Consider the following 56,649-nt stretch of genomic DNA (forward strand, 5'->3'; position numbering starts at 1 on the left):
CAAGTGAGCATGCCGCGGGGAAGCCTGATCTCGACTGCGAGCAAACTATTTTGTCCATGTGCAGACTTTCTTGTCGATGTGCAAACATTTTTGAACGATCACAGTAGTCTCTTTTATGTCACGGGCTTTTACAGTGTTAACACAATATTCACCAAATATCTTATTACCCGCTTAATTAAGTCAGACCAACCTCCGGCTAAAGCATTGCCGAAGGTCTTACGAGGTCTGACATGGCTTCCGATACTACTGGTCTTATGGATGTGACCTTTGCCGTCAACGCCTGGGGTGCGTCGGCGGGTGGCAAGTGGCCGCATTTCAAGCTGTTGCTGGACGGCGTGGAAATCGGGCAGACGACGGTCGCCTCCGCGTCCCTGTCCCGCTACACCTTCAGCGCCAAGGTCCCGGCCGATCAGGCTCACCGGCTGCAACTGCAATACGACAACGACGGCTGGGTGGGGACGGAAGACCGCAACCTCTTCATCAAGTCGTTCGAAGTCAACGGCACGCCGATCCTCAGCATCGACCCGTCGGTCACCTACGACACCGGCGACATCGACGGCAAGAACGTCATCGCCGGCCAGACGGAGATGTGGTGGCGCGGCGCGATGAACGTCGATCTGCCGCAGACGCTGTTCGCCTCGGCCCCGGCGGCGCCCCCGCCCTCCGCCCCGGCCACCATGACCAGCCAGATCGTCGTCAACGCCTGGGGCGTGGCCGCCAACGGCACGCCGCCCCACTTCAAGCTGCTGGTGGACGACAAGGTGGTCGGCGACGCCTGGGTGAACGCCACCAACTCCACCGGTTACGCCTTCAAGGTCGACGTCGACCCCAACGAGGCGCACAAGGTCCAGGTCTGGTACGACAACGACGCCACCGTCAACGGCCAAGACCGCAACCTGTTCGTCCAGGGCATCACGATCGACGGACAGGAAATAAAGGCGACCTCGTCGCTCGCCTCCTACGACAAGGGGCCGGTGGACGGCAAGTTCGTCGTCGCCGGGCAGGAAGGGCTCTATTGGGGCGGCGCCCTGACCTTCGGCGTGCCGGAGGATTACTTCGGCGGTCCCTACGTGCCCCCGCCGCCGCCTCCCCCGCCGCCGCCCGTCGCGACCGCCGACATCGTCGTCACCGCCTGGGGCCAGTCCGCCGGCGGCGTGCCGCCGCACTTCAAGCTGCTGGTCGACGGCAAGGTGATCGGCGAGGGCCGCGCCACCTCCGGCACCCCGACGGCTTTCGACTTCAAGGTGGACCTGGACCCGACCCAGGGCCACAAGGTGCAGGTCTGGTACGACAACGACAGCGTCGTCAACGGCCAGGACCGCAACCTCTACGTCAAGTCGGTCACCATCAACGGCCACACCGTCGCCGCGACCGACAGCAACGTCACCTACGACAAGGGCGTGGTGGACGGCAAGGACGTGGTGAAGGGGCAGGAGGGGCTGTACTGGGGCGGCGCGCTGAACGTCGACGCCTCGGCCGACCTGTTCAAGCCCGCCCCGCCGCCTCCGCCGCCGGCCCCGACCGCGCCGGCCTTCTACGTGGCGGCCAACGGCAAGGACAGCTGGTCGGGCAAGCTGGCGGCCCCCAACGCCGACGGCACCGACGGCCCCTTCGCGACGCTGGAGCACGCCCGCGACGCCATGCGGACCAGCAGCATCGACACGACCTACGTCCGCGAAGGCACCTACCACCTGACCAAGACGCTGGAGCTGACGGCGCTCGACAACGGGCACAGCTTCCACAACTACCCCGGCGAGAAGCCCGTCCTGGACGGCGGCGAGGTGGTCACCAACGTCACCAGCGAGGGCAACGGGATCTATTCCGCCAAGCTGGCGACGGCGTCCGACCTGGACCTGACCATCGGCGGCGTGCGGCAGCATCTGGCGGAAAAGGCCCTGTTCGACACGGCCGACCCGACCTCCGGCTGGTATTTCGCCGACGACGGAGCCGGCGGCCCAAGCGGCTGGGCCATCCGCTACCACACCGGCGACATCTCCGCCGCCGACGTCGCGCCCGGCACCAAGATCCAGGTGATGGACACCGAACGGCTGTCCGACACGCTGACCGACGTGGCCAGCATCGACGCGACGACCCACCAGATCATCCTGAAGAACGGCGCCTCGCTGCCCTTCACCGACGGATCCACCTACAAGCTGCTGAACAACCCGGCCTTCGTGAACCAGACCGGCGAGTTCGCGTGGCGGGCGTCGGACGGGCATCTGGTCTTCAAGCCGGCCGACCCCGCCCACCTCGCGCAGGACGGCGTGGAGGTAGCGCGGCTCGGCACGCTGGTCCGGCTGAACGGGGCGAGCGGCGTGACGGTGGAAGGGCTGGGCTTCACCAATGGCACCACCGGCGGCAACGCGCTGGAGCTGACCAACGCGTCCAACAACCACATCGGCAACAACAGCTTCCTCAACGTCGGCACGGCGATCAAGCTGACGGCGGGGTCGAGCCACAACCTGATCGCCGGCAACACGCTGGACCACCTGGCGGTGAACGGGATCGAGCTGGACGGCCGCAGCAACGCCAACAGCATCTACGCCAACGACATCGCCCACATCGGCGAGGTGCGCAAGGCCGTGGCCGGCATCATCGGCACCGGCGTGGACGACAACGTCATCTCCAACAACGACGTGGACTCCAGCGCGCGCTACGGCATTTCGCTGAAGAACTGGGACTCCACGAACATCAACCACAACAACGTCATCCAGTACAACCACGTCACCAACACCGGGCTGGAGACGGCCGACGGCGGCGGGATCGAGGTGCTGGGACGGTCCGGCGTGGACACCGGCACCATCATCCGCGGCAACTGGGTGGAAAACACCAGCGGCCTCGCCACCAGCAACACCGACCAGTGGATTTACGGCCAGAAGGGCTTCGGCATCTATCTGGACGACATGGCCGGCGGCGTGACGGTCGCCGACAACTTCCTGAAGAACACCGGCTGGGCGGGGGTTCAGATCCACGGCGGCGACAACAACGTCGTTTCGAACAACTTCTCCATCATCGACGCCAACAACCACGACTTCATCCGCGTGGAATGGGCGCCGGTGCACGGCGACGCCGGCCTGCCGCGCAACAACACGATCACCGGCAATCTGGTCGCCGGGACGCTGCCGCTGGACGACTATCTGGAGTTGCTGACCGCCGGCAACCCGGTGATCGACCACAACCTCGTCTTCAACGTGCCGAAATACGGCGACGCCGACATGGTCGCCAAGCCGCTGTTCACCAATGCCTATTACGGCGACTATTCGCTCCAGCCCGGCTCCCCGGCCTTCGGCATGGGCATTCATGACCTGGCCTGGGGCAAGATGGGGGTGGACGGCTACGCCGTGACCGACGCCATGCCGCACTTCTGGGACGTGTGATGCGGCCAAGGGGCCGGCCCGCTTTCGCGGCGCCCGGCCCCGCGCCGCGCCGAAAAGTCCCGCCGAAAAAGCCGTGTCAAAACCCATTCGTATTTGTCGGGCAGTTGACTTGATTTCTTTGCTTTTCTAGGGTTACGCCGTTTGGCATATCCGAGAGGCAGGGCCGTGGTTTTCGTTGTCGTCGTGAGTTGCGTGCTGGCGCTTTCGTTTATCGGGTACGGCCTGTTTGCACGAAGACTTCTGTTTCGGGACGCCAGCCCGGGAAGCCTGACAGTCGGCGATCTCGGCCTTCTCGGCATGGCGGTGATGATGATCATCGCCGGCTCGCTGCATTTCCTGGCGCCGCTGAAATACGTCGCCTATCTGACGATCCCCGTGGGGATGCTGGCCTTTCCGGCGCTGTGGCGGGACCTGCGCCACCTCGTGCCCGGCGGGAACCCGCTGTGGGCCTGGGTGCCGCCGCTTCTGGTCGTGCCGCCCTTCGTGGTGATGGGGGCATGGAGCGTCTACAACGGCGCGTCCCACTACGACACCGGCCTGTACCATCTCCAGACCATCCTTCAGCTTCAGGACGATCCCTTCGTCGTCGGGCTGGCCAACATCCACCATCGGTTCGGCTACAACTCGATGTGGTTCCCGCTGGCCGCCGCCTCCGGCCTTCCGCTGATGGAGGTGGCCGGCGCCTTCGCCTGCAACGTGGTGGCCTATGGCCTCGTCATCGCGGCGCTGGCGCAGCGGATCCCGGCGGCCTTCCTCGACGGCCGGCTGTCCGGCGCCCTGTTCGGCGGCGGGGTCGTCTGGGTGCTGCTGGAAACGGTGATGGCGAACCGGCTTTCGGGAACGCCGAACACCGACCTGCCGACGACGCTGCTGGTGCTCTACGTCTTCGCCCTGGGCGTGGAATCCCTGAAGAACACCCCGGCGGCGGACCCGAAGGCCGACACGGTGGGGGATGTCCGGCTCGGGCTCGCCACGGTGTTCGCGGCCATGGCGATTTCCGTAAAGCTGTCGCAGATGATGGTCGGGCTGGTGCCGCTGCTGCTGCTGTTCGCCTTTCCGGGATGGTGGGGACGGCTGCGCCGTCTGCTGGCCGGGCCGGCGCTTCTGGCCGGCGCGATCTTCGTGGTGATGCTGGTCCGCGGCGTGCTGACGTCGAGCTGCCTTGCCTTCCCGTCGGGGGCGAGCTGCCTGCCGGGCATCCCCTGGGCCGTCGGGACCGACATCGCCGCCAACGACTGGCTGTGGATGCGGAGCTGGGCGCGCCTTCCCGGCGTGACGCCGGACAAGGTGCTGGGGTCGTGGGACTGGCTGAACGACTGGGTCCCGAAGCTCCTTCAGGATCCGGTGATGGTGGATCTGGCCGACGTGTATCTGGCCGCGGCGGCCGCCGCGCCCGTCACGGCGCTGCTCTGGTGGCTGGGCCGCACCGGCCGGCTGCCGGCTTCCGCCAACCAGACCTGGCGCATCCGGGCCGGGCTGCTGGTGACCGTGACGCTCGGCCTGCTGTTCTGGTTCGCGACGGCCCCGCTGCTGCGCTATGGCGAAGGCTTCCTGGTCGCCCTGCCCTTCCTGCTGCTGTCCCTGCTGGCCCCGTTCGATTTCGTGCTGCTGGTCGGCAAGCGGGTGATCGACCGCCTCGCCGCCATCCCGCTGCCGGCCATCGCCCTGCCGAAGCTCCGCCTGCCCAACCTGCCCCTGCCGGCCATCCGCCTGCCCGACGCCCAGTCGGTCCGGCTGCGTTGGCTGGCCCCGCTAGTGACGGCGGCCGGAGCCTACCTGCTGTTCCTGCCGGCCCAGGATCTGGCCGACCGGATTTCCGAGGAACAGGTCTACACGCGCGAATGGCCGAAGATCCCGGCCGTCGAACTGGCCGACTGGCAGAACGGCCAGGGCATCACCTTCCACTCGCCCGTCACCGGCGACCAGTGCTGGGGAGCGCCGCGCCCCTGCACGCCGTCCCGAAACCCGGGGCTGGTGATCGACCGCTGGATGTGGTGGACCATGGTCCTCCGCCAGCAGCCGTAAGGACGCCGCCCCCGTCCGCCGGCCGAGGCTCCGCCCCGGCCGGCTTTTTTCATGGTCCCTTTCGTGGTCCCGAAGGCCGGGATCAAAACACGGGCGGGCGCTGTTCTTATGGAGTATTCCCCAGGGGAGGAGGTTCCGACCGTGTTTCCTCGACGCCCCTTCAGATGCTCCCTCGTCCGCTTTCCCCGGTTGGCGGCCAGCGCCCCACTTGCCGCCCTGCTCGCCATGACCGCCTGTGCCGATCCCGGCGCCGACGCCGCGCTGGCGGCGCAGAGCGCGCTGGTCGGCATGCCCAAGGGCACTCTGTTCTCCTGCGCCGGCGCTCCGGAGCGGCAGGCCTCCAGCGGCACGCTGGAGTATCTGAGCTACCGGACCGGCTCCATCACCTACTACGCGCCTCCGCCGCCCATTGGCTATCCTTGGGGCTCCCCCTGGGGCCATCCCTGGGGCCACCATTGGCACGGCGGCCTGGACTACGATCCCTGGGATTATTACCCGCCCGTGCCCGGCGACATCCGCGACGAGCGGTGCGAGGCCACCTTTACCCTGGAAGGCGGCGTGGTGCAGCAGCTCGTCTACCGCGCTTCGTCACGAGGCGCCTGCGCCCCGATCGTGCAGAATTGCTTGGCCCTCGTGCCGCAGCGCACCATATCGAGGAGCGCCCCGCCGGGGTAACGCGTTGGGGCGAGCCCGCAAAGAGCCCGTATTGACCGATCCCATTTCGATGAAGCGTGTGAAAATCCCGATGCGAGCCGTGCTGTTCGCCCTGTGCGCCGCCCTTGCCCTTCCGGCCTCCGCCCCGTTCCATCCCGCCTGGGCGCAGGATGCCCTGACCTTGGACACCAAGCCCAAGTTCGGCCCGGACGCCGTGCCCATGACGGTGGACCGCGACTATCTGCGCCGGGCCGAGGCGCCGGACTTCTGGGCGCTGATGCCCTACTACGTCCCCCAGCAGACCGGCAGCGCCTGCTCCGTCGCCAGCGTGGCGATGATGATCAACGCGCTGCGCGGCCTGCCCACCCTGGCGAGCGAGCGCGTCGTCACCCAGAACCGCGTGCTGAACGAGGTGGACGACGACCTCTGGAAGACCGCCAGCGCGGAGAACGGCGACGGCGTCTCCTTCACCGACTTCGAGGGCTACGTGCGCCGCGCGGTCGCCGCCTTCGGGCTGGACGCCGATGTGGAGGTCTTCCGCGCCCGCGACACCTCCCCGCAGACGCTGGCCGAGCTGCGCCGCATTCTGACGGAAAACGAGCGCAGCAGCCGCGACATCATCCTGCTGGCCTACGACCAGGGCACCCTGACCGGCGACGCCATGGTGGGCCACATCGCCCCGCTCGGCGCCTACGACGCGACGACGCGGCGCGTGCTGATCATGGACGTGGACCGGGCGTGGTACGTGCCCTACTGGTCCAGCGACGAAAAGCTTCTGGAAGCCATGGCCAAGCCCGACCGCGCCGACCCCCTGGGCAGTGGGCTGATCCGGGTGCGCCTGCGCACCGGCGTCTCGGGTTGACGTGAGAGCACCCTCATGCCCTGGCCCGGCTCCGCGGCTACGGCATTCACAGATTTCGCTGGTGCGGTAAGTCATTGATGAGGCATTGCGGATAGCCCTTCTCCCCTCCGGGGGAGAAGGGTTGGGATGAGGGGGAGCCCCGCCAGGGGCTATAAACGCAGGCATAGTGGCGATTTTTCCGGGCTGCCGCCCGTAACCACCCTCACCCCGACCACGCTTGCCTGCGAACGCCTTTGGCGTCCTCCGGCGGCGCGCCCCTCGAGGGAGAGGGGCTTTTCCAAGGTGGCTCAACCGCTTACCGCACACGCAACATCTGTGCATCCCGTAGCCCGGTTCCGCCGGGCCAAGGAATTGAAGCGCGATAGTCCTGACGAGTCCCTTTTCAGCAGCCCAATGAACCCAAGCGCGTTCCGGCCTGTTCTCGGTGGCACGGCCTTCCGGGAATCCTGTCCATGCATCGCCTTCACGCTGTTCTCGCCGCCTCGTGCCTCCTCGTCCTTTTTCCGCAACAGGGTCAGGCCCAGCAGCCTCCCGGCGGTCCGCCGCCAACGGTGACGACGGAGGTCGTGCGCCAGCGCGACGTCACGCCGACCAGCGAGTTCATCGGGCGCGTCCAGGCGATCCGCGACTTCCAGGCGCGCGCCCGCGTGGAGGGCATCATTGAGCAGGTGGCCTTTCAGGAAGGGCAGACCGTCAGCGACGGCACGCTGCTCTACGTCATCGAGCAGGCGCCCTATCAGGCGGCGGTGGACAGCGCCAAGGCCGACCTCGCCCGCGCCCAGGCGCAGCAGCGGGAGGCTGAGCGCGCCTTCCAGCGCGCGCAGGAGCTGCGGACCCGCGGCAACATCTCCCAGGCCGACGTGGATCAGGCCCAGGCCGCGCGGGAGACGGCGGCCGCCGACATCATGCAGGCCCAGGCCAAGCTGCGGCAGGCGGAGCTGAACCTCGGCTACACCCACATCACCTCCCCGGTGAAGGGGCGCGTGGGCGCGACCGTGGCGACGGAGGGCAACCTCGTCAACCCGTCGACGGGGCCGCTCACCACGGTGGTGCAGCTCGACCCCATCCGCGTGGTCTTCTCGGTCAGCGACCGCGACCTTCTGCAGACCCAGCGGGCCTCCCCCGGCCGCACCCCGGCCGAGCGGGTCAACGACTTCGTGCCCGGCCTGCGGCTCGCCGACGGTTCGGAGTACGGGGAGAAGGGCAAGGTGGCCTTCGTCAGCAACCGCATCGACCCGCAGACCGGCACCATCCCCGTCTATGCGGAATTCGCCAACCCCGACGGCCTGCTGCTGCCCGGCCAGTACGTAACCGTGCTGATCCGCCCGGCCCAGCGGGAGGAGCAGCCGGTGGTCCCCGTCTCCGCCATCCAGCAGGACCAGCAGGGCAGCTACGTCCTCGTGCTCGACGAGCAGAACCGGGTGCAGCGACGCCCCATCGAGCCGGGGCCGCAGCTCGAACAGCAGATGGCCGTCCGCAAGGGGCTGGAGGTCGGGGAAACCATCGTCGTCAACGGCGTGCAGAAGGTCCGCCCCGGCATGGCCGTGCAGCCGGCACCCGCCACGCAGACCGCCGAACAGCCGAAGGGGTAAGGGCATCATGTTCTCCGGCCTGTTCATCCGGCGCCCGAACCTCGCCATCGTCATCGCGCTGGTGGTGACCATCGCGGGGGCGCTGGCGATGCTGTTCATCCCCGTGGCGCAGTTCCCGCCGATCACCCCGCCGTCGGTGCAGGTCACCGCCAGCTACCCCGGCGCCAACGCCCAGGTGGTCGCCGACAGCGTCGCCGCCCCCATCGAGGCGCAGGTGAACGGGGTGGAGGGCATGCTCTACATGTCCTCCACCAGCACGGACACGGGCGCCTACACGCTGGCCGTCACCTTCGCGCCGGGCACCGATCCGGATCTGGCCGCCATCAACGTGCAGAACCGCCTGTCGCTGGCGACCCCGACCCTGCCGCCGGAGGTCACGCGCCAGGGCGTCACCGTGCGCAAGCAGTCCACCAACATGCTGATGGCGGTGAACGTCTATTCGCCGGGTGGGCAGTTCGACCCGATCTTCATCTCCAACTACGCCAGCATCAACCTGCGCGACGCCATCGCGCGGGTGAAGGGCGTGGGCGACGCTCAGGTGCTGGGCGCCCTGACCTACGCCATGCGCGTCTGGATGGACCCCAACCGCATGGCCGCGCTGGGCATCGCCGCGTCCGACGTGGTGGCCGCGATCCAGAACCAGAACCTCCAGGCCTCGGCCGGGCAGATCGGCGCGCCGCCGGTGCCCGACGGCCAGCAGCAGTTGACCATCCTCGCCCGCGGCCGGCTGGACGATCCAAAGCAGTTCTCCAACATCATCGTGCGCACCAACGAGAACGGCGGGCTCGTCAAGCTGGGCGACATCGCGCGCGTGGAGCTGGGAGCGCAGAGCTACACCTCCACCTCCAAGCTGGACGGCGACCCGTCGGCGACGATGGTGGTCTACCAGTCGCCGGACGCCAACGCGCTGGACGTGGCGAAGGCCGTGCGGGCGGAGCTGGAGCGCCTGTCCGGGCGCTTTCCCGAAGGGCTGAAATACGCCGTCGTCTTCGACACCACCAACTTCGTCAGCGCCACCATCGAGGAGATCGTGCTGACGCTGGGCATCACCTTCCTGCTGGTGGTGGTGGTCATCTACGTCTTCCTTCAGGACTGGCGGGCGACGCTGATCCCGACGCTGGCGATCCCCGTGTCGATCATCGGCGTCTTCGCGGTGCTGCTGGCGCTGGGCTACAGCGCCAACACCATCACGCTGTTCGCGCTGGTGCTGGCCATCGGCCTCGTCGTGGACGACGCCATCGTGGTGGTGGAGAACGTCCGCCGCGTGATGGAGGAGCACCCCGACCAGCCCGCCCCTTCCGCCGCCGCCGTCGCCATGCAGCAGGTGACCGGCGCCATCGTCGCCTCGACCCTCGTCCTGGCGGCGGTGTTCGTGCCGGTGGCCTTCCTGCCGGGCATCACCGGGGCGCTGTACCGGCAGTTCGCGGTCACCATCACCGTGGCCTTCCTGATCTCCGGCATGGTCTCGCTGACTTTGACACCGGCCTTGTGCGGCATGCTGCTGCGCCCGCCGGGGCGGCCCTGGCGGGTGCTGGGCGCCTTCAACACGGGGCTGGACCGGGTGCGTGACCGCTACGGTTCGCTGGTCGGCTGGCTGTCGCGCAAGCTGGTGATCGGGCTGGGGATCTTCGCCGCGCTGTGCGTCGGCGCCTTTCTGGTGCTGCGCGCCGTGCCCGGCGCCTTCCTGCCGTCGGAGGACCAGGGCTATTTCTTCGTCAACGTGCAGCTTCCCAGCGCCGCCTCGCTCGGCCGCACGCAGGAGGTGATGGGCGAGGTCACCGACCTTCTGCGCAACACGCCGGGGGTGGCCCACGTCATCGCCGTGTCCGGCTACAGCATCCTCAGCGGTGCCGCTTCCAACGTCGGCTTGCAGATCGCCGTGCTGAAGCCCTGGGCCGAGCGTCCGACGGACCAGCAGGTGGACGCCATCCTGGGGGCCTTGCGCCCGAAGATGGCGGCGGTGCCCCGGGCCAACATCATCGCCTTCAACCCGCCCTCCATCCCCGGCCTCGGCCGGACCGGCGGCTTCGACCTGCAAGTGCAGGCGCTGGGCGGGCAATCCCCGCAGGAGCTGGGGGCCGTGCTGCGCGGGCTGCTGGTCGCGGCCAACCAGGACACGCGCCTGTCCGCCGTCTTCAGCACCTTCAGCCCCGACGTGCCGCACCTGTTCGTGGACCTGGACCGCACCAAGGCGGCGCTGCTGGGCGTCTCGCCGGGGGACGTGTTCACCACGTTGCAGGCCCATCTGGGGTCCCGCTACGTCAACGACTTCAACCTCTACGGCCGCGTTTTCCAAGTGCAGGTGCAGGACGCCGCCGAATACCGCGATCAGGTGCAGGCCATCGACCAGCTCTACGTCCGCGGCGCGTCGGGGGAGATGGTGCCGCTGCGCAGCATCGTCAGCATCCGCAACACGCTCGCCCCCGACAGCATCATTCGCTACAACCAGTTCCTCTCCGCCTCCGTCAACGGGCAGGCGGGGGCGGGGGGCAGTTCCGGGCAGGCGCTTGCCGCGATGCAGGACGTGGCGAACCGGACACTGCCGGCGGGCTACGCCACGGAGTGGACGGGCCTGTCCTACCAGGAAAGCCGCGTCGGCAACCAGACCATCGTCATCTTCGCGCTGGCGGTGATGTTCGGCTATCTGTTCCTGGTGGCGCAGTACGAGAACTGGCTGATCCCCATGGCCGTGCTGCTGTCGGTCGCCATCGCCGTGCTGGGCGCCGGGCTGGGCCTGACCATCGCCCGCATCCCCAACGACATCTACGCGCAGATCGGCCTCGTCCTGCTGGTCGGCCTCGCCGCCAAGAACGCCATCCTGATCGTGGAGTTCGCGCGGGAGCAGCGCGCCGCCGGCCATCCGGTGATCGACTCCGCCGTGACCGGCGCCCGCCAGCGCTTCCGCGCCGTGCTGATGACCGCCCTGGCCTTCATCCTGGGCGCGGTGCCGCTGCTGGTCGCGTCGGGCGCCGGTGCCGCCAGCCGCCGGTCCATCGGCACGACGGTGTTCAGCGGCATGACGGCGGCGACCGTGGTCGGCATCATCTTCGTGCCGGTCCTGTTCGTCGCCTTCCAGCACCTGACCGAACGCCTGCGCCCGCGGAGCCATGCCACAGGCGGCGAAATGCGCCCTACCCCGGCGGAGTAAGGAGGCCTGCGGTCAGTCTTCGGAAACTTCAAAGGCGCGGTCGGCGACCCAGTCGCGGAAGGTCTCTTCGCTCAGCGTGCCGGCGGCGAGCGCCAGGACCATGTCCGCCGCTTCGCGCTCCGCCGCGTCCAGCTCAAACCCGTTGAGCCCGAGCAGGAGGCCGAGCGCGACGAAGCCCGCGCGCTTGTTGCCGTCCACGAAGGGATGGTTGCGGCAGACGCTGGCGCAGACGGCCGCGGCCAGATCGAAGATGGTCAGCCGTTCGTCGCCATAGGCGATGAGCTGGTACGGGCGCGCCAGGGAAGCTTCCAACGCCCCCGGATCGCGCAGTCCATAGGCTCCGCCATGTTCCGCCAGCAATTCGCCGTGCAGGTCGAGAACGGCCTGGAGCGGCGGGTTGACGTAGGGGCGCCCCTGGACGGTCGGCTGTTCTTCCACCTGTTCCTTCGCCTGATCCTTCACCAGGGGGCGCCTACTTGGACAGGATGTCCATGGTGCGCCGGTAGCGGGCGGCGAAGCGGCGGCCCACATCCATGGCTTGGTTGTAGGTGTCGCCGGCCTTCGAGATCTCGATGCGGCCGTCGCGCACCTCCACCGCCACGGCATCGCCGCGCTGAAGATCGGCGGCGGCCAGAACGTCGCGCGGCAGCGTCACTCCCGTAGAGTTGCCGACCTTGGTCAGTTTGGTGGTGTGCATCGAAGCCTCCACACTCAGCGGACGGCAGTATGTAAGAACGTCCGTTATGACGTCAAGCCTGTCACTTCACTTCCTGGCTGCTCAGATCGGACGGGTTTTGGGAACGGGAGGGCTCGTTCGGCTGGTCGGGTTCGCTCGCCAACCAGTTGGGGCGGGGCATCTTGTTGCCCTGGAGGTCCGGCGGGGCGGCGCGCACGGCGGACAGCGCCTCTTGCAACTCGGCGGACTGGGTGGCGCCGCTGGTGGTCGCCTTCGGGGTGCGGACGCCCTGGGCGTTGGGCTCGGGCTCCTGGCTTTGCTTCACGGCGGGATCGTTGGCGACGGCGCCCTTGGTCGCCGCATCCTGGGCGAAGGCGGCGGAGGCGATCATCAGAACGGCGGCGAAGGGAAGAACGGCGCGCACGGGACATCTCCTTCCAGAAACGGCAACGCTTTCCCTTCGAACAACACGCGAGGGCACCAAGTCTCCCGCCGAAGCGTTTCTTGTCCTATGGACAGGCCCGACACCCCGACGCTTCCCCCCGTCTTCACCCCCCGCCCCATGGCGGAGGGCGACCCCTTCGCCACGGCTACCCGCCTCGCCGCCGAGGGGGAGGAAGCCGGCACGCTGATCTGGCAACCCCGGCGCGACCGCCTGGAGCTGGCGGTCGTGCTGGGGCCGGACCGCCCGCTGTCGGAAACGCGCGGCGTCACCGCCGTGGCGCTGGCCGCGCTGGCCGATGCGCTGGAGGCGCTGGGGCCGCCGAACCTCGCCATCGCCTTCGACCCGGACGACCGCGTGCGGCTGAACGGCGCCCTGGTCGGCGCGGTGCGCTTCGCCGCTCCCGAAATCCCGAAGGGGGACACGCCGGACTGGGCGGTGGTCGGCGCGAGCCTGAACGTGCTCGGCGATCCGGACGACCCCGACCCCGGCCGCCACCCCGACCGCAGTTGCCTGCGGGAGGAAGGCTTCGGCGAGGTGGAGGCGCCCGACCTGCTGGACAGCTTCGCCCGCCATTTCCTGTCCTGGATGGACATCTGGGAGGACGCCGGCTTCGCGCCGGTGCGCCGCGTCGTGGAACGCCGCCGGACCGAAGGAGAGCCGCCATGACCGACTGTTCCGAACGCCGCAGCGTCGGCGTCGTCGTGGAACGCCAGCGCATCGACAACCCGTGGGTGGACGCGCGCTGGCGCGTGGTCGGGCTGCTGCCCGCCCTGCCCGACCGCGCGCCCTGGACCGTGCTGGCCGAAAGCCCCGACCGCACCGACTATTACGCCGGGACGGCGGAGGTCGCCCTGCACCCCACGGAGGCCGAAAACTACAAGGAGAACCTCGCCAGCGCCCGCCCGTCGCTCTACGTCATCCTGCGGCGCTGCGCGGAGGAGCCGGGCTTGCGCCTGCACGCCGTCACGGCCGATCCCGGCGAGGTGGACGCCCATTCCGACGCGGGCGACGACCTGATCGAGGCGCTGCCCCTGCCCGCCGACCTCGCCGCCTGGATGCAGGACTTCGTGGCCCGCCACTACATCGACCGCCCCTTCTACAAGCGCCAGCGCGACCGCGCCGACCCCGAGGCTCTGGCCACCCGCCGCCCGGTGTCCCGACCGGAGAACAAGCATGGCTGACGACGAACCCTTCCTGTCCCGCTGGTCCCGCCTGAAGCGCGAAGCCCGCGAGGAGCCACCGCCCGAGGCCCCCGCCGAGGAACCGGCGGAACCCGCCACGAACCCCGTTGCCGAGGAAGCGCCCGAACCCTTCGACCCCGCCACCCTGCCTCCGGTGGAAAGCCTGGGCGCCGACAGCGACTACACCGCCTTCCTCGCCCCGGAGGTGCCGCAGGAACTGCGCCTGATGGCGCTCCGCAAGGCCTGGGTCAGCGACCCGGTGATCGCGAATTTCCGGGGCTTCGCCGAGTACGACTGGGACTGCAACGCCCCCGGCTACGCCCAGCTTTTGCCCACCGACAAGATCCTCGACATGGTCGAAAGCATCGTCGGCGAGGACCCGGTGAAGGAACCCGTTCCGGAGGCGGCACCCCTGGTCGCGAGCACAGAAGCGGAAAGTGAAGAAGCCCCGGAGGACGTTCCCTCTCCCCTCCGGGGAGAGGGAGAGAGGTCGCTCCCTTCGTCGTAACTCCAACGCCCAGCGAAAGCCGGGCCGCGCAACTTTCCTCGGCCCGCCGTGTTGTCCTGGAACGAGCCGGAGCATAACCGGACGACGGCGGGGCGATGCGGGGAGGCGGCATGGCGAGGTACGCCGATCAGGCTGTTGACGACCATGATCCCATCGACGACGCGGACCTTCTGCGCGCGCAGGCCTACACGCTGCTGGCGCAGCTTTTGGCGCGTCCGCCGTCGCGGGCGCTGCTGGACGCCGCCGCCGGCCTGTCCGGGGACGGCACGCCGCTTGGCCGCGCCATCGACGAACTTGCAACGCGTGCCCGCGCGACCGACGAACGGCGGGCGGAGCGCGAATATTTTGACCTGTTCGTCGGCGTCACGCGGGGGGAGCTGGTCCCCTTCGCCTCCTACTACCGCACCGGCTTCCTGCACGACCGGCCGCTCGCCCGCCTGCGCGAGGACATGCAGGCGCTGGGCATCGAGCGCGCCGCCGATGTGGTGGAGCCGGAAGACCACATCGCCTCCATCGCCGAGATGATGGCCGCCCTGATTTCCGGCCAGCTCGGGCCGCCGGATCTGCTCCGGCAGAAACGGTTCCACGACCGCCACCTCGCCCCCTGGGCCGGCCGGTTCTTCGCCGACCTGGAACGGGCACAGGCGGCGGATCTCTACCGGCCGGTCGGGACGATCGGCCGCCTGTTCCTGGACATCGAAACCGACGCCTTCGCGATGCTCGCGCAAGCCGCCGGACAACAAGACGAGCGGGAGGACACGGGCCATGGACCGTGAAAACAAGACCAACAAGACCGGAATCGAACGTCGCAGCCTGCTGAAGGGCCTGGGCCTCGGCGTCGCCGGGGCGGCGGCCGTCGCCGTTGCCCCCGGTGCGGCGGAGGCCATGGAATCGCCGCAGGAACAGGTGAAGTCCCGCTACCGCGAAACCGACCATGTGAAGCGCTTCTACGCGCTGAACCGCCTGTAGCCGGGAGGGCCGTGCCATGCTCGTGAAGCGTTCCTCCGGAAAGCCCGCGCGCGGCTCGCTGGCGCGCACCCTGACCTCCGGTCTTGGCGGCACCGTGGACCGCCGCGGCTTCCTCAAGACCTCGGGCCTCGCGGCCGGTGGCATGGCGGCCTTGAGCGCGCTGCCCGCCGCCATGATCCGCAAGGCCGAAGCCGGGCCGACCATTCCAAATGTCGAAACGGTGACCCGCAAGAACGTCTGCACCCACTGCTCGGTCGGCTGCACCGTGATCGCGGAGGTGCAGAACGGCGTCTGGACGGGGCAGGAGCCGGGCTGGGAAAGCCCGATCAGCCAGGGCGCCCACTGCGCCAAGGGTGCCTCCGTGCGCGAGCTGACCAAGGGCGAGCGGCGGATGAAGTATCCGATGAAGCTCGTCGACGGCCAGTGGCAGCGCCTGTCCTGGGATCAGGCCATCGAGGAGATCGGCAACCAGCTTCAGGACATCCGCCAGCAGTCCGGGCCGGACGCGGTCTTCTGGCTGGGCTCCGCCAAGTTCACCAACGAGGCGTCCTACCTGTTCCGCAAGCTGGCGGCCTTTTGGGGGACGAACAACGTCGATCACCAGGCGCGCATCTGCCATTCCACCACGGTCGCCGGCGTGGCGAACACGTGGGGCTACGGCGCCATGACCAACAGCTACAACGACATCCAGAACAGCAAGGCGCTGGTGATCATCGGCGGCAACCCGGCGGAGGCGCACCCCGTCTCCCTGCCGCACATGCTGCGCGGGAAGGAGCGCAACCGCGCCCCCTTCATCGTCATCGACCCGCGCTTCACCCGCACCGCCGCCCACGCCACCGAATATGTCCGCATCCGTCCCGGCACGGACATCCCCATCACCTGGGGCATCCTGTGGCACATCTTCGAGAACGGCTGGGAGGACAAGGACTACATCCGCCAGCGCGTCTACGGCATGGACGAGGTCCGTGCCGAGGTGAAGAAGTGGGACCCCGCGACCGTGGAGCGCGTCACCGGCGTGCCCGGCGAGCAGGTCAAGCGCGTGGCGGAGGCGCTGGCGAAGAACCGCCCCTCCACCGTCATCTGGTGCATGGGCATCACGCAGAAGACCACCGGCACGGCGAACGTACGGGCGCTGTCGATCCTCCAGCTGGCGCTGGGCAACATCGGCGTGGCGGGCGGCGGGGCCAACATCTACCGCGGCCACTGCAACGTACAGGGTGCGACCGACCTCGGCCTGGACGTCTCCACCCTGCCGTCCTACTACGGGCTGGCGGAGGGGGCGTGGAAGCATTTCTGCCGCGCCTGGGACGTGGACTATGAGTGGATGAAGGGCCGCTTCGCCTCCAAGGAGCTGATGGAGGCCAAGGGCATCCCGACCACCCGCTGGTTCGACGCCGTCACCTACAAGCCGGAGGACATCCAGCAGCCGTCGCCGCTGAGGGCGATGTTCGTCATGGGGCATGGCGGCAACACCGTCACCCGCATGCCGGAGATGCTGAAGGGGCTGGAGAAGCTGTCGCTGCTGGTCGTCGCGGACCCGCACCCGACGACCTTCGCGTCCTTCCAGCAGCGGCGCAACGGCACCTACCTGCTGCCGGCCTGCACGTCCTTCGAAACCGACGGGTCGCGCACCTGCTCCAACCGCTCCCTCCAGTGGGGCGAGAAGGTGGTGGAGCCGATCTTCGAATCGAAGGACGACTACACCATCATGTATATGCTGGCGAAGAAGCTCGGCTTCGCCGACGAGATGTTCAAGCACATCTCGGTGGAGAACACCCGCCCCGTGCCGGAGGACATCCTGCGGGAGATCAACCGCAGTTGCATCTCCACCGGCTACACCGGCCAGTCCCCGGAACGGCTGAAGATGCACATGAAGCATCAGGCCGATTTCGACAAGATCACCATGCGGGCCTCCGACGGCCCCTGCAAGGGCGACTATTACGGCATGCCCTGGCCCAGCTGGGGCCATCCGGAGCTGCGCCATCCCGGCTGCGGCGTGCTGTACGACACGTCCAAGCACGTCATGGACGGCGGCGGCGTCTTCCGCGCCCGCTTCGGCGTGGAGCGCAACGGCGTCAGCCTGCTGGCCGACGGCTCCTACTCCAAGGGGTCGGAGATCCAGGACGGCTATCCGGAATTCACCATGGCCATGCTGAAGAAGCTGGGCTGGGACAAGGACCTGACGCCGGAGGAGATGAAGGTCATCCAGGCCATCGGCGGCGAGAAGGTGGACGAGGTCAGCTGGCAGACCGACCTGTCGATGGGGATCATCCGCGTGGCGCTGAAGCACGGCTGCGTGCCGCACGGCAACGCCAAGGCGCGGTGCGTCGCCTGGAACCTGCCCGACCCGGTGCCGGTCCACCGCGAGCCGATCTACTCCCCGCGGCCCGAGCTGGTGAAGGAGTATCCGGCCATCGAGGACCGGCGCGACTTCCGCCTGCCGCAGCTCGCCCGCTCGCTCCAGTTCAAGATCGCGGACAGCGACCTGCGCCAGCGCTTCCCCTTCATCCTCACCTCCGGCCGTCTGGTCGAGTACGAGGGCGGCGGGGAGGAGACGCGCTCCAACCCCTGGCTGGCGGAGCTGCAGCAGACCATGTTCGCGGAGATCAACCCCAAGGACGCCCAGCGGCTGGGCATCCGCGACGGCGCCATGGTGTGGATCTACGGGCCGGAGAACGACGCCAGGGCCAAGGTGCAGGCGATGGTCACCGAACGCATCGGCGTCGGCACCGTCTTCCTGCCCTTCCACTTCTCCGGCTTCTGGCAGGGCAACAGCCTGCGCGACAACTACCCGAAGGGCACCGACCCCATCGTCCTGGGCGAGGCGGCCAACAGCGTGACCACCTACGGCTACGACCCCGTGACCTTCATGCAGGAAACCAAGGTCACGCTCTGCCGCGTCGAGCCGGCTTAACAGGCGGCAGGGGAGGATAAACCATGGCCCGCATGAAGTTCCTGTGCGACGCGGAACGCTGCATCGAATGCAACGCCTGCGTCACCGCCTGCAAGAACGAACACGACATCCCCTGGGGCATCAACCGCCGCCGCGTCGTCACGCTGAAGGACGGCGTGCCGGGCGAGCGGTCGATCTCCATGGCCTGCATGCACTGCACCGACCCGCCCTGCGCGGCGGTCTGCCCGGTGGACTGCTTCTACCAGACCGCCGACGGCGTGGTGCTGCATTCCAAGGACCTGTGCATCGGCTGCGGCTATTGCTTCTACGCCTGCCCCTTCGGCGCGCCGCAGTACCCGCAGGCCACCAACTTCGGCGGCCGGGGCAAGATGGACAAGTGCACCTTCTGCACCGGCGGCCCGGAGGCCGACAACACGCCGGAGGAATACCAGAAATACGGCTCCAACCGTCTGGCGGAGGGCAAGCTGCCGCTGTGCGCGGAGATGTGCTCCACCCGCGCGCTGATGGCCGGCGACGGCGACGTTCTGGCCGACATCTACAAGGAGCGGACGGTGCGGCGCGGCTACGGCTCCGGCGCCTGGGGCTGGGCCACCGCCTACGGCCGCAACGACAACCGCCGCGACAAGGGCAGCGCCTTCGCCCCCGGCAACACCGGCACCGGCGGAAGCTGAACGACCCGACATCCCCTCTCCCCTCCGGGGAGAGGGGGCCTATAAAAGGGAAGGACGCGACATGACGAGGCTCCTCCGTTTCCTCCTGATCGGCTTCCTGCTTCTGGTGACCGCTCCGGCGGTGCAGGCGCAGCTCTATCAGGTGCCGGGTCAGAATCCGGCGACCTCCAAGGAACAGGTTGACCTCTATCAGACGCCTAACGACAAGACGACGGGCACGGTCAGCATCCCCGACGGCAAGCTGTCGGTGCTGATGCAGCCCGAGGGGCGCGAGTGGCGGGAGTTCCGCACCCACTGGCTGCGGATCGTCGCGGGCGTCATGACGCTGGGCGTGATCGCGCTGCTGATCCTGTTCTACCTGTACCGCGGCACCATCCGCATCCACGGCGGGCGGTCGGGCCGGCTGGTCAAGCGCTTCGACTGGGTGGACCGCTTCGTCCACTGGGCCACGGCGGTCAGCTTCATCATCATGGCGCTGACGGGGCTGGTCGTCACCTTCGGGCGGCCGGTGCTGATTCCGCTGATCGGCCACCAGGCCTTCACCTCCGTCGCCGACGCCAGCAAGTACCTGCACAACTTCTTCAGCGTGCCCTTCGTGATCGGGCTGGTGCTGATCTTCGTCAGCTGGATCCGCGACAACATCCCGGAGCGCGCCGATCTGGTCTGGCTGAAGACCATGGGCGGCATCCTGTCCAAGCAGGGCGAGCATCCGGAGGCCGGGCGCTTCAACGCCGGTCAGAAGGGGATCTTCTGGGCCGTGGTGCTGGGCGGGCTGACGCTGGCGGTCAGCGGCTTCCTGCTGATGATGCCCTTCGCCGTCACCGGGATCGGCGGCATGCAGATCCTGCACGTCGTGCACGGTGTGGTGGCGTCGATCATGATCGCGATCATCATCGCCCACATCTACATCGGCACCGTCGGCATGGAAGGCGCTTTCGACGCCATGGGCACCGGCCGCGTGGACGAGAACTGGGCTAAGGACCATCACCGCCGCTGGTACGAGGAGGAATTGCGCAAGCAGCACGCCAACGACGGCCGGGGGGCCATTCACCGGGCCGCGGAGTAGAGGCCGCAAAGAAAAGCCCCTCTCCCATCTCCGATGGGAGAGGGGCTTTTCTGTTTCTTCCTATTCCTTCGGCCGGCCCATGAAGTTGCGGTGTACGACGGTGTTCTCCTCGCCCACGCGCGCGCTGGCGGTGGAGAAGGCCTGGTCGGCGCGGCGGGCCATCAAGCCTTCCAGCACGAAGCTGGACACGATGGCAAGCAGCACGGCGAACAGCAGGGCAAGTCCGAACGCTTTCATGGTTTCTCCTCCCGCCCCGCCGACGGGGCACTCCGTTTGCATTTCCTAACGCGCGGGGCGGGGCAGGAGTTTCGTGGCAACGCTCACGTTTTCTCGCGGACCTCAGCCCCCGGCCGTTCGCCGGCAAGGCCGGACAGTTCGCGGGCGGCGTCCGCCGTGGCGCCTTCGGCCTTGGCGAGGCGGGCGAACAGGGCCAGCGCCTGCCCCACCACCTGGTCCATGTTGTAGTAGCGGTAGGTCGCCAGCCGCCCGACGAAATGCACGTTGGGCGTCGCGTCGGCCAGTTCCTGGTATTGGCGGTAGAGCGCCGCGTTCTCCGGCTTCGGCACGGGGTAGTAGGGGTCGCCGTCCGCCGAGGGGTATTCGAAGGTCAGGCTGGTCCTGGTCGGGTGGGTCTGGCCGGTCAGGTGCTTGTATTCAGTGATGCGGGTGTGGGGCACATCCTCGCCGGGGTAGTTCACGACCGCAACCGGCTGGAACGTCTCCTGCTCCACCGTCTCGTGCCGGAAGCGCAGCGACCGGTAGGGCAGCTTGCCGAAGCGGAAGTCGAAGAACTCGTCCACCGGGCCGCTGTAGATCAGATTGCGGAACCGCAGCTCGCGCGCCACGTCGCGGAAGTCGGCGTTCAGCATGATGGTGATGTTCGGGTGGTCGAGCATGTTCTCGAACATCCGCGTGTAGCCGTGCAGCGGCATGTTCTGGAAGCTGTCGCCGAAATAGCGGTCGTCGTCGTTGGTGCGCGTCGGCACGCGGGCGGTCACCGCCTTGTCCAGTTCGGACGGGTCGAGGCCCCATTGCTTGCGCGTGTAGCCACGGAAGAATTTTTCATACAGCTCCCGCCCCACGGCGCCGACCACCACATCCTCCGACGTGCGGATCTCGGCCACCGGCTCCGCCCGTTCCTTCAGGAAGGCAGCCACGCCGGCCTCGTCGAGGTCCAGCCCGTACAGGCGGTTGACGGTCGTCCGGTTGATCGGGATGGGGACGAGCTGCTCGTCCACCCGCGCCAGCACCCGATGCTCGTAGGGGCGCCACTTGGTGAAGCGCGACAGGTAGTCGGCCACCTGCTGCGAATTGGTGTGGAAGATGTGCGGGCCGTAGCGGTGGATCAGCAGACCGGCATCGTCGTAGTGGTCGTAGGCGTTGCCGCCGATGTGCGGGCGCCGGTCGATCAGCAGGACCCGCTTGCCCAGCCCCGCCGCCAGCCGTTCCGCCAGCACGCTGCCGGCGAAGCCCGCCCCGACGATCAGATAGTCGAAGCCGGCCGGGCCGCCCCCGGCTGCCCCCATGAAGTCGCGCATACCCCTTCCCTCTTCTGCGAGCAACCCTCGGCGAACGGCGGACTTCGCCGGAGGGTTCCGGAAGGGGGCAGGGGCGTTTGGTGGTACTCAGGCCGCGCCGTCGCGCCGGGTGCTGTCGCGCACGACCAGTTCGCAGTCCAGGCCGGCGTGCGGCTGGCCGGGCTCCCGCCCGTCGAGGCGGGCGAGGATCTGCGCGGCCGCGAGCTGCCCGATCTCCCGCTGCGGCGGCCGCACGGTGGACAGCGGCGGCAGGCAGGCGGCGCTGAAGGTCAGGTCGCCGAAGCCGATCACCGCCATGTCCTGGGGCACGCTGAGCCCGCGTCGGTTCACCTCGAACAGCACGCCGAGCGCCATCGCGTCGTTGGAGCAGACCACCCCGTCTATGTCCGGATGCATGGTCAGCACCTCGTCGATCAGCCAGATGCCGACGGGGGTGGAGGCGGTGTCGGGGGCGGTGAAGGCGATGGGCTCGTGCAGGGCGCGCCGCCGCACCTCGTCCTCATAGCCGTCGGTGCGGCTGCGCACGCGCATGTCCTGGTGCACGGCGGCGCCGATGTAAGCAACCTTGCGGCAGCCCTGGTCGTAGAGGTGGCTGGCCTGCCGGCGCCCGACCTCGAAATGGGAGAAGCCGACGGTCATGTCCACCGCCGGAAACTGGGCCGAGGGAATGTCCCACATCTCCACCACCGGCACGCCGCAGGAGCCCAGCATGGCCCGCGTGCGCTCGGTGTGGTGCAGGCCGGTCACCACCATGGCCGCCGGCGACCAGGCGAGGAAGGCGCGGATCAGCTCCTCCTCCCGCTCCGGGTCGAACTCGCTGACGCCCAGCAGGGTCTGGTAGTGGGCGGCCTGGAAAGCGCTTTGCAGCGTGTTGTAGGTTTCCGCGTAGAAGGAGTTGGTGATGGACGGCAGGATGACGCCGACCGTGCGGCTCTTCGCCGCGGCGAGGCTGCCGGCCACGAGGTTGGGGACGTAGCCCAGTTCGTCGATCACCGTGCGGACGCGGGTCGCCAGCTCCTCCGACACCGCCTCCGGCTTGCGCAGGTAAAGCGACACGGTGCTGGGCGACACGCCCGCGGCACTCGCCACGTCGGTCATGGTCAGCCGTTGCGTCGCACGGCGGGTCTTCTTGCGCTGGGGTTTGAGAGGCGGCTTCGGGGGCGTCTTGGGCGGAAATGCGGCCATTCTCGTCCTTCCTGGCGGCGGTCGGCACCGCTTGGCGAAGCGGCATGATAACACGGCCCAGGCGAAAAGGGAGACGTCACCCCCGCCCTGAAATATCAGTTGCCATGAATTGTCGGTTACAGAACCGCGTCGGGGCTCAACCGCGTCAGGTCGGCCCGCACATTGTCCACGAAGAAGTCGATGAAGGCGCGGATCTTGGCCGGCAGCAGGTTGCGGTGCGGGTAGAGCACGGCCAGCGTCACCGGCTCCGGCGGGCAATGCGGCAGCACGACGCGCAGGGCGCCGCTGCGCAGATGCTCCGCCACCTCCCACACCGGCTTCAGCGCGATCCCCTCCCCCGCCAGCGCCCAGGTGGTCAGCACGTCGCCGTCGTCGGCGTCGAACTGGCCGGTCACCGGCAGCGTCATGTCACCGTGCGGCGTCCGCAAGGTCCACTGGAACTGCTGCGATCCGGGGAAGCGCAGCAGCAGGCAGTGGTGGGACAGCAGATCCTCCGGCCGCTCCGGCACGCCGCGCCGCTCCAGATAGGCCGGGGCGGCGCAGAGCACGCGCGGCAGGTCGGCCACCTTGCGCGCCATGAAGCTGGAATCTTTCAACACCGCCATGCGGATGGCGACGTCCGTCGCCTCGCGCAGCAGGTCCAGCAGATGGTCGGACAGGCGCAGCCGCACCTCCACCTGAGGGTGGAGCGCGCGGAACCGCGGCACCATCGGCGCCAGGATGCGCCGGCCGAAGCCCAGCGGCGCCGTGACGCGCAGGCTGCCCACCGGAGCCCCGCCGATGGCCGCCACGCTGCTCTCCGCCCGCTCCGCGGCCTCCAGCACCTCCAGGCAGTGTTCGAAGAAGACCTTGCCGGCCTCGGTGAACTGCACCTGCCGGGTGGTACGGTTCAGCAGGCGGGCGTTCAGGTGTTCCTCCAGGCTTTGCAGGCGATGGCTGACCACGGCCGGCGACAGCCGCAGGCTGCGCCCGGCCGCCGACAGGCTGCCCAGCTCCACCACCCGCACGAACACCCGCATGTTCTCCAGAAGCGCCACGGCGACCACTCCCTGCGCCTTATTCCCCTCGCCCGCCTCCGGCGGGAGAGGGAAGGGGCCCACGAAGTGGGAAGGGTGAGGGCAAGGTCGCCCCGAGAATCCAAGTCACACGCGCAGGATTCTCGGCATAACCTTGCCCTCACCCTCCCATGGCTTTGCCATGGGCCCCCTCCCTCTCCCATCGGGGATGGGCGAGGGGGATTATGGCAGCATTCCACCTTTGCGTTTTTTTTGAAAGTGCTGCGCCGCACAACCGCTTCCCCGGTGGACGGCGGCAACCGTAGAGTTTGCGATGGGGTTCACCGCAAGCGAGGGGGCCGGGCGCGATGGAGCTGATCGTCTGGGAATGGGTCAATTTTCTGGTGCGCTGGCTGCATGTGATCACGGCCATCGCGTGGATCGGCTCAAGCTTCTACTTCATCCACCTGGACGCCAGCCTGCGGCGGCGCGACGGGCTGCCGCCCGGCGTGGCGGGGGAGGCGTGGCAGGTCCATGGCGGCGGCTTCTACCACATGGCCAAATACATGGTCGCCCCGCCGGAACTGCCGGAGAAGCTGACCTGGTTCAAGTGGGAGAGCTATGCCACCTGGCTCAGCGGCTTTTGCCTGCTGGCGGTGCTGTACTACCACGGGGCCAACCTGTTCCTGGTGGACCCGGCGGTGCTGGACCTGCCCTGGTGGGGCGCCATCCTCGTCAGCCTGGGCGCCCTGGGGCTCGGCTGGCACGTCTACGACCGGCTGTGCAAGTCGCCGCTGGGCAAGGACGACATGAGGCTGGCGGCGGCGGGCTTCGTCTTCCTGGTGCTGGTCGCCTGGGGCCTGGGCCACGTCTTCAGCGGGCGGGCGGCCATGCTGCACATCGGCGCGCTGATCGGCACGATCATGTCGGCCAACGTCTTCCGCATCATCATCCCCAATCAGCGCAAGACCGTCGCCGCCATGATGGCGGGGGAGACGCCGGACCCGGCGCTCGGCAAGCAGGCGAAGCAGCGGTCGCTGCACAACAACTACCTGACGCTGCCGGTCGTGTTCCTGATGATCAGCAACCATTACCCGCTGGCCTTCGGCACGCGCTACAGCTGGCTGATCGTCGCCATCGTGCTGGTGGTGGGGGCGGTGATCCGCCACTTCTTCAATTCCCGCCACGCCGGCAAGCCGACGCCCTGGTGGACCTGGGGAGTCGCCGCGCTGGGCATGGCCGCCGTCGTGGCGCTCAGCACGGCTGGCCCCCGCGATGCCAGCGACACCGCCGCCAAGCCCCCCCGCGCCGACTTCGCGCAGGTCGAAGAGGTCGTCACCTCCCGTTGCAGCATGTGCCACGCCGCCGTCCCGGTGTGGGAGAGCATCGGCGAGGCCCCTCGCGGCCTGCGTCTGGACAGCCCGGAGGAAATCCGCCGCCATGCCGCCCAGATCCGCGCCTGGGCGGTTCTGTCCAACGCCATGCCGCCCGGCAACGTCACCCGGATCACGCCGGAGGAGCGGCAACTCCTCGCCGCCTGGACGGATGGGGCGACCGATCAGCTGCCCCGATAGGTCGAGTAGCTGTAGGGGGAGAGCAGCAGCGGCACATGGTAGTGCTGGTCCGCCCTGGCGATGCCGAAACGGATCGGCACCAGGTCGAGAAAGGCGGGCTCGCCCAGATCCACGCCCAGGCCCCGGAAATAGTCGCCGGCCTCGAACACCAGCTCATAGACGCCCGGCGTCAGCTCCGCCCCGGCGAGCAGCGGCGCGTCGCAGCGCCCGTCGCTGTTGGTGCGCGTCCGCACCAGCCGGTCGCGTGTCTCTCCATCAAGGCGATAGAGCGTCACGGCGATCCCGGCCCCCGGCCGCCCGTGCGTCGTGTCGAGTACATGCGTCGTCAGACGCCCACCGTCGGCCATGCTGCGCCCTCCCTGCTTCAATCCTGAATGTATACCCGCCATCCAGCCCCGGCCGCACGACCGCCGCCCAAAAGGACTTTCAAACGGATCGAAAAAGCGGACGCCCGTGAATGCGGGTATGCTGACCAAAATGGGCGCTGTGGGGAAGGGCCGAGGGGAAGGGAAGGGGAAGGGATGATGCGACCGAGCGAGATGGACCGTGCCGCCTTCGTCGGCCGCTTCGGCGGCGTGTTCGAGCATTCCCCCTGGGTCGCGGAGGGAGCCTGGGACGCCAACCGCCCCCTGCCCGACGACGCCGATAGTCTGCACGCCGCCATGGCCGCCGTGCTGCGCGCCGCCGGGCACGACCGGCAGCTGGCCGTCCTGAACGCCCACCCCGACCTTGCCGGCCGCTTGGCGGTGCGCGGCGAACTGACCGCCGACAGCACGGCGGAGCAGGCCAGCGCCGGCCTGGACCGCTGCACGCCGGAGGAGTTCGCGCGCTTCACAGACCTGAACGACGCCTACAAGACGCGCTTCGGCTTCCCCTTCATCATGGCGGTGAAGGGCCGCAGCCGCGCCGAAATCCTCGACGCCTTCGAACGCCGCGTCCACAACGGCCCGGAGGAGGAGTTCGCCACCGCCCTGGCCCAGGTCGAGCGCATCGCGCTGCTGCGCATCAAGGATCTTCTCCCATGACGAGCTTCGGCCCGGCCCTGATGGCGCGGCTGGACGCCTTCGCCGCCTTCACGGAGGAGGACGGCGCGCTGACCCGCCTGTTCCTGACGCCGCAGCACCGGGCCGCCGCCGACCGGCTGATGGCCTGGATGGTGGAGGCCGGCATGACCGCCCGCCTCGACGCCGCCGGCACGGTCGTCGGCCGCTACGAGGGCGCCACGCCCGGCGCGCCGGCCCTGCTGCTCGGCTCCCACATCGACACGGTGCGCAACGCCGGCCGGTATGACGGGAACCTCGGCGTTCTGGCCGCCGTCGCGGCGGTGGCGGAGCTGAACCGGCTGGGCGAACGCCTGCCCTTCGCTGTGGAGGTTCTGGGCTTCGGCGACGAGGAGGGCGTGCGCTTCCCCGTCACCCTGACCGGCAGCCGCGCCATCGCCGGCCGCTTCGACCCGGCGGCGCTGGAGGCCCGCGACCGCGACGGCGTGCGCATGGCCGACGCGCTGCGCGCCTTCGGCGGGGACCCGGACGCCATCGCCGGCACCGCCCGCAAGCCCGGCGACGCGCTGGCCTTCATCGAACTGCACATCGAGCAGGGGCCGGTGCTGGAGGCCGAAGGGCTGCCGCTGGGCATCGTCACCGCGATCAACGGCGCCTCCCGCTTCGCCGTCACCGTGCGCGGCATGGCGGGCCACGCCGGCACCGTGCCGATGCCGCTGCGCCGCGACGCGCTGGCCGCCGCGTCGGAGATGGTGCTGGCGGTGGAGCGGGTGGCGACCTCCGTCGCCGACCTCGTCGCCACCGTGGGCCGCATCGAGGCCAAGCCCGGAGCCATCAACGTCATCCCCGGCGAGACCACCTTCACCCTGGACGTCCGCGCGCCGGAGGACTTCGTACGCCACGCCGCCTGCACGGCCATCCGCCAGGATCTGGAGGCCATCGCCGCGCGCCGCGGCGTGGAGATCGCCATCGAAACGACCCACGACGCGGCCGCCGCCCCCTGCTCCCCGGAGATCGTGGAGCGGATCGAGGCGGCGGTGCGCCGCGCCGGTGTGCGCCCCCTTCACCTGCCGAGCGGCGCCGGGCACGACGCCATGGCCTTCGCGGGCGTGCTGCCCATGGGCATGGTCTTCCTCCGCTGCGCGGGCGGCATCAGCCACAACCCCGCCGAATCCATCACCGCCGAGGACGCCGACTTGTCGGTGCGCGTCCTCCTCGACCTCATCCGCCACTTCGAACACGGAATGCCCCGCCCATGACCGGCACCGCGCAACAGGCCATCCGCGACTTCCTGGACCAGTCCCGCGACGATCAGGTCCGCTTCCTGGCCGAGCTGGTCAAGGTGCCCTCCGACAACCCGCCGGGCGACTGCGCCCCCCACGCGGAGCGCGCGGCCGAACTGCTGGAGGCCATGGGCCTGACGGTCGAACGCCACCCCGTCCCGGCGGACCTCGTGCGCGCCAACGGCATGGTCACCGCGACCAACCTGATCGTGCGCCGCCGTTTCGGCGACGGTCCCGTCGTGGCGCTGAACGCGCACGGCGACGTGGTGCCGCCGGGCGAGGGCTGGACCCGCGATCCCTACGGGGCGGAGGTTGTGGACGGCTGGATGGTCGGGCGCGGCGTGGCGGTGTCGAAATCCGACTTCAGCACCTACGCCTTCGCCCTGCTGGCGCTGGAGAAGGCCGGGCTGGACCGCGGCACCGTCGAACTGCACCTGACCTACGACGAGGAGGCGGGCGGGGAGATCGGGCCGAAGTGGTTGCTGGACCAGGGGCTGACGAAACCGGACTTCGCCATCGCCGCCGGCTTCAGCTACGCCGTCGTTACCGCGCACAACGGCTGCCTGCATCTGGAGGTGGAGGTCACCGGCAAGTCCGCCCACGCCGCCCTGCCGATGACCGGCATCGACGCGTTGGAGGCGGCCACGGCCATCCTCAATGCGCTGTACGACTACCGCAAGGGCTACGCCGGCACCGTGTCGGCGGTGGGGGGCATCGGGTCGCCGCAGCTGACCGTCGGCCTCATCAAGGGCGGCATCAACACCAACGTGGTGCCCGACCGCGTTACCCTGCGGCTCGACCGCCGCATGATCCCGGAGGAAAACCCGGAGACGGTGGAGCAAACCCTGCGCGCCGTGATCGCCGAGGCCGCTGGCGCCTTCCCCCAGGCCCGCGTGGAGGTCCGCCGCATCCTGCTGGCCCGTCCCCTGACGCCGCTGCCCGGCACGGACCGGATCGCCGGCATCCTCTGCGCCCACGCCAGCCGTGTGATGGGGGAACCGGTGGAGACCAAGGGGGTGCCGCTCTACACCGACGCGCGCCACTACTCCGCCGCCGGGGTGCCCATCGCCCTGTTCGGCGCCGGCCCCCGCACCATCGAGGAGGCCAACGCCCACCGCGCCGACGAGCGCCTGCCCCTGTCCGACCTGTTCAAGGCGACGGAGGTCGTGGCCCTGTCCCTGCTGGACCTTCTCAGCGCCGCGCGAGCCCCCATCTGAATCAATGGACTGCCTTAACAGGATGACTGACCCGTGATCATCGAAAGCGATCTGAAGCTGGACTTCAAGGACGTGCTGATCCGCCCCAAGCGCAGCACCCTGCAAAGCCGCAGCGAGGTGGACGTCAACCGCAGCTTCAAGTTCCTGCACAACGGCGAGGAATGGACGGGCTTCCCGCTGATCGCGGCCAACATGGACGTGGTCGGCACCATGGCGGTGGCGAAGGCGCTGTCGCGCTTCGGCGCGATGACCGCGCTGCACAAGCACTACCCGGCGGACGATCTGGTCGCCTTCTTCCGCGACACGGACACGGTGAACGTCTTCTACTCACTGGGCACGACGGAGGCCGACTATGACAAGTTCCAGCACGTCAAGGCCAAGGCCCCCGTGGGCAAGGTCTGCCTGGACGTCGCCAACGGCTACACGGAGCGCTTCGTGCGCTTCATCGGCCGCATGCGGACGGAGAACCCGGACCTCGTCATCATGGCCGGCAACGTCGTCACCGGCGACATGACGGAGGCGCTGCTGCTGGCCGGGGCCGACATCGTGAAGGTCGGCATCGGGCCGGGGTCGGTCTGCACGACGCGCAAGATGACCGGCGTCGGCTACCCTCAGCTGTCCGCCATCATCGAATGCGCCGACGCCGCCCACGGGCTGAAGGGCCAGGTCTGCGCCGACGGCGGCTGCACGGTGCCGGGCGACGTGTCCAAGGCCTACGGCGCCGGTGCGGACTTCGTGATGCTGGGCGGCATGCTGGCCGGCCACGACGAGTGCGAGGGCGACATCCGCTACGAGGACCGCGACGGCCAGCGCGTGCCGGTCAGCATGACCTTCTACGGCATGTCGTCCGACACGGCGATGAACAAGTACGCGGGCGGCGTCGCCGCCTACCGCGCATCCGAAGGCAAGACGGTGGAGGTGCCCTACCGCGGCCCGGTGGAAGGCACGATGCAGGAGATCATGGGCGGCGTGCGCAGCATGATGACCTACATCGGCGCCACCAAGCTGAAGGAAGTCCCCAAGCGCACCACCTTCGTCCGCGTCAGCGCGCAATTGAACACCGTGTTCGGCGGCTGAGTGCCTGAATAATCCCCTCGCCCATCTCCGATGGGAGAGGGAGGGGCCCACCGCGCAGCGGTGGGAGGGTGAGGGCAAGGTCTTTCCGAGAATCTTGGGTACGTATAACGTGGATTCTTGTGGAAACCTTGCCCTCACCCTCCCGCGCCGCAGGCGCGGGCCCCTCCCTCTCCCGCCGGAGGCGGGCGAGGGGATTATCAGGCTCACAAATATCACTGGTTCACGTCCCGTTCCCCTGCTTCCTTGCGCCGCATCTTGGTTAACGCACCAGGAGGGGCCTCATGAACGGAACGGACGGGGACGGAACGGCGGTCATCCGCGCCACCCTGTCGACGCTGCCGGCGACTCCCGGCGTCTACCGGATGATCGGGGCGGACGGGCGCATCCTGTATGTCGGCAAGGCGAAGAATTTGAAACGCCGGGTGGCCAGCTACACCCGGACCGACGGGCTACCCATGCGCACCCGGCGCATGGTGGCGCTGACCCGGTCCATGGAGTTCGTCACCACCCACACGGAGGCCGAGGCGCTTCTGCTGGAAGCGAACCTGATCCGCACGCTGCTGCCGCCCTTCAACGTGCTGGTCAAGGACGACCGGTCCTTCTCCTACATCGTGCTGGGCCACGGGCACGACTTCCCGCGCCTGATGCACCACCGGGGTTCCGCGCACCGCCACGGCCGGCGGGAGGCCGACCTGTTCGGCCCCTACGCCTCCCCCGCGCTGGTCGGCATGACCATCGCGGCGCTGCAACGGGCCTTCCTGCTGCGCACCTGCGACGACGCGACCTTCGCGTCCCGCACGCGGCCCTGCCTGCAACATCAGATCAAGCACTGCTCCGCCCCCTGCGTCGGCCGCGTCTCGCCGGAGGACTACGCCACCCAGATGCAGGGTGTGCGCGACGTGCTGAACGGGCGCAGCGCCGCCGTGCAGGCGGAGTTCGCGCGCCACATGATGGACTGCTCCGACCGGCTGGCCTACGAGGACGCCGCGCGCTGGCGCGACCGCATCCGCGCCCTGACCGCCCTGCAAAGCCGCCAGGACATCAACCTGGAAGGCGTGCTGGAGGACGCCGACGTGCTGGCCGTGCATGCGGAGGGCGGAACGGCCTGCGTGCAGACCTTCTTCTTCCGGGGCGGGCGCAACCAGGGCACCCGCGCCTTCTTTCCCCGGCACGACCGGGATGAGACCGAAGCGGCCGTCCTGACCGCCTTCGCCGCCCAGCTCTACGAGGGCACGCCGCCGCCCCGCCTCGTCCTGCTCAGCCACGACATCCCCGACCGCGCGCTGCTGGCCGACGCCCTGACGATGGCCGCCGACCGCCGCGTCGAGGTGGAGGTCCCGCAGCGCGGGCCGAAGCGCCGCGTCGTGGAGCACGCGCTGACCAACGCGCGGGAGGCGCACGGCCGCCGCATGGCCGAACGCTCCGCCCAGGCGAAGCTGCTGGCCGGGGTGGCGCGTGTCTTCGCCCTGCCCGGCACGCCCGCCCGTATCGAGATCTACGACAACTCCCACATCCAGGGCGCCTTCCCCGTCGGCGCCATGGTCGTCGCCGGGCCGGAGGGGTTCCAGCGCAACGCCTACCGCCGCTTCCACATCAAGGACCCCGCCGCGGCCGGCGACGACTACGCGATGCTGCGCGAGGTGCTGACCCGCCGCTTCGGCCGCGCGCAACGCGAGGATCCGGAGCGGAAGGACGGCCTCTGGCCCGACCTCGTGCTGATCGACGGCGGGCTGGGGCAGTTGAACGCGGCGCGCGAGGTGCTGGCCGGGCTGGGGATCGGGGACGTGCCGCTGGTCGCCATCGCCAAGGGGCCGGACCGCGACGCCGGGCGCGAGCGCTTCTTCCAGCCCGGCCGCGAGCCCTTCCGGCTGGAGCCCAACGACCCCGTGCTCTACTTCCTGCAACGGCTGCGCGACGAGGCCCACAAGACCGCCATCGACGCCCACCGGACCCGCCGCACCAAGGCCATGGAGCACACGCGCATCGACGGCATCCCCGGCGTCGGCCCGGCGCGCAAGAAGGCCCTGCTGCACCATTTCGGCAGCTCCACGGCCGTGGCTGCCGCCGGGCTGAAGGATTTGGAAGGCGCACCGGGCATCAGCGCGGCGGTCGCGCGGCGGGTGTATGAGTTCTTTCATGGTTGAAGTTTTGCCTCCTCCCTGACCCTCCCCCGCTTCGCGGGAGAGGGGACTGCCGCCGCGTTGTCCTAAACTCCCTCTCCTGCGAAGCGGGGGAGGGAAGGGGCCCACGGCGGAGCCGTGGGAAGGGTGGGGGCAATGCATCTCCCCTCCCCAAAACCTTCCCCAAACTGTGGCCCAGGCCACAGCGGCGAAAGCGGCCTCCGCGTACCTTCCGCTCATCGAACAACGCCGGGCCACGACGACGATCCCCGGCAGGCACCCAAACCGGAAGGAAACCACACCATGCGCCGCACCGCTCTCTTCGCCGCCGCTGCCGCCGTCCTGTTCACCGCCCCGGCCTTCGCCGGCGAGCTGATGACCGGCGGCATCGCGCTGGGCAACAACTCCAACCTGGGCGTCATCTCCAACACCGCCGCGGGCATCCAGAACAAGGCCAAGCAACAGGTCATGGGCGTCCAGTCGGGCTTCGCTCCCATGCCCGGCTATGGCTTCGGCACCAACAGCAACCTGGGCACCGTGTCGAACCTGGCGGCCGGCGTCGGCAACAAGGCCAAGCAGCAGGTCATGGGCGTGCAGACGGGCGCCCCGATGCCCGGCTACGGCTACGGTTTCGGTGGCGTCAACTCCAACCTCGGCTCCGCCTCCAACGCCGCCGTCGGCATCGGCAACAAGGCGTCGCAGCAGATCACCGCGCAGCAGTTCGGGGCGCCCTCGTCGATGTTCAACTCCAACATCGGGACGGTCTCCAACCTCGCCGCCGGCATCGGCAACAAGGCGCAGCAGCAGGTCACCGGCATCCAGCAGTAACCGCCCTTCCCCCCCTCCATCCCCGCAACTTGCGGCCGGCAGCCTCCCCTGCCGGCCGTCTTTTTTCGGGGAGGCGCCGGGATATTCCCCGGAATATTCCCCGGAATATTCCCATGACACGGATGCAGGAGGCGCGCGGCAGGGCTGCGTTGGCCGCCGTTATGCTTAGCCTTTCCTTAACCGCGCGGGACCATCTTCCGCGCACCGAAACAGACCGATGATGCACAGGGCATCCGACACAGGGCATCTGACCATGGGCCAGAACACCATCAAGCTTTCCGACAAGAGCGGCTACCGCGAGATCGATCTCGACAGCCTGCCGCGCAACGTCCGCGCCGCCGTGTCCGACATGGCGGCCCAGAACCCCGTCGCCAACATCATCGTGGACCAGATGGGCATGCTGTACCGCATCCATCTGAGCGAGCCGGCCAACGTCTATCTGGACGTGCTGGCCGTCGCCTGACCCGCGGCACCCGCTTCGCAGAAATGGAAACGGCGGCGCATTCCCTGCGCCGCCGTTTCCATTTCTGCGAAGCACCCTCCAGTCAATCCGGCCCGGTCACTCCGGCAAAGCCTGCGCCGTGCGGTCGAGCGCCGCCTGGGGAACCGTGTTCCCGAAGCCGGACAGGATGGCGCGCGCATGGCCCGGAGGAAGGCCGGTCATGCGGGCGATGTCGCCGGCGTCGAGGCCGCCCTGTTCGGCGGAGCGCCGGATGCGGGAGATGGCGTCGCGCTTGCTGAGGCGTTGCTGGTCGCGGGAAACGCTGTTCATGGCATCCTCCTTCGACGGGAGAGGGGAGGCGGAATTTGGTGCGTCAGAGCGTCAGTGCGCGCGCCCTTCCAGGCGCCGCAGCGCCCGGTCGAGCCTTGTCAGCGGCATCATGAAGACGGTGCCGCCCAGAATGGCCCGGACATCCTCGATGTCGAGGTCGGTGGCGGCGGCCACGCCGCGCTCGTCCAGCCCGCGGTCTTCGGCGATCAGCGCGATCCACCCGGCCAGAGTCCGCGCCTGCGCCATCTGGCCGGGGTCCATCAGCGTGCCGCATCGATCGGAGTGGGGGGTAGCGTTGTCGATTGGGGTCAGCATGGGGCTCCTCCCAAAGAGCGATGATTGCTTTTTTTGGGATATGGTGCTCCGCCCCCGCCATCCGCACAATCAGGCCAACGGCCTATTGTCCATCGGTAGAAAGACCGACCGCAATTACGAAGGTGCTGTCCGCGGATGAGGCAGTCCCCTGCCCCGCGCATCACCGGACGGCGTCATTCCCCGACCCACCGCCGCGTCGGACCGGTGTCCACATGGACGAAGTTCCGTTGCGGGTAGCATCCGGCCCCGCCGTCGCCGAAGGACAGGGCGCAGTGGTAGAGGTCCGACGTGCGCCGGCCGGCAAGGCGCAGGTCCACCGCCTTGCCCTGCAGGTGCAGGCTGGACGCCGACGCCCCCTTCACATGCCGGTTGGTCTCCAGCGAGCGGAAGGCCGACAGCACCTCGAAGGGTTGGCTGGCGTCCAGCTTCTCCTGCATCTCCCAGAGCCGGTGCAGCAGGGCGAGGTCGATGCGGCGGCAGACGTCGCTGTGATGGTCGCGCAGCACCCAGTCGATGCGCGCCAGCGCGTCGGCCACCGGGCGGCCCTCTGCCCAATAGACACCGTCGAAGGTCTCGCCGGTCTGGCAGTTGTAGAGGCGGATGGCGCGTTCCGGCTCAGGCTCCCACGCGGCGGCCGGGCGGCTTTTGCAAAGGCCGAGCGCCAGGGCGGTGCTCAGCCCCAGAAGGCCCCGCCGCGACAGGCCGGACAGGCCGCCGCTGCGGAGGTGGACTCGCGGATCTGAAAAAGGGAGGTCGGAGGGCATGTCCTCTCCAGAGTTTCGATTGGTCCAGAGTTTCGATTGGCCGATGCCCAAACAGGGAGAATCGGGAATCGTCGGTGTTCGGACGCTTCGCGCGGTCCGTTTCGGCCCCGTTTCGGCGCCTGTTGTGGCATTTCAGTCATGGTTGGGGAGCAGGTGGCACAAGCCTCATGCCGTCGGTTGCCGGACCGGACAAGTAACATACGGTAGCTTACCGCCTGCCCGGATGGAGAAAGCCCCCTCCGCCCCCGATTCCCGAAATCCTCCTTTTGAATCAGTATTGCCTCATTCGATTGGGGAAAGCAGAGACCTTCCGAAATATTCGCCAACATTTAAGCAGAGCGGCAATGGACATGACGGCTTGCGGGTGGAAGAATGCCCCGTACGTCTGCAGACCACCACTTTTGCGGAAGGTTTCCTGGATTTTGCTTTGCTTTCGGGAGAAGACCGAATGACCGGCGGCAATCCGCTCGCTCAGGCCCCCGCCCAAAGCAGGGAGCCGACCGGAGAATTGGCCAGAGACCTGGACGAGAGCGCCATTCGGGCGCAACTCGACCGCATCCTGTCCAGTGACGCCTTCGACGCGTCGGAGCGCAACCGGCGCTTCCTGCGCTATGTGGTAGAGGAAAGCCTTGCCGGGCGGTCGCAGCAGATCAAGGCCTACTGCATCGCCGTCAGCGTCTTCAACCGCGAGTCCAGCTTCGACCCGCAGTCCGACCCCATCGTGCGGCTGGAGGCCGGGCGGCTGCGCCGCAGCCTGGAGCATTACTACCTAACCGCCGGGTGCAACGACTCCATCCGCATCGTCGTACCGAAGGGCGGCTACGCCCCGCGCTTCGAGGCGGTGGAGAGCCCGGAGCCGATGCCCACGTCCGCCCCACCCCCAACCCCAGCCATGGGGGCGCCCCGGTCCCGTGTGCTGCACCGGCCGATGCTCGCCGCCGGGGTCGCGGCCCTGGTCGTGCTCGGCGCGGGCGGTCTGCTGACGGGTCTCAGCGCGTCAACCGGCGGCATGGAGGAGGCGCTGGCGCTCGCCCCAGTTCCACACACAGTCCCACAGCGTCAGAGCGTTGCCATTGTCGTCGCCCCCTTCCGCACTATCGGCGGCGGCGAAGCGACCGCCCTCGCTGCCGTCCTGACCGACGAGATCGTGCGCGGCCTGACCGCCCAGACCGACCTCCCGGTGATCCTCGAACCGTCGCAGGACGAGAAGGCCAATGGAACGCCGAAGGGCCAAGACCTGCGCCTGTCCGGCAGCCTGCAAGTGCGGGATGGAGAGGTGCGCGCCCTCGTCCATCTGACCGACCGGGCCACCGGCACGGTCCTGTGGTCGGAGCCGTTCGACCGGCCCCCGCCCCAATCCTCGTCCCAGCGGGATCCCAACGCGCCACGCGACCTCGCCGCCGCCATCCTCACCCCGCTGGCCGACCCGCAAGGCCCGCTGGCGCAGAGTGTGTCGGCGCGGCTGCACGCGCACCCGGTCGCCGGTCTCGCCCCGCGCGACTGCGCCGTTCTGGCGACCGACCGCCGGGAGCATCCGCCGGCCGAACGGAAGGCGTTGCGCGCCTGCCTGGAACGGGGGACCACCGACAAGACGCTCAGCACCGGTCAGCAGGCGCGCCTGTGGGCGGCCCTGTCGCTGCTGCACGCCGACGAGCACCGCCAGCGCAGCGCCGACCGCGACACGAACGCGCTGGACCAGGCGCTGGCAGCGGCCCTGCGCGCGACGGAACTGGCGCCCACCGCGCTGCGTCCGCTGACCGCGCTGTACACCGCCTATTGCCTGCGCCGCCAGTACGAGCCCTGCTTCGCCGCTGGCGACAAGGCCCTGAAGGCGGCGCCTGAGGATCCGAAGATGCTGGCCGACCTCGGCCTCTGGCACGTCGAGGCGGGGGACGCGGAGCGCGGCATGGCGCTGATGGAACGGGCGATGGAGCGGGACCCGACCCAGGCTCCGCGACTCCTGCCCGCCTACGGCCTCGCCCGCCAGCGCGGCCCGGTCGAAGGCGGCGGGACGGCGGAGGCGAAGCTCCGCCTGGACATCACCAGCGCGGCCCCCGCCCAGGCCGCCCAGGCCGTTGCCTTCGTCCAGGCGGGCCGGATCGACGATGCTCGGGCCGCGGCAACGAAGGCACTGGCCGCCGACCCGAACTTCCCCGAGCGCGCCGCCCGCGAGCAGCGCAGCCTGCCCCTGCCGCCGGAGCTGGACGCCACCATCCGCAGCAGCTTCGCGGCCGCCGGCCTGACCGCACCCGATCCCCTGGCCCGATAACCGCGCCCGTTTGCCTCATGCGACGCCGTCATCATACGACGTCGTATGGGACAGCGTTCCCAGATCGGGGGTTCCCACCTCGGAGATTCCCAGGGAGATTCCCAGAACGGGGCTCAGCCCGAGCCGGGCTGGGCGGAGCCTTCGCTTTCCTCCGCGCGTTTGCGCAGCTCCTCCGAGGATAGACCAGCGGGCACGGCGTCCTGCAGGGTGCCGTCGCCGGGTGTCTTGGTCCTGTCCTCCATAGGAGATTCGGTTCCGGTCCCCGCATCCTGGGTCTTCCGGTTCTGTGGCGTATCGTTCATCGCAACCCTCGTCGTTCCATTCGAAATGCAAACGCTCACGCCGCCCGCAGGGTCCGCATCACCGTTTCCATGGCGACGCGCTCGGCCCCTTCAACGGCGTCGGCGGTGGAGCCGTGAAAGCGGGCGAAGACGTTGGTCATCATGCCGACCATGGTGCGAGCCCCGCAGCCCATCGCTTCCAGCGCGTCGCAGGCCCAGGCGTAGTGCCGCGCCTCGTCCTCGGCGTGGCGGTGCAGCACGGCCGCGACCTCCGGGTCGTGGGGCCGGGCCGCGTGACGCGCGTACTTCTCCCGCGACTGCCACTCGTTGGAGACGAAGGCGAGCAGCACCGCGCGGTCCCCGCCGGGGGTGCCCAGCGCCTGGACCGCCAGCTTGAAGACGCCCGTGGGCAGGTGCGGAAGCTGCACCGGAATGCCGTTGCGGTCGCGGATCAGCGCCGACAGCGCCTCCACATGCCGCTCGTGGTCGGCGCGGTGGTCGCGCAACTCCTCGCGCAGGCGCGGGTCGCGCAGCGCGCCGATGGCGAGGGAGTAGGCCGGCAGCGCGTCATGCTCCAACTGCAGCAGGTCGGTCAGCTCCGCCTGGAGGGACGCGGGATCCGGCGCTTCCGTCATGGAGCCGGGCATCATCATGCGCATCATCGCCCCGCCCTTCACTGCCGGCTGTTCTTCTGCTTGCCGGCCCCGGTGGTCGGGGCGTGCGGGCTGCCGGTGGTCGCGGAGTCCACACCCGGTCCGACGTCCAGATCCTCCGGGTTCTCGTTCCCGGCATCGAGCGCGCGGGCTTCCGGGCTGCCTTCGGTGCTGGAGATGACGTGCTCGCCGCGCCGGGCGCCGGGTCCTTCGATGTTCTGGAAGCCCGCCTTCTCCTCATCCACGGAGGGACCTTCGCGCGTGGTCGGGAAGTCGAGTGGTTCGTCGCGCTGATCGCCGTGCCGCTTGTCGGGGCTCATGCCGGGACTCCTGCCTTATGGTGACGGTGTCGTTCTCCCCGTCCCAACAGGATGCGGTTGGCCCCGTTCCGCGCCATGCTCCCCAGGGGTCTTGCCATCGCCATCTCCCCTCCACACATAGCGCTTTCCATAAGCCTGAAGGCAGGTCGGCCCTGACCCGGCAATTCCGGTGGTACTCGCAGCGTAGGAATCCGCGGGCAAACCCGGTATGACTCACGGCCCTTCATCCAGCGCACCCGCTCCGGCGGCCCGAACGGAGAGCGTCATGCTCAACGCCACCATCCCGTCCGCCCCGTCCCCGACGGAAGAGATGCCCACGGCCAAGGACATCTTCTCCATCCCCAGGCACCGGACGGACCTGCGCAAGCCGGCACCCTTCCTGCCGATGTCGCGGGCGGAGATGGACCGGCTGGGCTGGGACAGTTGCGACATCATTGTCGTGACGGGCGACGCCTACATCGACCACCCCAGCTTCGGCATGGCGATCATCGGCCGCCTGCTGGAGGCCCAGGGCTTCCGCGTCGGCATCATCGCGCAGCCGGACTGGAGCAGTGCGGAGCCCTTCAAGGTGCTGGGCAAGCCGAACCTGTTCTTCGGGGTGACCGGCGGCAACATGGACAGCATGGTGAACCGCTACACCTCGGACCGGCGGCTGCGCCACAACGACAGCTACACCCCGAACGACGAGGGCGGGAAGCGCCCCGACCGCGCGGTGATCGTCTACAGCCAGCGCTGCCGCGAGGCCTACAAGGATGTGCCCATCGTGCTGGGCGGCATCGAGGCATCCTTGCGCCGCATCGCCCAGTACGACCATTGGAGCGAGAAGGTCCGCCGCTCCGTCCTCGTGGACGCCAAGGCCGACATTCTCTGCTACGGCAACGCGGAGCGCGCCATCGTGGACGTCGCCCACCGCATCGCCGCCGGGGAGCGGGCGCGGGAGATCGACGACATCCGCGGCACCGCCATCATCCGCAACGCGGTGCCCGAGGGCTGGACCGTCATCGACAGCAGCAGCATCGACGAACTGACGCCCGCCGCGCCCCGCGCCGAGGGGGCCGACCGCACCGTCGTGCGCCTGCCGTCCTTCGAGCAGGTGAGCGCCGACAAGATCCTCTACGCCCACGCCTCGCGCGTGCTGCACCAGGAGAGCAACCCCGGCAACGCCCGCGCGCTGGTCCAGCGCCACGGCGACCGGGATGTCTGGCTGACCCCGCCGCCGATCCCCCTGACCACGGCGGAGATGGACGGTGTCTACGGCCTGCCCTACGCCCGCGCGCCGCACCCATCCTACGGCGATGCGCGCATCCCGGCGTGGGACATGATCCGCTTTTCGGTGAACATCATGCGCGGCTGCTTCGGCGGCTGCTCCTTCTGCTCCATCACCGAGCATGAGGGCCGCATCATCCAGAGCCGCTCCGAAGGTTCCATCCTGAAGGAGATCGAGGAGATCCGCGACAAGGTGAAGGGCTTCACCGGCGTGATCTCCGACATGGGCGGGCCGACCGCGAACATGTACCGGCTGGCATGCAAGGACAAGGAGATCGAGAAGGTCTGCCGACGCCCGTCCTGCGTCTATCCGGACATCTGCAAGAACATGAACACCGACCACGGCCCCCTGATCCAGCTGTATCGGAAGGCACGCGCCATCCCCGGCGTGAAGAAGATCAACATCGCGTCCGGACTGCGCTACGACCTCGCCGTCCGCAGCCCGGAATATGTGAAGGAGCTGGTGACCCACCATGTCGGCGGCTATCTGAAGATCGCGCCGGAGCACACGGAACCCGGCCCGCTGTCCAAGATGATGAAGCCGGGCATCGGCACCTACGACCGCTTCAAGGAGATGTTCGAGAAGGCGGCGAAGGCGGCCGGCAAGAAGCTGTACCTGATCCCCTACTTCATCGCCGCCCACCCTGGCACCACGGACGAGGACATGATGAACCTCGCCCTGTGGCTGAAGCGGAACGGCTTCAAGGCCGACCAGGTGCAGACCTTCCTGCCCACGCCGATGGCGCAGGCGACGGCCATGTACCACAGCGACCGCAACCCCCTGCGCCCCATCCGCCGCGAGGGATCGGAGGAGGTGTTCTCGGCCAAGGGGCTGAAACAGCGCCGCCTGCACAAGGCCTTCCTGCGCTACCACGACCCGGAGAACTGGCCGGTGCTCCGCGACGCTCTGAAGCGCATGGGCCGCTCCGACCTGATCGGGCCGGGCGAGCATCAGCTCGTTCCTGCGTGGCAGCCGGCCGGGACGGCGGCCAAGGCGGAGAAGCCGAAGCCGGGCAAGACCTTCTACACGCAGCAGGCCGGCAAGGGCCGGCGGACGTGCAAGGGTGGGCAGGGGAATGCGAAGCCGGGGCGGCGGGGCTGAACGGAGGCGCGCGTTTCTGCTACACTGTTACCCCCTCCCCACCCCTCCCCTCCCCCGCTTTGCGGGAGAGGGAGTTTGGTTCCCTCCACCGCCGGAGGCGGGGGAGGGTTAGGGAGGGGGCACCGTGTCCAATTCAGAACCTCAGCACCACCCCGGCGCCCTCATGCGCGCCGAAGCCCTATCCGCCCCAGATCGCATCGCGGCGCAGCTTGCCGCCAACGCCCCTGCCCTCGCCCGCCTTGCGGAAGTCCTCCGCGCCCGTCCGCCCGCCTTCGCGGTGACGGTCGCGCGCGGCAGCTCCAGCCACGCGGCCGGCTACGCCCGCGCGCTGTTCGAAACGGCGCTCGGCCTCGTCACCGCCCCGGCGGCACCCTCCGCCGTCACGCTCTACGGGGCGCGGCTGCGCCTGCGCGCCGCGCTCGTCCTCACCATCTCCCAGTCCGGCCAGAGCCCCGACCTCGTGACCGTCGTCGAGCAGGCGCGCGCCGAGGGTGCCCTCACCCTGGCCCTGGTGAACGACGAGGACTCTCCCCTCGCCCGCGCGGCCGAGCTGTGCCTGCCGCTGCACGCCGGACCGGAGCGGTCCGTCGCCGCGACCAAGAGCTTCCTGTGCAGCCTGTCCGCCGCCGCGTCCCTGGTCGCGGCGTGGCGTCCCGACCCGGAACTCAGCACGGCGCTCGACGCCCTGCCTGTCCGTCTGCGGGAGGCCGCCGGACGGGACTGGTCGGCGGCGTTGCCAATTCTGCGTGGCGCGCGGTCGCTGCTGGTGGTGGGGCGCGGCTACGGCTTTCCCGTGGCGCAGGAGATGGCGACCAAGCTGAAGGAGACCTGCACGCTCCACGCCGAGGCGCTGAGCGCGGCGGAGCTTCTGCACGGCCCGGTAGCCGTGGTGCAGGACGGGTTCCCGGTGCTGCTGGTCGCCCTGCCGGACCAGACGCTGCCCGGCCTGCTCGACCTCGCGCGGCGGCTGCGGGACCAGGGCGCCCACCTGCTGGTGGCCTCGCCGTCGGCGGAGGCGCTGGACCTCGCCCACACGCCCCTGCCCTTGCCGGCCCCGCTGCACCCGATGCTGGACCCGCTGGCGGCGGTGCAGGCCTTCTACCCGCTGGCCGCCCGCGCCGCGCTCGACCGGGGCCTCGACCCCGATCATCCGCCGACGCTCAGCAAGGTCACGCGGACGGTGTAGGGTTGGTTCGAACCGTCAGGACGGAAAGGAACAGACCATGCGCATCACGCTTCCGTTCGCCGTCGCCGTGAGCCTGCTGATGGCGGCGTGCAGCAGCCTCAGTTCTCTCCAGGGAGACTCCGGCTATGGAGCCTCCACGGGCAGCATCACGTCCAACGAGACCGGCTACGGCATCCGCCCGCAAAAGCCGACCGGCGGCGCCGACCTTCAGATGGACTGGGGTCCATAGAGCGCCGGCCCCGTCAGCCGCTGTCTCAGCAGCCGTTCAGGGCCTTGATGCGCTCGATCAGCGGGCGGCCGTCGCGGCGGGACAGCGACACCTCCGCCGCACCATCGCAGACCCGGCCGTTGACGTAGACGTAGTGATAGCGCACCCGCACCGCGTCCGGCCCCAGCGGATCGGCGGCGAGCAGGCGCACCGGTTCGCGCATGTTGGCGTAATAGCGGCTCATCGACGCGATCTCGTAGGCGCCGCTGTTGCGCTTTTCCGGAACCAGGAAGTCGTTGGCCCGCGCGCCGTCGGCTTGGGCCAGCGCCGCGTAGAAGCCGCGCACCGCCTCCAGCCCGTCGCTCACCGAGCCCAGGGAAGGGACAGGGGCAGGGCGGGGCACCGACACGACCGGAGCCGGAATCGGAGCGGTCACCGTTGGCGGGGGAGGGGGTGGTGCGGGGCGCACGACCTTGGGAAGCGGGGCCGGGTCAGCGTTCGGGGCCGGCTGCGGGATGGGCGCAGGGGTGGCGACGGCCGGCGGCTGACCCGGCCTGACCACCACCGGCGCAGACGATGCCGGGGGCGGAGCCGAGGGCGGCGGAGGCGGCGGGGGCGGCGGAACCGGCCTTGGGTTCGCCACCGGCGCCTGCTGCGCCGAAACGGGCGGGGGAGGGGACACCGGAGCGGCGGCGGGCGCCTGGACCGTAGCCGGGGCGGGAGCGGCAGGCGGCGCCGCGTTCGGCGTCAGGCGGATCGGGCCGTTCGTTGGCGCTTCCGCCGCCTTCTGGGCGCGGCCACGGTAGCAGTCGTCGCGCTCAGCGGCGGTCTTCAGCGGCTCGCAACGTTCGGCGCGCTCGATGCAGGCCCGGCGTAGGTCCTCGACGGTGATGTTCTCGCAACGGGGCGGGGCAGCCAGGGCCGAGCCGGCCAGCACCCACACACCCGTGAAACCCGCGAGCCCCGCAAGCATCGAACGGTTCGCCATAGCCTCCTCCTGTCGGACAGAGCCGAGTCCATACCAAAGCTTGGCCTTTTAGAGGAATGCCGGGAATCGTTCCCTGGCTTGCATTCGGACGATGGGGCCACTAGCGTTCCCGGCATGACCGACACCCAGACCAGCAACATCCGCCGCCTCGAAGCCTCCCAGGCCGTCCTGCTGGAGGAGCCGCGCCACGGCGTTCCGCAGACCAGCGAGATGCTGTTCGGCGAGACCTTCACCATCCTCGACCGCGAGGGGGCCCCTGAAGGAGAATGGCTGAAGGTGGAGAACCGGACCGACGGCCACGTCGGCTGGTTGCCGCCGGGCACCGCGACCGGGCAACCCACCGCCCCGACCCACCGCGTGCGCGGGCTGAAGGCCAACCTGCACCCCGCCCCCACCCACAAGGCGGTGCCGATCGCGACACTCAGCTTCGCCAGCCTCGTGGTGGTGGAAGGGGAGGAGAACGGCTGGGTCCGGCTGGACAACGGCCTGTGGGTCTTCGGCAAGCATCTGGAGCCGGTCGCAACGCCGCGCGCCGCGCTGCCGGTGGAAACCGCCGCGCGCTTCCTGGAAACGCCCTACGTCTGGGGCGGGCGGAGCTGCTTCGGCATCGACTGCTCCGGCCTCGTCCAGGTCGCGCTGGGGGCGGCGGGGATCGTCACGCACCATTCCAGCCGCATGCAGCGCGACGACGAGCGGCTGGGGCCGCTGGTCTCGGAAGACGGGCAGGGGCCAAACGGGCAGGGGATGGACTACCGGCGCGGCGACGTCGTCTTCTTCCCCGGCCATGTCGGGATCATGCTGGACGGCGCCACGCTGCTGCACGCCACCGTCTTCACCATGTCAGTCGTGACCGAGCCGCTGGCCGACGTCGCGGCCCGCGCCGAGCGCATCACCGGCGTCCGGCGCCCGGATCTCTGAAGAGCGTAGGTTGGGTTGAGCGCCAAGCGAAACCCAACACACCTCCCCATGCGACCATGTTGGGTTTCGCCTGCGGCTCAACCCAACCTACGGGCCTCCGTTGCCTCGGCCTGGGGCGCCCGAACCTCTAGGGCGCGCCCGACCATCAGCAGCGTCGGGCCGTCGCCCGCCGCGACGCCGTGCTCCGCCATGGCGCCCAGCGTCGTCCAGTGGTGGCGCTCGTCGGGGCGGCAGCCGTTCTCCACGGCCAGCACCGGCGTGTCGGGGGCAAGGCCGCCCGCCGTCAGGCCAAGCCCGACGCGGCGGGCCTGCTCGCGGCCCATATAGATCGCCAGAGTGCCTTTCGGGTCGGCCAGCCGCGCCCAGTCGGGCTCGGTCGCGTCGCCCTCCCGCCCGTGGGCGGTGACGAAGGTCACGGCGCGCGACACGCCGCGCTTGGTCAGGGAGATGCCGGCGCTGGACGCGCAGCCGAGCGCTGCGGTGATACCCGGGATGACGGAGACGGAGATGCCTGCGGCCTCCAAATGCTCGATCTCCTCACCCGCGCGGCCGAAAATCATCGGGTCGCCGCCCTTCAGGCGGACGGTGCGGCGCCCGGTGCGGGCGTGCCCCTCGACCAGGGCGTTGATCTCCTCCTGCGCGTGGGAGTGCTTGCCCGACCGTTTGCCGACGCAGACCAGTTCGGCGTCCGGCGATGCGAGGGCGAGGATTCCGGGGCCGACGAGGTGGTCGTAGAGGATCACTTCGGCCTGAGCGATGGCCCGCGCCGCCGCGACGGTCAGCAGGTCCGGGTCGCCCGGCCCGGCACCGACCAGCGTGACGTGCAACGACCGTCCGGAGGACACCTCCGGAAACGCGCGGGCGACGCGCCGGGCCGTGCGCGGGCCGAAGGCGGCCTCCAGCCGTTCGCGCAGAGCCACGATGAAGTTGAAACGCTTCCCTCCGCCCGCATGGGCGAAGCCGTCAAGCCACGTTGCTACGCTGGGCATCGGCGATGATCTCCTTGATCTCGGGAATGCAGGAGCCGCAGTTGGTCCCGGCCTTCAGGGCCTGGCCGACCTCCTGGACCGTGGTCAGGCGCTGGCTGCGGAGTGTGGCGATCAGGCGGTTGATGCCCACGCCGAAGCAGGAACAGACCGTTCGCCCCTCGTCCACCGTCGGCACGGGGGAACGGCCGGACAGCAGCGCGCGGCGGGCCGGGGCGTCCAGCGCTTCCGCAGACAGCAGGTCCACCAGCCAGCCACGGCCGGGCAATCCTCCGGAGGCCGACAGGAACAGGCAGGCCTCCAGCCGGTCGTGCGTCAGCCAGGCGCGGCGGAGCACCCCGCGCGCGTCGTCGCTGTAGTCGACCGTCGCGCCGACAAAGCCGAAGGACAGCTCTTCGGGGGAGGGAAGGGCGCCCTCGCCGGCCAGTTCGATCAGGTGACCGCCGGGGACGGCGCGGCGGGACCAGTAGCCGCCGTGGTTGGGCTCCACGGGGCTGCGGGCGATCAGGAAGCCGGTCCAGGCGGCAGCAAACGGCTCGACCAAGGCCGGCATGCGCTTCAGGTCCGGCTGGCCGGACAGCGGGTCCACCGCGTTGTCGTCCACCAAGCATCCGACGACGCAGGAGCCGGTGAAGCGGTCGGTCCAGTGCATGGGAAGGAAGGCCTCGCCCACGCGCTGCGCGTCGGTGACGCGGACGCGGGCCAGCGCCGTGCCGACGGAGGTGCGGATGCGGGCCAGCCCGCCGTCGGTGAGGCCGCGAGCCTCCGCGTCCTGCGGGTGGACGTCCAGGCAGGGTTCCGGCGCGTGGGAGGACAGGCGCGGCGACAGGCCGGTCCGCGTCATGGTGTGCCACTGGTCGCGCAAGCGGCCGGTGTTCAAAATCAGCGAGCCGGTCGCCACAGCACGGGGCAGGGGACGCGAGGTCACCGGCACGAAACGCGCCCGTCCATCCTCCGTGAAGAAGCGCCCTTCGGTGTAGAGCCGCCGCACCGGCTCCCCGCCCGCCCGCCGGGGCCAGGGTGCCGGGGCCAGCGTTTCAAATTCAGCGTCGGAAATTCCGGCGAGATCGCCGATGTCGAAGGCGCGGGCGCCGTCGTTCTCGAAGGCGGAGAGGGCGGCGTGCTCGCGGAACACGTCGGCGGGGGACTCGTAGGGGAAGGCCTCGGCGAAGCCCATCGCGCGGGCAACCCGGGTCAGGATCCACCAGTCGGGCCGCGCCTCCCCGCTGAGCGGCCGGAAGGCGCGCTGGCGGGAGATGGTGCGGTCGGAGTTGGTGACCGTGCCGTCCTTCTCGCTCCAGCCCGCCGCCGGCAGGCGGATATGGGCAAAGCGGCCCGTGTCAGTGTCGGCAATGCAGTCGCTGACGATGACCGTCTCGCATTTCGCCAGCGCCCGGCGCACGCGGCCGGCGTCGGGCATGCTGACCGCCGGGTTGGTCGCCATGACCCACACCGCACGGATTTTCCCCTCCTCCACCGCGCGGAACAGATCGACGGCCTTCGGGCCGGGCGTGGTCGCGAGGCGCGGTGCCTTCCAGAAGCGGCGGACGCGGTCCAGCGCGTCCTCCTCGAACCCCATGTGCGCGGCAAGCTGGTTGGCGAGCCCGCCGACCTCGCGCCCGCCCATGGCGTTCGGCTGGCCGGTGACCGAGAAGGACCCCATGCCCGGCTGCCCAATCCGGCCGGTCAGGAAATGCGCGTTCAGAATCGCGTTGACCGTGTCCGTCCCCTGGGACGACTGGTTCACGCCCTGGGAATAGACGGTGACCGTCCGGCGGGTCGTTTCAAATTCAGCGTAGAAGGCGGCGACCTCTTCGGGGGTCAGTCCGCAGACCGACGCGACCTGTTCCAGTGTGGGCGCGTCGGCGCGGGCGGCCTCCAGCGCCTTGGCGAGGCCGGAGGTGTGCTCGGCCACGAAGCGGGCGTCGACCACGCCGCGATCCGCCAGATGGACGAGCAGCCCGTTGAACAGCGCCGCGTCCGTGCCCGGCCGCAACGCAAGGTGCCGGTCGGCCCCGTCCACCGCCGCCGTGCGGCGCGGGTCCACCACGATGACGCGCGTTTTGCGTGCCTGCCGGGCTGCCAGGACACGTTGATGGAGAACGGGATGGCACCAGGGAAGGTTGGATCCGACCAGAACGATCAGGTCGGCCAGCTCCAAATCCTCGTAGGTCACCGGCACCGCGTCGGCCCCGAAGCCGCGTTTGTGCCCCGCCACGCTCGACGCCATACATAGGCGTGAATTCGTATCGATGGCCGCGGTGCCTAGGAATCCCTTCATCAATTTGTTGGCGACATAATAATCTTCGGTCAAGAGCTGACCGGAAACATAGAAGGCAACGGCGCCCGACCCGTACCGCTCGATGGTGTCGGACAGGCGCTTGGCGACGGTGCCGATGGCCTCGTCCCAGCCGACGCGGCGGCCCTCCACCTCCGGGTACAGCAGGCGCCCGTCGAGCCCCAGAGTCTCCGGCAGGTTGGAGCCCTTGGAGCAGAGCCGCCCCCGGTTCGCCGGGTGGTCCGGGTCGCCCTGGACGGTGACGGTGCCGTCATCGGAGACGCTGGCCAGCACCCCGCAGCCGACACCGCAATAGGGGCAGGTGGTGCGGACCGTTTCTCCCCTCTCAGTTTCCCTCTCCCCTCCGGGGAGAGGGGAGGGTGAGGGGGGTGCGCTTTTGCCGGACGTTCCGCCATGTGCATCCCCCTCACCCCAACCCTCTCCCCGGAGGGGAGAGGGAGAGCATTCTGGTTCAGCCATGCCCACACCCCCCGCGGCCGCCGGCGTTGCGGAAGGCGGCGAGGCCCAGCTGCACCACGCCGTCCACGACGCGCACGGGGCAGTGGCCGGTGCAGCCCTCGTCCGGGCCGACGGCTTCGCCGCTGGCAAGGTCGATGACCCAGCTGTGCAGCGGGCAGGTCACGCGGGCGCCGTGCACGATGCCCTGCGACAGGGGGCCGCCGCCGTGCGGGCAGCGGTCCTCCAGGGCGAACACCTCATCCTTCACCGTGCGGAACAGGGCGATGTCGCCGCCCTCCGTCCGCACGACGCGCGAGCCCTGGCGCGGGATGTCCTCGACGTTGCCAACGGTGGTCCACTTGATCGACTGGTCCATGGTTCGTTACCCCACCTGCGCGAGCGGCGCGAATTCGTGACGGTCCACCGAGCCGTTGGCGCGCTCCGCCCACGGATCGTCCTGCGAGAAGCGTTGCGAGAAGAGGAAGCGGGCGTTGAGCGCCTTCCGGCCCTCCGTGTCGTCGACCAGCCGCTTCTTGATGTACTCAAGGCCGACGCGCTCCAGCCACGGGGCGGTGCGCTCCAGATAGCGGGCCTCTTCGCGGTAGAGCTGCATGTAGGCGCCGGTGTATTCCAGCACCTCCGCCTCCGTCTCCACCTTGGTCAGCAGGTCGCAGGCCCGGACGTGCATGCCGCCGTTGCCGCCGACGTGCAGCTCATAGCCGCTGTCCACGCAGACCACGCCCAGGTCCTTGATGGTGGCCTCCGCGCAGTTGCGCGGGCAGCCGGAGACGGCCAGCTTCACCTTGTGCGGGGTCCAGGTGCCCCAGGTCAGGCGCTCCAGCTTCACGCCCAGGCCCGTGCTGTCCTGCGTGCCGAAGCGGCACCATTCGGAGCCGACGCAGGTCTTCACCGTGCGCAAGCCCTTGGCGTAGGCGTGGCCGGAGACCATGCCGGCGGCGTTCAGGTCCGCCCAGACGGCGGGCAGGTCCTCCTTCTTCACGCCGAACAGGTCGATGCGCTGGCCGCCGGTGACCTTCACGGTGGGGATGTTGAACTTGTCCACCACGTCGGCGATGGCGCGCAGCTCCTTAGCGTTGGTCAGGCCGCCCCACATGCGCGGGACCACAGAGTAGGTGCCGTCCTTCTGGATGTTGGCGTGCACACGCTCGTTGATGTAGCGGGAGCGGCTGTCGTCCTTGTACGCGCCCGGCCATTCGCACAGCAGGTAGTAGTTCAGCGCCGGGCGGCAATGGTGGCAGCCGTCGGGGGTCTTCCACTCCAGCCGCTGCATCACGTCGGGGATGGACTTCAGCTCCAGCGTGGTGATGGCCCGGCGCACCTCGTCGTGGGTGCGGTCGGTGCACTTGCACATCGGCTTGGCCTTGGTCTCGGCCGTGTAGCCGTCGCCGAGCGTCAGGGCGAGCAGCTGCTCCACCTGCCCGGTGCAGCTTCCGCAGGAGGCCGAGGCCTTGGTGTGGGCGCGCACCTCGTCCAGGCTGGTCAGGCCCTTGTCGGTGATGGCCTTGACAATAGTGCCCTTGCACACGCCGTTGCAGCCGCAGATCTCCGCCGTGTCGGGGAGCGCCGCAACGGCGGCCTTAGGGTTTGCCGCACCCTCCGCCCCGAAGCCCTGGCCGAAGATCAGCGTGTCGCGGACCGGGGTCACGTCCTCCCCGTCCTTCAGCATCTGGAAGTACCAGGCGCCGTCCTTGGTGTCGCCGTAGAGCACCGCACCCAGGATGCGGCTGTCCTTGACCACGATGCGCTTGTAGACGCCGCGCGCCGCGTCGCGAAAGACGATGTCCTCGCAGTCCTTGCCGCCGGTGAAATCGCCGGCGGAGAAGACGTCCACGCCCGTGACCTTCAGCTTGGTCGAGGTGACGGAGCCGGTGTAGGCCGCCTCCGTGCCCCCGGCCAGCCGGTCGGCGGCGACCTTCGCCATTTCGAACAGCGGGGCGACGAGACCGTAGGTCTGGCCGCGGTGCTCCACGCACTCGCCCACGGCGAAGATCGCGGGGTCGGAGGTGGTCATGGTGTCGTCCACCTGGATGCCGCGCCCGCAGGCCAGCCCGGCGGCCTTGCCGAGATCCATGTTCGGGCGGATGCCCACGGCCATGACGACGAGATCGGCGGGCAGTTCCTGCCCATTTTTCAGACTTACTCCGGAAACACGCTCTTTGCCCAAAATTTCGGCAGTATCCGCGCCGGTCAGCACGGTGATGCCCCGGCGTTCCAGCTCGTGCTGGAGCAGCGTGCCGGCGGAGCGGTCGAGCTGGCGCTCCATGATCGTGCCCATCAGATGCACGACCGTGACGTCCATGCCCTTTATCTTCAAGCCGTTGGCCGCTTCCAGGCCGAGCAGCCCGCCGCCGATGACCACGGCGCGACCGCCCTTGCCCGCCGCCTCCAGCATCGTTTCAACATCAGCGAGGTCGCGAAAGCCGACGACGCCGGGCAGATCGGCGCCGGGAACCGGGATGATGAAGGGGTTGGAACCGGTGGCGATCAGCAGCTTGTCGTAGGCGACGGTGCGGCCGGACATCGCGGTGACGGTGCGGTTCGCGCGGTCGATCGTCTCGACCTTGTCGCCGGTCAACAGGGTGATTCCGTTGGATTCGTACCAGTCGCGGGTGTTCAGGACGATCTGGTCGAAGGTCTTCTCCCCGGCCAGCACGGGCGAGAGCATGATGCGGTTGTAGTTGGGGTGCGGCTCGGCCCCGAAGACGGTGATGTCGTAACGGCCGGGCGCCTTGGCCAGCAGCTCTTCCAGCGTGCGGATGCCGGCCATCCCGTTGCCGACGACGACGAGGCGTTCGCGCTGGCCCTGTGATGCGTGGTTCTGATGCGTGCTCATGCCCTCTGCCCCTATCCAAATCGAAAGGCCAAAAAGGAAAGGCGCCCGAAACCGCCGGGAATCCGCGAAGGATCCCAACGGGTTCGGACGCCATTGTCCGGGGTGGTTCGTCGTCGAACCGGCAACGGCGCCATTGCCGCTGCCCTGATCTCTCAGACCTTCTGGCAAGAGCCGTGCCAACACCGGTACCAAGGTATGACTTGGCCGGCGAAACGGCGGATTCCCGCGCCTTTCCATGGCACCGTCCAGGCTGGAAGCCCGGTGCGGTGTTGGATGCGCGACGCGCGTGATTGTCCGGGATCGAACAAAAACCAGTCCAAAAGCTGACAAATTGTGCAGCGCATCACCACCATGGTCTTGAGCGTGGCTGTAGCGCCGGCTGCCCCTTCTCCACGCAAGCCAAGCCTTTGGGACCACTTTTCGGCCGCGATATGGCCTTTGGCATGGTCCTTGCGAGACGTACGGCGGGACACGCCAACGGCGGTGTGTCCATCCCATACGCCCAAGGTTGGGCTCCACGGCGACGTCGCTGACCCGGTTTCGACAGCCCCTCACGGCTGGAGGCCCTCACGGCGCGTCGCAACGGAGCGCCTTACGGGGGTTCGGGAACCGAGGTTGGTGCGGCGGCCCTGGGGTCCCGACGAGAGATGGAGCAACCGACGTGATCCGTACCCCCGCAATCCTGCGCAACACCTTGCTCACCGCCGCCGCCGGCATCGCCCTTACGATGGGCGCGGCGCAGGCCGCTCCGCTCAGCGTGGAGAAGGACCAGTTGAAGCTGGGCTTCATCAAATTAACCGACATGGCCCCGCTGGCCGTCGCCGTGGAAAAGGGCTTCTTCGAGGACGAGGGCCTGTCCGTGACGCTGGAGCCGCAGGCGAACTGGAAGGTGCTGCTGGATCGCGTTATCTCCGGCGAGCTGGACGGCGCCCACATGCTGGCCGGTCAGCCGCTGGGCGCCACCATCGGCTTCGGCACGCAGGCCAACGTGGTCACCGCCTTTTCCATGGACCTCAACGGCAACGGCATCACCGTGTCGAACGAGGTCTGGAACCAGATGAAGGCCAACATTCCGAAGGGACCGGACGGAAAGCCCGCCCACCCCATCAAGGCCGACGCGCTGAAGCCCGTCATCGCCCAGTACAAGGCGGCCGGCAAGGCCTTCACCATGGGCATGGTCTTCCCCGTCTCCACCCACAATTACGAGCTGCGCTACTGGCTGGCGGCCGGCGGGATCAACCCCGGCTATTACGCGCCGAACGACGTGTCGGGGCAGATCCAGGCCGACGCGCTGCTGTCCGTGACCCCGCCGCCGCAGATGCCGGCGACGCTGGAGGCCGGCACGATCTTCGGCTACGCGGTGGGAGAGCCGTGGAACCAGCAGGCCGTGGTGAAGGGCATCGGCGTGCCGGTCATCACCGACACCGAGATCTGGAAGAACAACCCCGAAAAGGTCTTCGGCGTGACCGAGGCCTGGGCCGCCAAGAACCCGAACACCCATCTGGCGCTGGTCAAGGGCCTGATCCGCGCGGCCATGTGGCTGGACGAGAACAACAACGCCAACCGCGCCGAGGCGGTGAAGATCCTGGCGAAGTCCGAATATGTCGGCGCCGACGCCAAGGTCATCGCCAACTCCATGACCGGCACCTTCGAGTATGAGAAGGGCGACAAGCGCGACGTTCCCGACTTCAACGTCTTCTTCCGCTACAACGCAACCTATCCCTTCTATTCCGACGCCGTCTGGTACCTGACGCAGATGCGCCGCTGGGGCCAGATTGCCGAGGCGAAGCCGGACAACTGGTACGCGGAGACCGCCCGCAAGGTCTACAAGCCGGAGATCTACCTGAAGGCCGCCAAGCTGCTGGTCGAGGAAGGCAAGGCCAAGGAGGCGGACTTCCCCTGGAGCAGCGACGGCTACAAGCCGGTCGACAACGGCTTCATCGACGGCATCGCCTACGACGGCCACAAGCCCAACGAGTATCTGTCCAAGCTGCCCATCGGCCTGAAGGGCGAGCAGAAGGTCGAAGGCGGCCAGTTGGTCGGCGCCACTTCGGTTGGTGGTTGAGGCGGATTACCCGGATGACTTGCGACGTGGCAGCAGCGAGCCCCCTCCCTAACCCTCCCCCGCCTTTGGCGGTGGAGGGGACCAAACTCCCTCTCCCGCGAAGCTCTCGCGCAAACCCTTGGTTTGCGCTGACGCGGCAGGCGGACCTTCGGTCCGCCGAGAGCGGGGGAGGGCGGGGGGAGGGGGCAGCAGCGCCCGCGCTGAAAGGAAAGAACGACCGATGACCAGCGTAACCGAAGCGTCCGCCCTGTCCGCTGCCGAGGCCCTGCGCGCCCGGCGCAAGGCCCGCCGGGCCCAGGCTCTTACCCGCGCCGCCGGCACCCTCCAGATCGTCGGGCTCGGCTGGCTCAGCCCGCTGCTGCGACTGGCGGCGGGGGAGAACCCGCGCCAGCAGGGGCTGGAGCTGTGGCGTCAGGCCGGCGTGCCGCTGACCGCCATCCTGCTGTTCCTGGCCGCCTGGGGCTGGCTGGCCCCGCAGGTGCACACCAGCCTGGGCAGCATCCCCGGCCCCGCCCAGGTGTGGGAGCAGGCGACCAACCTCTACGGCGACCACAAGGCCGAACGCGCCAAGGAAGCCGCCTTCTACGAACGGCAGGCCAAGCGCAACGCGGAGATCCTGGCGAAGGACCCGAAGGCGGAGGTGAAGACCCGCCCTTACGCCGGCAAGGCCACCTACCTGGACCAGATCCTGACCAGCCTGAAGACGGTCTTCACCGGCTTCCTGCTCGGGGCGCTGGTGGCGGTGCCGCTGGGCGTGGCCTGCGGCCTGTCGCGCACGGTGAACGCGGCCATGAACCCGCTGATCCAGATCTTCAAGCCGGTGTCGCCTCTGGCGTGGCTGCCGCTGGTGACCATGGTGGTCAGCGCCACCATCTCCAGCGACAACCCGACCTTCGAGAAGTCCTTCCTGACCTCGGCCATCACGGTCACGCTCTGCTCGCTGTGGCCGACGCTGATCAACACGGCGGTCGGCGTGTCGTCCATCGACAAGGACCTGATGAACGTCGGCAAGGTGCTGCAGCTGTCCGCCCCGACGATGGTGCGCCGGCTCGTGCTGCCCTCGGCGCTGCCCTACATCTTCACGGGCCTGCGGCTGTCGCTGGGCGTGGGCTGGATGGTGCTGATCGCGGCGGAGATGCTGGCCCAGAACCCCGGCCTCGGCAAGTTCGTGTGGGACGAGTTCCAGAACGGCTCCTCCTCCTCGCTCGCCAAGATCATGGTGGCGGTCTTCACCATCGGCCTGATCGGCTTCCTGCTGGACCGCGTCATGCTGGCCTTCCAGGCCGCCGTTTCCCACACCGGCACGCGCTGAGGAGGCCACTGAGATGCCGATCCTCGAACTGAAGAACGTTTCAAAATCCTACGGCGCGACCAACGTCCTGAACGCCATCGACCTGTCCATCGCGGATGGGGAGTTCGTCGCCATCGTCGGCTTCTCCGGATCCGGCAAGACGACGCTGGTCAACCTGATGGGCGGCCTCGCCGAAGCTGACACGGGCGAGGTGCTGTTCCGCGGCAAGCCGGTGCGCGGGCCAGGGCCGGAGCGCGGCGTCGTGTTCCAGAACTACTCGCTGATGCCCTGGCTCAGCGTGAAGGACAACGTCGCGCTGGCCGTGGACAGCGTGCACCGGGGCAAGGACGCGGCGGAGCGCGGGGCGCTGACCCGCCGGGCGGTGGAGACGGTCGGGCTCGGCCACGCCACTGACCGCCGGCCGAAGGAGCTGTCGGGCGGCATGCGGCAGCGGGTGGGCTTCGCCCGCGCGCTGGCCATGAGCCCCGACATGCTGCTGCTGGACGAGCCGCTGTCGGCGCTGGACGCGCTGACCCGCGCGAAGCTCCAGGACGAGATCGAGGCGATCTGGCGCAAGGACCGCAAGACGGTCGTCCTCATCACCAACGACGTGGACGAGGCGATCCTGCTGGCCGACCGCATCATCCCGCTGACGCCGGGTCCGGGCGCCACGCTCGGCCCCGCCTTCACGGTGGATCTGCCGCGCCCGCGCGACCGCACCGCCGTCAACCACGACGCGGACTTCAAGCGCCTGCGCGCCGAGGTCACGGCCTACCTGATGGAGGCCGGCGTCGCCCGCGCCGCCGCCACGGGGGGCGAGGACGGCGTGACCCTGCCGAACGTGCAGCCCATCACCGCCAGCCCGCCGCCCAAGGCCTATCTGGCCGCCCAGGCCAGCCGGGCGCCGGACGAGCGCTACGTCGAATTCAGCCGCGTCACCAAGACCTTCCCGACGCCGAAGGGGCCGCTGACGGTGGTGGACGGCTTCGACCTGAAGATGCGCAAGGGGGAGTTCATCTCGCTGATCGGCCATTCCGGCTGCGGAAAGTCCACCGTGCTGTCCATGGTGGCAGGGCTGGCCGACGTCTCGACCGGCGGCATCGTGCTGGACGGGCGGGAGGTGACCGGCGCCGGCCCCGACCGGGCGGTGGTCTTCCAGGCCCCCAGCCTGTTCCCCTGGCTGACCGCGGCGGAAAACGTCATGCTGGGCGTGGACCGCGTCTACCCCCACGCCAGCAAGGCCGAGCGCCGCGACATCGTGCAGTACTATCTGGGCCGCGTGGGGCTGGGCGATTCCCTGCACAAGAAGGCGGCGGAACTGTCCAACGGCATGAAGCAGCGCGTCGGCATCGCGCGGGCCTTCGCGCTGTCGCCGAAGCTGCTGCTGCTGGACGAGCCCTTCGGCATGCTGGACAGCCTGACCCGCTGGGAGCTTCAGGAGGTGCTGATGGAGGTCTGGGCGCGCACCCAGGTCACCGCCATCTGCGTCACCCACGACGTGGACGAGGCGATCCTGCTGGCCGACCGCGTGGTCATGATGTCCAACGGCCCCAACGCGAAGATCGGCCACATCCTGGAGGTCGACATCCCGCAGCCCCGGACCCGTCAGGCGTTGCTGGAGCATCCCCGCTATTACACCTACCGGGAGGAGTTGCTGAACTTCCTGGAAGGCGGGCACCACGGCACGGCGAAAGCGGCGTAAGGACGGCGAAGACCCATGGCAAGCAAGACCCTGACCATCCTGGTGGCCGGCCACGACGACGCGGGCACCCGCGCGATCGAGGACGGGCTGAGTGATACCGGTGCCTTCAGGGTCCTGCCGGCCGGCGGTCTTGCCGACCTGATCCCACGTGCGGCGGCGCTGGCGCCGGACGCTGTTGTTGCAACGCTGGGCACGGCGGACCGCGCGGCGGTGGACCCGCTGTTCCGGCTGGCCCGCTCCGGCGGCTGCGCTGTCCTGCTGTTCGCGGAGCGGGCGGAACCCGGCCTTGCCGCGCAGGCGGCCGAGGCCGGCGTGGCCGCCTTCGTCGTGGATGGCCTGCGCCCCGACCGCGTGCGATCCATCGTCGAGACGGCCCTGTCGCGCTTCGCTGCTTTTGAAACGCTGAAACGCGAACGCGACGAGGCGCGCAGCCAACTCGCCGAGCGCAAGCTCATCGAAAAGGCCAAGGGCCTATTGATGCAGCAGAAGTCCCTGACGGAGGAGCAAGCCTACACGGCGCTGCGCAAGGCCGCGATGAAGCAGGGCCGCCGCATCGCCGACATCGCCCAAAGCGTGGTCACCGCCGCCGAAATCGGGATCTGAGATTTTTTGTTTTCAAGGGGTTGCAGCGCAAATGATACGGAACCAAGATTTTGGTTCCGGGACCAGCGAGTCCAATTTTTCCCGCCGGTCGGCCGTCGTCGACAACGCTGCACATGATCACTCTGCCAGAGCTTGCAGAGTCGCACAAGCCACCCGCAAACGGTCCGGCCTTCGCATTCCTCCTGCCCGACGTGGCGCGGCATCGGCTATGATCGGCGCCCGCGCTTTCCGAGCGCGTTGCAGGGACATTCGGAGGTCTGGATGCTGATCCGCCAGGGCGAACATCGGGGAACCGCGGCCGACCGAAACCTCGCCTGGTCGCTGGCCGGCATCGCCGGGGCGATCAACGCGGCCGGCTTCTACGCCGCCGGGCTCTATTCGTCCCACATGACCGGCACCGTCTCGACCATGGCCGACCATCTGGCCGTGGGGAATGTCGGGATGTTCGGGGTGGCGCTGGCCA

The 56,649-nt window shown here is 69.0% G+C and carries 51 protein-coding genes (1 of these 51 only partly in view); 32 read left to right on the plus strand and 19 right to left on the minus strand.

Going from position 1 to position 56,649, the window contains the following annotated elements; translation table 11 throughout:
- Positions 1 to 230 precede the first annotated feature (230 nt).
- The 6 genes from ACSVC7_RS24805 to ACSVC7_RS24830 all read left to right on the plus strand — a co-directional run bounded on the left by ACSVC7_RS24805 (position 231) and on the right by ACSVC7_RS24830 (position 11,658).
- Positions 231 to 3,377 (plus strand): carbohydrate-binding domain-containing protein, encoded by a 3,147-nt coding sequence (locus tag ACSVC7_RS24805; RefSeq protein ID WP_448207441.1) that lies wholly within the window; start codon positions 231 to 233, stop codon positions 3,375 to 3,377.
- Positions 3,378 to 3,560: 183 nt separating this feature from the next.
- A complete protein-coding gene (locus ACSVC7_RS24810; protein WP_483508774.1) occupies positions 3,561 to 5,402 on the plus strand; it encodes an LIC_10190 family membrane protein in 1,842 nt (613 codons plus the stop codon).
- 141 nt (positions 5,403 to 5,543) lie between these two features.
- Positions 5,544 to 6,077 (plus strand): hypothetical protein, encoded by a 534-nt coding sequence (locus ACSVC7_RS24815; protein ID WP_448207439.1) that lies wholly within the window; start codon positions 5,544 to 5,546, stop codon positions 6,075 to 6,077.
- Positions 6,078 to 6,126: 49 nt separating this feature from the next.
- Positions 6,127 to 6,918, plus strand: coding sequence for a phytochelatin synthase family protein (locus ACSVC7_RS24820; protein ID WP_448207438.1), 792 nt, complete (start codon positions 6,127 to 6,129; stop codon positions 6,916 to 6,918).
- A 452-nt stretch (positions 6,919 to 7,370) separates the two neighbouring features.
- Entirely contained in the window at positions 7,371 to 8,510 is a 1,140-nt protein-coding gene (locus ACSVC7_RS24825; protein WP_448207437.1) for an efflux RND transporter periplasmic adaptor subunit, read from the plus strand.
- Positions 8,511 to 8,517: 7 nt separating this feature from the next.
- Positions 8,518 to 11,658, plus strand: coding sequence for an efflux RND transporter permease subunit (locus ACSVC7_RS24830; protein ID WP_448207436.1), 3,141 nt, complete (start codon positions 8,518 to 8,520; stop codon positions 11,656 to 11,658).
- Between the two features lie 12 nt (positions 11,659 to 11,670).
- On the opposite strand, the gene ACSVC7_RS24835 is transcribed toward ACSVC7_RS24830, so the two are convergent.
- The 3 genes from ACSVC7_RS24835 to ACSVC7_RS24845 all read right to left on the minus strand — a co-directional run bounded on the left by ACSVC7_RS24835 (position 11,671) and on the right by ACSVC7_RS24845 (position 12,758).
- Positions 11,671 to 12,120: a type II toxin-antitoxin system death-on-curing family toxin gene (locus tag ACSVC7_RS24835; protein ID WP_448207435.1), complete on the minus strand. Its 450-nt coding sequence runs from the start codon at positions 12,118 to 12,120 to the stop codon at positions 11,671 to 11,673.
- 10 nt (positions 12,121 to 12,130) lie between these two features.
- On the minus strand, positions 12,131 to 12,355 hold the full coding sequence (locus ACSVC7_RS24840) for an AbrB/MazE/SpoVT family DNA-binding domain-containing protein (RefSeq protein WP_448207434.1): 225 nt from the start codon (positions 12,353 to 12,355) through the stop codon (positions 12,131 to 12,133).
- A gap of 61 nt (positions 12,356 to 12,416) precedes the next feature.
- Positions 12,417 to 12,758: a hypothetical protein gene (locus tag ACSVC7_RS24845; RefSeq protein ID WP_448207433.1), complete on the minus strand. Its 342-nt coding sequence runs from the start codon at positions 12,756 to 12,758 to the stop codon at positions 12,417 to 12,419.
- Positions 12,759 to 12,845: 87 nt separating this feature from the next.
- On the opposite strand from ACSVC7_RS24845, the gene ACSVC7_RS24850 reads away from it, so the two are divergent.
- The 8 genes from ACSVC7_RS24850 (at position 12,846) to ACSVC7_RS24885 (ending at position 20,088) form a co-directional block, all read left to right on the plus strand.
- A complete protein-coding gene (locus ACSVC7_RS24850) occupies positions 12,846 to 13,445 on the plus strand; it encodes a biotin/lipoate--protein ligase family protein (protein ID WP_448207432.1) in 600 nt (199 codons plus the stop codon).
- Entirely contained in the window at positions 13,442 to 13,960 is a 519-nt protein-coding gene (locus ACSVC7_RS24855) for a DUF3305 domain-containing protein (RefSeq protein WP_448207431.1), read from the plus strand. Before ACSVC7_RS24850 ends, ACSVC7_RS24855 begins: the two co-directional genes overlap by 4 nt.
- Complete coding sequence (locus tag ACSVC7_RS24860) at positions 13,953 to 14,468, plus strand: DUF3306 domain-containing protein (protein WP_448207430.1); 516 nt, start codon at positions 13,953 to 13,955, stop codon at positions 14,466 to 14,468. Before ACSVC7_RS24855 ends, ACSVC7_RS24860 begins: the two co-directional genes overlap by 8 nt.
- A gap of 110 nt (positions 14,469 to 14,578) precedes the next feature.
- The gene (locus ACSVC7_RS24865) at positions 14,579 to 15,244 is read left to right on the plus strand and encodes a TorD/DmsD family molecular chaperone (protein WP_448207429.1); all 666 of its coding nucleotides are present in this window, start codon (positions 14,579 to 14,581) and stop codon (positions 15,242 to 15,244) included.
- The gene (locus ACSVC7_RS24870) at positions 15,234 to 15,437 is read left to right on the plus strand and encodes a twin-arginine translocation signal domain-containing protein (RefSeq protein ID WP_448207428.1); all 204 of its coding nucleotides are present in this window, start codon (positions 15,234 to 15,236) and stop codon (positions 15,435 to 15,437) included. The genes ACSVC7_RS24865 and ACSVC7_RS24870 overlap by 11 nt, the downstream gene beginning before the upstream one ends.
- Before the next feature lie 16 nt (positions 15,438 to 15,453).
- A complete protein-coding gene (locus ACSVC7_RS24875; protein WP_448207427.1) occupies positions 15,454 to 18,351 on the plus strand; it encodes a molybdopterin-dependent oxidoreductase in 2,898 nt (965 codons plus the stop codon).
- A 23-nt stretch (positions 18,352 to 18,374) separates the two neighbouring features.
- Positions 18,375 to 19,022, plus strand: a complete 648-nt coding sequence (gene fdh3B, locus ACSVC7_RS24880; RefSeq protein ID WP_448207426.1) for a formate dehydrogenase FDH3 subunit beta — start codon at positions 18,375 to 18,377, stop codon at positions 19,020 to 19,022.
- A gap of 61 nt (positions 19,023 to 19,083) precedes the next feature.
- On the plus strand, positions 19,084 to 20,088 hold the full coding sequence (locus ACSVC7_RS24885; RefSeq protein ID WP_448207425.1) for a formate dehydrogenase subunit gamma: 1,005 nt from the start codon (positions 19,084 to 19,086) through the stop codon (positions 20,086 to 20,088).
- Between the two features lie 60 nt (positions 20,089 to 20,148).
- Here ACSVC7_RS24885 and ACSVC7_RS24890 read toward each other — a convergent pair whose 3' ends face one another.
- The 4 genes from ACSVC7_RS24890 to ACSVC7_RS24905 form a co-directional block, all read right to left on the minus strand.
- Positions 20,149 to 20,325, minus strand: coding sequence for a hypothetical protein (locus tag ACSVC7_RS24890; protein ID WP_448207424.1), 177 nt, complete (start codon positions 20,323 to 20,325; stop codon positions 20,149 to 20,151).
- 83 nt (positions 20,326 to 20,408) lie between these two features.
- The gene (gene glf / locus ACSVC7_RS24895) at positions 20,409 to 21,626 is read right to left on the minus strand and encodes a UDP-galactopyranose mutase (protein ID WP_448207423.1); all 1,218 of its coding nucleotides are present in this window, start codon (positions 21,624 to 21,626) and stop codon (positions 20,409 to 20,411) included.
- Positions 21,627 to 21,713: 87 nt separating this feature from the next.
- Entirely contained in the window at positions 21,714 to 22,811 is a 1,098-nt protein-coding gene (locus ACSVC7_RS24900; RefSeq protein WP_448207422.1) for a LacI family DNA-binding transcriptional regulator, read from the minus strand.
- A gap of 116 nt (positions 22,812 to 22,927) precedes the next feature.
- Complete coding sequence (locus ACSVC7_RS24905; protein ID WP_448207421.1) at positions 22,928 to 23,848, minus strand: LysR family transcriptional regulator; 921 nt, start codon at positions 23,846 to 23,848, stop codon at positions 22,928 to 22,930.
- Between the two features lie 326 nt (positions 23,849 to 24,174).
- Between ACSVC7_RS24905 and ACSVC7_RS24910 the strand changes: the two genes are divergently transcribed.
- Entirely contained in the window at positions 24,175 to 25,380 is a 1,206-nt protein-coding gene (locus ACSVC7_RS24910; protein ID WP_448207420.1) for a urate hydroxylase PuuD, read from the plus strand.
- On the opposite strand, the gene uraH is transcribed toward ACSVC7_RS24910, so the two are convergent.
- Entirely contained in the window at positions 25,365 to 25,727 is a 363-nt protein-coding gene (gene uraH, locus ACSVC7_RS24915) for a hydroxyisourate hydrolase (protein ID WP_448207419.1), read from the minus strand. The genes ACSVC7_RS24910 and uraH overlap by 16 nt on opposite strands.
- Positions 25,728 to 25,901: 174 nt before the next feature.
- Here uraH and uraD point away from each other — a divergent pair, with 174 nt between their 5' ends.
- The 7 genes from uraD to ACSVC7_RS24950 all read left to right on the plus strand — a co-directional run bounded on the left by uraD (position 25,902) and on the right by ACSVC7_RS24950 (position 33,369).
- On the plus strand, positions 25,902 to 26,405 hold the full coding sequence (uraD, locus tag ACSVC7_RS24920; RefSeq protein ID WP_448207418.1) for a 2-oxo-4-hydroxy-4-carboxy-5-ureidoimidazoline decarboxylase: 504 nt from the start codon (positions 25,902 to 25,904) through the stop codon (positions 26,403 to 26,405).
- Positions 26,402 to 27,640 carry an allantoate amidohydrolase gene (locus ACSVC7_RS24925; protein WP_448207417.1) on the plus strand — a complete coding sequence of 413 codons (1,239 nt, stop codon included), beginning with the start codon at positions 26,402 to 26,404 and terminating at the stop codon, positions 27,638 to 27,640. Before uraD ends, ACSVC7_RS24925 begins: the two co-directional genes overlap by 4 nt.
- A complete protein-coding gene (locus ACSVC7_RS24930; RefSeq protein WP_448207416.1) occupies positions 27,637 to 28,881 on the plus strand; it encodes a M20/M25/M40 family metallo-hydrolase in 1,245 nt (414 codons plus the stop codon). The genes ACSVC7_RS24925 and ACSVC7_RS24930 overlap by 4 nt, the downstream gene beginning before the upstream one ends.
- A 33-nt stretch (positions 28,882 to 28,914) precedes the next feature.
- Positions 28,915 to 29,958: a GMP reductase gene (locus ACSVC7_RS24935; protein WP_448207415.1), complete on the plus strand. Its 1,044-nt coding sequence runs from the start codon at positions 28,915 to 28,917 to the stop codon at positions 29,956 to 29,958.
- Between the two features lie 281 nt (positions 29,959 to 30,239).
- Positions 30,240 to 32,102 (plus strand): excinuclease ABC subunit UvrC, encoded by a 1,863-nt coding sequence (gene uvrC / locus ACSVC7_RS24940; RefSeq protein WP_448207414.1) that lies wholly within the window; start codon positions 30,240 to 30,242, stop codon positions 32,100 to 32,102.
- A 279-nt stretch (positions 32,103 to 32,381) separates the two neighbouring features.
- Positions 32,382 to 32,906 carry a hypothetical protein gene (locus tag ACSVC7_RS24945; RefSeq protein ID WP_448207413.1) on the plus strand — a complete coding sequence of 175 codons (525 nt, stop codon included), beginning with the start codon at positions 32,382 to 32,384 and terminating at the stop codon, positions 32,904 to 32,906.
- Between the two features lie 217 nt (positions 32,907 to 33,123).
- Positions 33,124 to 33,369, plus strand: coding sequence for a hypothetical protein (locus ACSVC7_RS24950; protein ID WP_483508772.1), 246 nt, complete (start codon positions 33,124 to 33,126; stop codon positions 33,367 to 33,369).
- 96 nt (positions 33,370 to 33,465) lie between these two features.
- Here the strand turns inward: ACSVC7_RS24950 and ACSVC7_RS24955 are convergent, their stop codons facing one another.
- From ACSVC7_RS24955 to ACSVC7_RS24965, 3 genes are all read right to left on the minus strand, one after another.
- The gene (locus tag ACSVC7_RS24955; RefSeq protein ID WP_448207411.1) at positions 33,466 to 33,678 is read right to left on the minus strand and encodes a hypothetical protein; all 213 of its coding nucleotides are present in this window, start codon (positions 33,676 to 33,678) and stop codon (positions 33,466 to 33,468) included.
- A gap of 51 nt (positions 33,679 to 33,729) precedes the next feature.
- Positions 33,730 to 33,993, minus strand: coding sequence for a hypothetical protein (locus ACSVC7_RS24960; RefSeq protein ID WP_448207410.1), 264 nt, complete (start codon positions 33,991 to 33,993; stop codon positions 33,730 to 33,732).
- 173 nt (positions 33,994 to 34,166) lie between these two features.
- Positions 34,167 to 34,757, minus strand: coding sequence for a YcbK family protein (locus tag ACSVC7_RS24965; RefSeq protein ID WP_448207409.1), 591 nt, complete (start codon positions 34,755 to 34,757; stop codon positions 34,167 to 34,169).
- A gap of 508 nt (positions 34,758 to 35,265) precedes the next feature.
- On the opposite strand from ACSVC7_RS24965, the gene ACSVC7_RS24970 reads away from it, so the two are divergent.
- On the plus strand, positions 35,266 to 37,026 hold the full coding sequence (locus ACSVC7_RS24970; RefSeq protein ID WP_448207408.1) for a hypothetical protein: 1,761 nt from the start codon (positions 35,266 to 35,268) through the stop codon (positions 37,024 to 37,026).
- A 113-nt stretch (positions 37,027 to 37,139) separates the two neighbouring features.
- Here ACSVC7_RS24970 and ACSVC7_RS24975 read toward each other — a convergent pair whose 3' ends face one another.
- The 3 genes from ACSVC7_RS24975 to ACSVC7_RS24985 form a co-directional block, all read right to left on the minus strand.
- Positions 37,140 to 37,268 carry a hypothetical protein gene (locus tag ACSVC7_RS24975; protein ID WP_448207407.1) on the minus strand — a complete coding sequence of 43 codons (129 nt, stop codon included), beginning with the start codon at positions 37,266 to 37,268 and terminating at the stop codon, positions 37,140 to 37,142.
- A gap of 95 nt (positions 37,269 to 37,363) precedes the next feature.
- Complete coding sequence (locus tag ACSVC7_RS24980) at positions 37,364 to 37,969, minus strand: hypothetical protein (protein WP_448207406.1); 606 nt, start codon at positions 37,967 to 37,969, stop codon at positions 37,364 to 37,366.
- 11 nt (positions 37,970 to 37,980) lie between these two features.
- Positions 37,981 to 38,280 carry a hypothetical protein gene (locus ACSVC7_RS24985; protein WP_448207405.1) on the minus strand — a complete coding sequence of 100 codons (300 nt, stop codon included), beginning with the start codon at positions 38,278 to 38,280 and terminating at the stop codon, positions 37,981 to 37,983.
- A gap of 310 nt (positions 38,281 to 38,590) precedes the next feature.
- On the opposite strand from ACSVC7_RS24985, the gene ACSVC7_RS24990 reads away from it, so the two are divergent.
- The 3 genes from ACSVC7_RS24990 (at position 38,591) to ACSVC7_RS25000 (ending at position 42,063) form a co-directional block, all read left to right on the plus strand.
- Positions 38,591 to 40,648 (plus strand): YgiQ family radical SAM protein, encoded by a 2,058-nt coding sequence (locus tag ACSVC7_RS24990; protein ID WP_448207442.1) that lies wholly within the window; start codon positions 38,591 to 38,593, stop codon positions 40,646 to 40,648.
- 124 nt (positions 40,649 to 40,772) lie between these two features.
- Positions 40,773 to 41,834 carry an SIS domain-containing protein gene (locus ACSVC7_RS24995; protein WP_448207404.1) on the plus strand — a complete coding sequence of 354 codons (1,062 nt, stop codon included), beginning with the start codon at positions 40,773 to 40,775 and terminating at the stop codon, positions 41,832 to 41,834.
- 37 nt (positions 41,835 to 41,871) lie between these two features.
- Positions 41,872 to 42,063, plus strand: a complete 192-nt coding sequence (locus ACSVC7_RS25000; RefSeq protein WP_448207403.1) for a hypothetical protein — start codon at positions 41,872 to 41,874, stop codon at positions 42,061 to 42,063.
- A 25-nt stretch (positions 42,064 to 42,088) separates the two neighbouring features.
- Here ACSVC7_RS25000 and ACSVC7_RS25005 read toward each other — a convergent pair whose 3' ends face one another.
- Positions 42,089 to 43,030, minus strand: coding sequence for a hypothetical protein (locus tag ACSVC7_RS25005; RefSeq protein WP_448207402.1), 942 nt, complete (start codon positions 43,028 to 43,030; stop codon positions 42,089 to 42,091).
- A gap of 114 nt (positions 43,031 to 43,144) precedes the next feature.
- On the opposite strand from ACSVC7_RS25005, the gene ACSVC7_RS25010 reads away from it, so the two are divergent.
- Entirely contained in the window at positions 43,145 to 43,948 is an 804-nt protein-coding gene (locus ACSVC7_RS25010; RefSeq protein ID WP_448207401.1) for a C40 family peptidase, read from the plus strand.
- 77 nt (positions 43,949 to 44,025) lie between these two features.
- Here ACSVC7_RS25010 and cobA read toward each other — a convergent pair whose 3' ends face one another.
- The 4 genes from cobA to nirB form a co-directional block, all read right to left on the minus strand.
- Positions 44,026 to 44,937, minus strand: a complete 912-nt coding sequence (cobA, locus tag ACSVC7_RS25015; RefSeq protein WP_448207400.1) for a uroporphyrinogen-III C-methyltransferase — start codon at positions 44,935 to 44,937, stop codon at positions 44,026 to 44,028.
- Positions 44,912 to 47,506, minus strand: coding sequence for a molybdopterin-dependent oxidoreductase (locus ACSVC7_RS25020; protein WP_448207399.1), 2,595 nt, complete (start codon positions 47,504 to 47,506; stop codon positions 44,912 to 44,914). The genes cobA and ACSVC7_RS25020 overlap by 26 nt, the downstream gene beginning before the upstream one ends.
- A 178-nt stretch (positions 47,507 to 47,684) precedes the next feature.
- Entirely contained in the window at positions 47,685 to 48,047 is a 363-nt protein-coding gene (nirD, locus tag ACSVC7_RS25025) for a nitrite reductase small subunit NirD (RefSeq protein ID WP_448207398.1), read from the minus strand.
- A 6-nt stretch (positions 48,048 to 48,053) separates the two neighbouring features.
- Positions 48,054 to 50,525 carry a nitrite reductase large subunit NirB gene (gene nirB, locus ACSVC7_RS25030; protein WP_448207397.1) on the minus strand — a complete coding sequence of 824 codons (2,472 nt, stop codon included), beginning with the start codon at positions 50,523 to 50,525 and terminating at the stop codon, positions 48,054 to 48,056.
- Between the two features lie 661 nt (positions 50,526 to 51,186).
- On the opposite strand from nirB, the gene ACSVC7_RS25035 reads away from it, so the two are divergent.
- The 5 genes from ACSVC7_RS25035 to ACSVC7_RS25055 form a co-directional block, all read left to right on the plus strand.
- A complete protein-coding gene (locus tag ACSVC7_RS25035) occupies positions 51,187 to 52,590 on the plus strand; it encodes a CmpA/NrtA family ABC transporter substrate-binding protein (protein WP_448207396.1) in 1,404 nt (467 codons plus the stop codon).
- Positions 52,591 to 52,810: 220 nt separating this feature from the next.
- Positions 52,811 to 53,902 (plus strand): ABC transporter permease, encoded by a 1,092-nt coding sequence (locus ACSVC7_RS25040; RefSeq protein WP_448207395.1) that lies wholly within the window; start codon positions 52,811 to 52,813, stop codon positions 53,900 to 53,902.
- A 13-nt stretch (positions 53,903 to 53,915) separates the two neighbouring features.
- The gene (locus ACSVC7_RS25045) at positions 53,916 to 55,583 is read left to right on the plus strand and encodes an ABC transporter ATP-binding protein (protein WP_448207394.1); all 1,668 of its coding nucleotides are present in this window, start codon (positions 53,916 to 53,918) and stop codon (positions 55,581 to 55,583) included.
- A 15-nt stretch (positions 55,584 to 55,598) separates the two neighbouring features.
- Positions 55,599 to 56,186: an ANTAR domain-containing response regulator gene (locus ACSVC7_RS25050; RefSeq protein ID WP_448207393.1), complete on the plus strand. Its 588-nt coding sequence runs from the start codon at positions 55,599 to 55,601 to the stop codon at positions 56,184 to 56,186.
- Positions 56,187 to 56,447: 261 nt separating this feature from the next.
- A protein-coding gene (locus tag ACSVC7_RS25055) for a YoaK family protein (RefSeq protein ID WP_448207392.1) crosses the window boundary here: on the plus strand, positions 56,448 to 56,649 show its 5' portion. The gene runs 515 nt beyond the window's last position; 202 of the gene's 717 nt are visible here — the first part of the coding sequence; its start codon is at positions 56,448 to 56,450; its stop codon lies off the right edge, out of view.

It is taken from the genome of Azospirillum mesophilum, assembly GCF_053470405.2.

Excerpts from the sequence above, each read along its gene's own strand:
- ACSVC7_RS24805 (WP_448207441.1), top strand. The coding sequence starts at position 231 with ATGGCTTCCGATACTACTGGTCTTATGGATGTGACCTTTGCCGTCAAC.
- ACSVC7_RS24820 (WP_448207438.1), top strand. The coding sequence starts at position 6,127 with ATGAAGCGTGTGAAAATCCCGATGCGAGCCGTGCTGTTCGCCCTGTGC.
- ACSVC7_RS24825 (WP_448207437.1), top strand. The coding sequence starts at position 7,371 with ATGCATCGCCTTCACGCTGTTCTCGCCGCCTCGTGCCTCCTCGTCCTT.
- ACSVC7_RS24830 (WP_448207436.1), top strand. The coding sequence starts at position 8,518 with ATGTTCTCCGGCCTGTTCATCCGGCGCCCGAACCTCGCCATCGTCATC.
- ACSVC7_RS24840 (WP_448207434.1), bottom strand. The coding sequence starts at position 12,355 with ATGCACACCACCAAACTGACCAAGGTCGGCAACTCTACGGGAGTGACG.
- ACSVC7_RS24850 (WP_448207432.1), top strand. The coding sequence starts at position 12,846 with ATGGACAGGCCCGACACCCCGACGCTTCCCCCCGTCTTCACCCCCCGC.
- ACSVC7_RS24855 (WP_448207431.1), top strand. The coding sequence starts at position 13,442 with ATGACCGACTGTTCCGAACGCCGCAGCGTCGGCGTCGTCGTGGAACGC.
- ACSVC7_RS24860 (WP_448207430.1), top strand. The coding sequence starts at position 13,953 with ATGGCTGACGACGAACCCTTCCTGTCCCGCTGGTCCCGCCTGAAGCGC.
- ACSVC7_RS24865 (WP_448207429.1), top strand. The coding sequence starts at position 14,579 with ATGGCGAGGTACGCCGATCAGGCTGTTGACGACCATGATCCCATCGAC.
- ACSVC7_RS24870 (WP_448207428.1), top strand. The coding sequence starts at position 15,234 with ATGGACCGTGAAAACAAGACCAACAAGACCGGAATCGAACGTCGCAGC.
- ACSVC7_RS24875 (WP_448207427.1), top strand. The coding sequence starts at position 15,454 with ATGCTCGTGAAGCGTTCCTCCGGAAAGCCCGCGCGCGGCTCGCTGGCG.
- fdh3B (WP_448207426.1), top strand. The coding sequence starts at position 18,375 with ATGGCCCGCATGAAGTTCCTGTGCGACGCGGAACGCTGCATCGAATGC.
- ACSVC7_RS24885 (WP_448207425.1), top strand. The coding sequence starts at position 19,084 with ATGACGAGGCTCCTCCGTTTCCTCCTGATCGGCTTCCTGCTTCTGGTG.
- ACSVC7_RS24890 (WP_448207424.1), bottom strand. The coding sequence starts at position 20,325 with ATGAAAGCGTTCGGACTTGCCCTGCTGTTCGCCGTGCTGCTTGCCATC.
- glf (WP_448207423.1), bottom strand. The coding sequence starts at position 21,626 with ATGCGCGACTTCATGGGGGCAGCCGGGGGCGGCCCGGCCGGCTTCGAC.
- ACSVC7_RS24900 (WP_448207422.1), bottom strand. The coding sequence starts at position 22,811 with ATGGCCGCATTTCCGCCCAAGACGCCCCCGAAGCCGCCTCTCAAACCC.
- ACSVC7_RS24910 (WP_448207420.1), top strand. The coding sequence starts at position 24,175 with ATGGAGCTGATCGTCTGGGAATGGGTCAATTTTCTGGTGCGCTGGCTG.
- uraH (WP_448207419.1), bottom strand. The coding sequence starts at position 25,727 with ATGGCCGACGGTGGGCGTCTGACGACGCATGTACTCGACACGACGCAC.
- uraD (WP_448207418.1), top strand. The coding sequence starts at position 25,902 with ATGATGCGACCGAGCGAGATGGACCGTGCCGCCTTCGTCGGCCGCTTC.
- ACSVC7_RS24925 (WP_448207417.1), top strand. The coding sequence starts at position 26,402 with ATGACGAGCTTCGGCCCGGCCCTGATGGCGCGGCTGGACGCCTTCGCC.
- ACSVC7_RS24930 (WP_448207416.1), top strand. The coding sequence starts at position 27,637 with ATGACCGGCACCGCGCAACAGGCCATCCGCGACTTCCTGGACCAGTCC.
- uvrC (WP_448207414.1), top strand. The coding sequence starts at position 30,240 with ATGAACGGAACGGACGGGGACGGAACGGCGGTCATCCGCGCCACCCTG.
- ACSVC7_RS24945 (WP_448207413.1), top strand. The coding sequence starts at position 32,382 with ATGCGCCGCACCGCTCTCTTCGCCGCCGCTGCCGCCGTCCTGTTCACC.
- ACSVC7_RS24950 (WP_483508772.1), top strand. The coding sequence starts at position 33,124 with ATGATGCACAGGGCATCCGACACAGGGCATCTGACCATGGGCCAGAAC.
- ACSVC7_RS24955 (WP_448207411.1), bottom strand. The coding sequence starts at position 33,678 with ATGAACAGCGTTTCCCGCGACCAGCAACGCCTCAGCAAGCGCGACGCC.
- ACSVC7_RS24960 (WP_448207410.1), bottom strand. The coding sequence starts at position 33,993 with ATGCTGACCCCAATCGACAACGCTACCCCCCACTCCGATCGATGCGGC.
- ACSVC7_RS24965 (WP_448207409.1), bottom strand. The coding sequence starts at position 34,757 with ATGCCCTCCGACCTCCCTTTTTCAGATCCGCGAGTCCACCTCCGCAGC.
- ACSVC7_RS24975 (WP_448207407.1), bottom strand. The coding sequence starts at position 37,268 with ATGGAGGACAGGACCAAGACACCCGGCGACGGCACCCTGCAGGACGCC.
- ACSVC7_RS24980 (WP_448207406.1), bottom strand. The coding sequence starts at position 37,969 with ATGATGCGCATGATGATGCCCGGCTCCATGACGGAAGCGCCGGATCCC.
- ACSVC7_RS24985 (WP_448207405.1), bottom strand. The coding sequence starts at position 38,280 with ATGAGCCCCGACAAGCGGCACGGCGATCAGCGCGACGAACCACTCGAC.
- ACSVC7_RS24990 (WP_448207442.1), top strand. The coding sequence starts at position 38,591 with ATGCCCACGGCCAAGGACATCTTCTCCATCCCCAGGCACCGGACGGAC.
- ACSVC7_RS25000 (WP_448207403.1), top strand. The coding sequence starts at position 41,872 with ATGCGCATCACGCTTCCGTTCGCCGTCGCCGTGAGCCTGCTGATGGCG.
- ACSVC7_RS25005 (WP_448207402.1), bottom strand. The coding sequence starts at position 43,030 with ATGGCGAACCGTTCGATGCTTGCGGGGCTCGCGGGTTTCACGGGTGTG.
- ACSVC7_RS25010 (WP_448207401.1), top strand. The coding sequence starts at position 43,145 with ATGACCGACACCCAGACCAGCAACATCCGCCGCCTCGAAGCCTCCCAG.
- cobA (WP_448207400.1), bottom strand. The coding sequence starts at position 44,937 with ATGCCCAGCGTAGCAACGTGGCTTGACGGCTTCGCCCATGCGGGCGGA.
- nirD (WP_448207398.1), bottom strand. The coding sequence starts at position 48,047 with ATGGACCAGTCGATCAAGTGGACCACCGTTGGCAACGTCGAGGACATC.
- nirB (WP_448207397.1), bottom strand. The coding sequence starts at position 50,525 with ATGAGCACGCATCAGAACCACGCATCACAGGGCCAGCGCGAACGCCTC.
- ACSVC7_RS25040 (WP_448207395.1), top strand. The coding sequence starts at position 52,811 with ATGACCAGCGTAACCGAAGCGTCCGCCCTGTCCGCTGCCGAGGCCCTG.
- ACSVC7_RS25045 (WP_448207394.1), top strand. The coding sequence starts at position 53,916 with ATGCCGATCCTCGAACTGAAGAACGTTTCAAAATCCTACGGCGCGACC.
- ACSVC7_RS25050 (WP_448207393.1), top strand. The coding sequence starts at position 55,599 with ATGGCAAGCAAGACCCTGACCATCCTGGTGGCCGGCCACGACGACGCG.